42 protein-coding genes and 1 tRNA gene (1 of these 43 running past the window's edge) are annotated in these 57,671 nt (G+C 64.5%); 27 read left to right on the top strand and 16 right to left on the bottom strand.

The window, feature by feature from the left end; translation table 11 throughout:
• The 8 genes from QP415_RS04750 to QP415_RS04715 all read left to right on the top strand — a co-directional run.
• Positions 1–1,473, top strand: the 3' portion of a protein-coding gene (locus QP415_RS04750) for an ATP-dependent DNA helicase RecG (RefSeq protein WP_285099071.1). The gene continues 675 nt to the left of window position 1, outside the view; only the last 1,473 of its 2,148 coding nucleotides appear in the window; the start codon falls outside the window, past its left edge; its stop codon occupies positions 1,471–1,473.
• 23 nt (positions 1,474–1,496) lie between these two features.
• Positions 1,497–2,135, top strand: a complete 639-nt coding sequence (gene rsmD / locus QP415_RS04745; protein ID WP_048676133.1) for a 16S rRNA (guanine(966)-N(2))-methyltransferase RsmD — start codon at positions 1,497–1,499, stop codon at positions 2,133–2,135.
• Positions 2,132–2,602, top strand: coding sequence for a pantetheine-phosphate adenylyltransferase (gene coaD, locus QP415_RS04740; protein ID WP_048676136.1), 471 nt, complete (start codon positions 2,132–2,134; stop codon positions 2,600–2,602). Before rsmD ends, coaD begins: the two co-directional genes overlap by 4 nt.
• A 30-nt stretch (positions 2,603–2,632) precedes the next feature.
• Positions 2,633–3,343, top strand: a complete 711-nt coding sequence (locus tag QP415_RS04735; RefSeq protein WP_016461863.1) for a hypothetical protein — start codon at positions 2,633–2,635, stop codon at positions 3,341–3,343.
• A complete protein-coding gene (locus tag QP415_RS04730; protein ID WP_048676139.1) occupies positions 3,336–3,905 on the top strand; it encodes a YceD family protein in 570 nt (189 codons plus the stop codon). The genes QP415_RS04735 and QP415_RS04730 overlap by 8 nt, the downstream gene beginning before the upstream one ends.
• Complete coding sequence (gene rnc / locus QP415_RS04725) at positions 3,905–4,627, top strand: ribonuclease III (RefSeq protein ID WP_285099067.1); 723 nt, start codon at positions 3,905–3,907, stop codon at positions 4,625–4,627. Before QP415_RS04730 ends, rnc begins: the two co-directional genes overlap by 1 nt.
• Before the next feature lie 85 nt (positions 4,628–4,712).
• Positions 4,713–5,327 (top strand): response regulator, encoded by a 615-nt coding sequence (locus QP415_RS04720; RefSeq protein WP_016461860.1) that lies wholly within the window; start codon positions 4,713–4,715, stop codon positions 5,325–5,327.
• Positions 5,328–5,581: 254 nt separating this feature from the next.
• On the top strand, positions 5,582–9,178 hold the full coding sequence (locus QP415_RS04715) for an alpha-L-fucosidase (protein ID WP_285099066.1): 3,597 nt from the start codon (positions 5,582–5,584) through the stop codon (positions 9,176–9,178).
• 105 nt (positions 9,179–9,283) lie between these two features.
• On the opposite strand, the gene QP415_RS04710 is transcribed toward QP415_RS04715, so the two are convergent.
• The 5 genes from QP415_RS04710 to QP415_RS04690 form a co-directional block, all read right to left on the bottom strand.
• Entirely contained in the window at positions 9,284–10,930 is a 1,647-nt protein-coding gene (locus QP415_RS04710) for a GAF domain-containing sensor histidine kinase (protein ID WP_285099064.1), read from the bottom strand.
• On the bottom strand, positions 10,927–12,681 hold the full coding sequence (gene cydC, locus QP415_RS04705) for a thiol reductant ABC exporter subunit CydC (protein ID WP_048676152.1): 1,755 nt from the start codon (positions 12,679–12,681) through the stop codon (positions 10,927–10,929). The genes QP415_RS04710 and cydC overlap by 4 nt, the downstream gene beginning before the upstream one ends.
• Entirely contained in the window at positions 12,678–14,354 is a 1,677-nt protein-coding gene (cydD, locus tag QP415_RS04700) for a thiol reductant ABC exporter subunit CydD (RefSeq protein WP_285099063.1), read from the bottom strand. Before cydD ends, cydC begins: the two co-directional genes overlap by 4 nt.
• A 118-nt stretch (positions 14,355–14,472) precedes the next feature.
• Positions 14,473–15,594 (bottom strand): cytochrome d ubiquinol oxidase subunit II, encoded by a 1,122-nt coding sequence (cydB, locus tag QP415_RS04695; RefSeq protein ID WP_285099062.1) that lies wholly within the window; start codon positions 15,592–15,594, stop codon positions 14,473–14,475.
• Positions 15,595–15,608: 14 nt separating this feature from the next.
• Positions 15,609–17,156, bottom strand: a complete 1,548-nt coding sequence (locus QP415_RS04690) for a cytochrome ubiquinol oxidase subunit I (protein ID WP_016461854.1) — start codon at positions 17,154–17,156, stop codon at positions 15,609–15,611.
• Positions 17,157–17,517: 361 nt separating this feature from the next.
• On the opposite strand from QP415_RS04690, the gene QP415_RS04685 reads away from it, so the two are divergent.
• The 13 genes from QP415_RS04685 to QP415_RS04625 all read left to right on the top strand — a co-directional run bounded on the left by QP415_RS04685 (position 17,518) and on the right by QP415_RS04625 (position 31,952).
• Positions 17,518–20,358: an Rne/Rng family ribonuclease gene (locus QP415_RS04685; protein ID WP_285099136.1), complete on the top strand. Its 2,841-nt coding sequence runs from the start codon at positions 17,518–17,520 to the stop codon at positions 20,356–20,358.
• Between the two features lie 220 nt (positions 20,359–20,578).
• Positions 20,579–20,899 carry a 50S ribosomal protein L21 gene (gene rplU, locus QP415_RS04680; protein WP_003796298.1) on the top strand — a complete coding sequence of 107 codons (321 nt, stop codon included), beginning with the start codon at positions 20,579–20,581 and terminating at the stop codon, positions 20,897–20,899.
• A gap of 34 nt (positions 20,900–20,933) precedes the next feature.
• Positions 20,934–21,191, top strand: a complete 258-nt coding sequence (rpmA, locus tag QP415_RS04675) for a 50S ribosomal protein L27 (protein ID WP_016461852.1) — start codon at positions 20,934–20,936, stop codon at positions 21,189–21,191.
• Positions 21,192–21,265: 74 nt separating this feature from the next.
• Entirely contained in the window at positions 21,266–22,789 is a 1,524-nt protein-coding gene (gene obgE / locus QP415_RS04670) for a GTPase ObgE (RefSeq protein WP_285099058.1), read from the top strand.
• Positions 22,786–23,913 carry a glutamate 5-kinase gene (gene proB, locus QP415_RS04665; RefSeq protein WP_285099057.1) on the top strand — a complete coding sequence of 376 codons (1,128 nt, stop codon included), beginning with the start codon at positions 22,786–22,788 and terminating at the stop codon, positions 23,911–23,913. The genes obgE and proB overlap by 4 nt, the downstream gene beginning before the upstream one ends.
• Positions 23,914–23,950: 37 nt before the next feature.
• Positions 23,951–25,231 (top strand): glutamate-5-semialdehyde dehydrogenase, encoded by a 1,281-nt coding sequence (locus QP415_RS04660; RefSeq protein ID WP_048676169.1) that lies wholly within the window; start codon positions 23,951–23,953, stop codon positions 25,229–25,231.
• Positions 25,228–25,938 (top strand): nicotinate-nucleotide adenylyltransferase, encoded by a 711-nt coding sequence (gene nadD / locus QP415_RS04655; protein WP_016461848.1) that lies wholly within the window; start codon positions 25,228–25,230, stop codon positions 25,936–25,938. The genes QP415_RS04660 and nadD overlap by 4 nt, the downstream gene beginning before the upstream one ends.
• A gap of 13 nt (positions 25,939–25,951) precedes the next feature.
• Positions 25,952–26,377: a ribosome silencing factor gene (gene rsfS / locus QP415_RS04650; RefSeq protein WP_016461847.1), complete on the top strand. Its 426-nt coding sequence runs from the start codon at positions 25,952–25,954 to the stop codon at positions 26,375–26,377.
• The gene (locus tag QP415_RS04645; protein ID WP_016461846.1) at positions 26,374–27,108 is read left to right on the top strand and encodes a histidine phosphatase family protein; all 735 of its coding nucleotides are present in this window, start codon (positions 26,374–26,376) and stop codon (positions 27,106–27,108) included. The genes rsfS and QP415_RS04645 overlap by 4 nt, the downstream gene beginning before the upstream one ends.
• Positions 27,109–27,245: 137 nt before the next feature.
• A tRNA-Ala gene (locus QP415_RS04640) sits at positions 27,246–27,318 on the top strand.
• A gap of 23 nt (positions 27,319–27,341) precedes the next feature.
• Positions 27,342–27,581 (top strand): hypothetical protein, encoded by a 240-nt coding sequence (locus tag QP415_RS04635; protein WP_285099049.1) that lies wholly within the window; start codon positions 27,342–27,344, stop codon positions 27,579–27,581.
• Between the two features lie 63 nt (positions 27,582–27,644).
• Positions 27,645–29,609 carry a CAP domain-containing protein gene (locus QP415_RS04630; RefSeq protein WP_285099048.1) on the top strand — a complete coding sequence of 655 codons (1,965 nt, stop codon included), beginning with the start codon at positions 27,645–27,647 and terminating at the stop codon, positions 29,607–29,609.
• An 888-nt stretch (positions 29,610–30,497) separates the two neighbouring features.
• Positions 30,498–31,952, top strand: a complete 1,455-nt coding sequence (locus tag QP415_RS04625) for an excalibur calcium-binding domain-containing protein (protein WP_285099046.1) — start codon at positions 30,498–30,500, stop codon at positions 31,950–31,952.
• A gap of 141 nt (positions 31,953–32,093) precedes the next feature.
• On the opposite strand, the gene pepN is transcribed toward QP415_RS04625, so the two are convergent.
• Positions 32,094–34,658: an aminopeptidase N gene (gene pepN, locus QP415_RS04620; RefSeq protein ID WP_285099044.1), complete on the bottom strand. Its 2,565-nt coding sequence runs from the start codon at positions 34,656–34,658 to the stop codon at positions 32,094–32,096.
• A 115-nt stretch (positions 34,659–34,773) separates the two neighbouring features.
• Positions 34,774–36,807, bottom strand: a complete 2,034-nt coding sequence (locus QP415_RS04615; RefSeq protein ID WP_285099043.1) for a M13 family metallopeptidase — start codon at positions 36,805–36,807, stop codon at positions 34,774–34,776.
• Between the two features lie 266 nt (positions 36,808–37,073).
• Between QP415_RS04615 and glpA the strand changes: the two genes are divergently transcribed.
• The 4 genes from glpA (at position 37,074) to QP415_RS04595 (ending at position 42,006) form a co-directional block, all read left to right on the top strand.
• A complete protein-coding gene (gene glpA / locus QP415_RS04610) occupies positions 37,074–38,660 on the top strand; it encodes an anaerobic glycerol-3-phosphate dehydrogenase subunit GlpA (RefSeq protein WP_285099041.1) in 1,587 nt (528 codons plus the stop codon).
• On the top strand, positions 38,657–39,907 hold the full coding sequence (gene glpB, locus QP415_RS04605) for a glycerol-3-phosphate dehydrogenase subunit GlpB (protein ID WP_285099039.1): 1,251 nt from the start codon (positions 38,657–38,659) through the stop codon (positions 39,905–39,907). The genes glpA and glpB overlap by 4 nt, the downstream gene beginning before the upstream one ends.
• Positions 39,904–41,187 (top strand): anaerobic glycerol-3-phosphate dehydrogenase subunit C, encoded by a 1,284-nt coding sequence (locus QP415_RS04600; protein ID WP_048677611.1) that lies wholly within the window; start codon positions 39,904–39,906, stop codon positions 41,185–41,187. Before glpB ends, QP415_RS04600 begins: the two co-directional genes overlap by 4 nt.
• A 63-nt stretch (positions 41,188–41,250) precedes the next feature.
• On the top strand, positions 41,251–42,006 hold the full coding sequence (locus QP415_RS04595) for an SDR family oxidoreductase (RefSeq protein ID WP_048677612.1): 756 nt from the start codon (positions 41,251–41,253) through the stop codon (positions 42,004–42,006).
• Between the two features lie 85 nt (positions 42,007–42,091).
• Here QP415_RS04595 and QP415_RS04590 read toward each other — a convergent pair whose 3' ends face one another.
• Positions 42,092–43,135, bottom strand: coding sequence for a hypothetical protein (locus QP415_RS04590; protein WP_285099037.1), 1,044 nt, complete (start codon positions 43,133–43,135; stop codon positions 42,092–42,094).
• A 200-nt stretch (positions 43,136–43,335) separates the two neighbouring features.
• Between QP415_RS04590 and QP415_RS04585 the strand changes: the two genes are divergently transcribed.
• On the top strand, positions 43,336–44,055 hold the full coding sequence (locus QP415_RS04585) for a hypothetical protein (protein ID WP_285099035.1): 720 nt from the start codon (positions 43,336–43,338) through the stop codon (positions 44,053–44,055).
• Positions 44,056–44,097: 42 nt separating this feature from the next.
• Here QP415_RS04585 and QP415_RS04580 read toward each other — a convergent pair whose 3' ends face one another.
• The 8 genes from QP415_RS04580 to QP415_RS04545 form a co-directional block, all read right to left on the bottom strand.
• The gene (locus QP415_RS04580; RefSeq protein WP_285099033.1) at positions 44,098–44,898 is read right to left on the bottom strand and encodes a sulfite exporter TauE/SafE family protein; all 801 of its coding nucleotides are present in this window, start codon (positions 44,896–44,898) and stop codon (positions 44,098–44,100) included.
• Positions 44,895–46,160 carry an anaerobic sulfatase maturase gene (locus QP415_RS04575; RefSeq protein WP_285099032.1) on the bottom strand — a complete coding sequence of 422 codons (1,266 nt, stop codon included), beginning with the start codon at positions 46,158–46,160 and terminating at the stop codon, positions 44,895–44,897. Before QP415_RS04575 ends, QP415_RS04580 begins: the two co-directional genes overlap by 4 nt.
• The gene (locus QP415_RS04570) at positions 46,157–47,374 is read right to left on the bottom strand and encodes an ROK family transcriptional regulator (protein WP_285099030.1); all 1,218 of its coding nucleotides are present in this window, start codon (positions 47,372–47,374) and stop codon (positions 46,157–46,159) included. The genes QP415_RS04575 and QP415_RS04570 overlap by 4 nt, the downstream gene beginning before the upstream one ends.
• 153 nt (positions 47,375–47,527) lie before the next feature.
• On the bottom strand, positions 47,528–49,048 hold the full coding sequence (locus QP415_RS04565; RefSeq protein WP_285099028.1) for a sulfatase-like hydrolase/transferase: 1,521 nt from the start codon (positions 49,046–49,048) through the stop codon (positions 47,528–47,530).
• A 42-nt stretch (positions 49,049–49,090) separates the two neighbouring features.
• Entirely contained in the window at positions 49,091–50,536 is a 1,446-nt protein-coding gene (locus QP415_RS04560) for a sugar porter family MFS transporter (protein WP_065422123.1), read from the bottom strand.
• A gap of 310 nt (positions 50,537–50,846) precedes the next feature.
• Positions 50,847–51,968, bottom strand: coding sequence for a hypothetical protein (locus QP415_RS04555; RefSeq protein ID WP_285099026.1), 1,122 nt, complete (start codon positions 51,966–51,968; stop codon positions 50,847–50,849).
• Between the two features lie 113 nt (positions 51,969–52,081).
• Complete coding sequence (locus QP415_RS04550) at positions 52,082–52,945, bottom strand: TIGR03943 family putative permease subunit (RefSeq protein ID WP_285099025.1); 864 nt, start codon at positions 52,943–52,945, stop codon at positions 52,082–52,084.
• Positions 52,942–53,952, bottom strand: coding sequence for a permease (locus tag QP415_RS04545; RefSeq protein ID WP_285099023.1), 1,011 nt, complete (start codon positions 53,950–53,952; stop codon positions 52,942–52,944). The genes QP415_RS04550 and QP415_RS04545 overlap by 4 nt, the downstream gene beginning before the upstream one ends.
• Positions 53,953–54,346: 394 nt before the next feature.
• Here QP415_RS04545 and ileS point away from each other — a divergent pair, with 394 nt between their 5' ends.
• The gene (ileS, locus tag QP415_RS04540; RefSeq protein WP_285099021.1) at positions 54,347–57,622 is read left to right on the top strand and encodes an isoleucine--tRNA ligase; all 3,276 of its coding nucleotides are present in this window, start codon (positions 54,347–54,349) and stop codon (positions 57,620–57,622) included.
• Positions 57,623–57,671: the final 49 nt, after the last annotated feature.

The raw sequence follows: 57,671 nt of genomic DNA, 5'->3' as shown, positions 1-57,671 counted from the left end.
TTCACGGAGGCGTTTGTCCTGCAGGTGGGGCTCGCGATGCGTCGGCGTGGCGCACGCGCGACACCGGCGGTTGCCTCCCCCCAGGGTGCCAGGCTCGTTGAGCGATTCCGCGACTGTCTGCCCTTCCAGCTCACCGATTCTCAGGAGGACGCTGTCGCGCAGATCAGCGCCGACCTCGAGCGCGAGACCCCGATGCAGCGCCTCCTCCAGGGGGATGTCGGTTCGGGTAAAACAGTCGTCGCGCTCATGTCCTTCCTGCAGGTTGTCGCGGCTGGCCACCAGGGCGCCCTCGTCGCCCCGACGGAGGTCCTGGCCGAGCAGCACACGGCGTCCCTGCGGGCGCTCCTCGCACCCCTGGGAGAAGAAGCCCCTGATGTGCGTCTCCTGACCGGCTCAACGACGCCGGCTGCCCGCCGAGAGATCCAAGCGGCCATGAATTCTGCGCAGCCGCTCATCGTCGTCGGCACGCACGCTCTCTTCCAGGAATCTGTGCGTTTTTCCGACCTCGCTCTCGTCGTCGTCGACGAGCAGCACCGCTTCGGCGTCGAGCAGCGTGCCGCGCTCCGTCGAACCCGCGAGGATGGGCACAGCGTCCATGAACTGGTGATGACTGCGACGCCGATCCCACGCACAATCGCCATGACCGTGTTCGGGGACCTGGACGAAACCCGCATGAGCGGCATGCCCCGCGGCCGTACGCCCGTGGCCACCTACCTCGCGGACGCAGCAAACGCCGCGTGGGTGGAGCGCACATGGGCGAGAGCCGCCGAGGAGATCGCGCAGGGGCGGCGCGTCTACGTTGTCTGCCCGCGTATCGACGCCACCGACGAGGTGAGCGATGTCGACGAGGAGCACGCGCGTCCACTGGCATCCGTCAGCGAGGTTGCCGCCTACCTCCGATCCCACCCGGCGCTCGCGGGAGTGGCCATCCATGAGCTCACGGGGCGCACACCCGCGCCCATGAAAGCCCAGATCATGGAGGACTTTTCCGCCGGACGCGCCCCGCTCCTCGTCGCAACGACCGTCATCGAGGTCGGCGTCGACGTCTCGGAGGCGACCCTCATGGTGATCCTCGACTCCCAGCAGTTTGGGCTCGCTCAGCTCCACCAGCTGCGTGGGCGCGTCGGACGTTCCTCCCTGCCCTCCCTGTGTATCGCGATGCATCGGCATGAACTCACCGATGCGGGGCTCGCGAGGCTGCAGGCATTCGCGCAGACGTCGGATGGGTTCGAGCTGGCCGAGGCTGATCTGCGCTTGCGCAAGGAGGGGGATGTCCTGGGTGCAGGGCAGTCGGGCAAAGCAACGCACCTGCGGTTCCTCTCCGTTCGCCGCGATGAATCCCTCATCCGCGTGGCCAAAGAAGCAGCCGATGCGCTCCTCGAGACGGACGCGACGCTGGACAATTATCCGGACCTCGCGCGCGCCCTTCGCGGCGCCTCCGAAGGGCAGGTCGAGTGGATGCAACGCTCCTGAGGTGCGCCCGGTAGGGTAGGAGCATGACCAGAATCGTCGCAGGTAGCGCCAAGGGACGAACCCTCGCCGTGCCCAAGTCCGGGACACGCCCCACGTCGGAGCGCGTGCGCGAGGCGCTTTTCTCTCGTCTCGACCATATGAACGTCCTGAATGGGACCGTCGTGCTGGATCTGTACGCCGGGACGGGTGCGCTCGGCCTCGAGGCGCTCTCGCGCGGTAGCGCTCATGCAACGCTCGTCGAGAAAGCGTCTGCGGCGGCGCGCGTCGCCTCCGCCAACGTGCGCTCGACCGGTCTGCCTGCGCGTGTCGTCACAGCTGATGCTCGTGCGTATCTTGCTGCGCGCACCGGCGAGGATCTGTGCGGAGACGTTGACCTTGTTTTCATCGACCCTCCCTACGACATTCCCGAGGCGGACATGACCGCCGTCCTGTCGCTCCTTGGCCCCTGGATCGGCCCCGATGCTCTCGTCGTCGTTGAGCGCTCGACCCGTGCGCCCGCGCCCACGTGGCCGTCCTTCCTCGTCCTGGAAGACCAGCGCACGTGGGGGGAAACCGTCGCCTATTTCGCGGGTCCGCCTCTGCCCGAGGAAGATCCAGAGGAGGGCACGAATGCTCCCCGAGAGGCCGAGGCCTCGTCGCCACATGCGGAGGATGCGCGATGATCGCACTGTTCCCGGGCTCTTTTGACCCCTTTACGAATGGGCATCTCGACGTCGCCGAGCGCGCCTGCGCCATCGCCGAGCGGCTCATTATCGGCGTCGGCATCAACCCCGCCAAACGCGGGCTCATTCCAACCGACCGCAGGGTCGCTCTCATCGAGGAAGCCACCGCCCACCTGCGAAACGTCGACGTGGTGCTCTTGGAAGGTGCGACGATGGACGAGGCCTCACGCTTGGGCGCCACCCTCATTGTCAAGGGGGTGCGCTCGGCAATAGATCTTGATCATGAGGCTCCTCAGGCCGCCTTCAACGACGAGGTCGGCGGTATCGATACGTGGTGGATTCCAACCCGCCCCGCACTCGCGCATGTCTCATCGAGCGCTGTCCGTGAGCTAGTCGGACTCAAAAAGGATATTTCTCGGTATGTCCCGCCAGCGGTTGAGCGATTTCTGACCGACAATAGACACTGAATCATGCCCGGTGGAACGCAGGAGGCAGCCATGGCTGACACGCCCGACAACAAGACGCAGGACGAGTGGAACGAGGAAACCGTCTACGGTCCTTCCACCGTGATCGCCGCCCTCGATCAGATCGAAGACCTCGTTGAGTCCTCGCGCACGGTCCCGCTGTCCGCATCCATCATGATCAATAAGGCCGAGTTGCTTGACCTCCTCGATCAGGCCCGCGAGGCTCTGCCAGAAGACCTCGTCGCTGCCGATGCCGTCGTCGCCGATGCCGACGCCGTCCTGGGACGCGCGGACTCGGCAGCCGAAACCCGCATCGCCGAGGCGAATTCGCGGGCATCCTCCACCCTCGACCAGGCCAACGAGCGTGCCGCACAGATCATCGCCGACGCCGAGGAAGAGGCCGAGCGTACGCGTTCGCGGGCGGACGACGAGGCGACTGCTCTCGTCTCGCAGGCACGTTCGGATGCCGAGGCGACGATCGCTGACGCGAACGCCCAGGCTGCACGCATTGTCTCCACTGAGAACATCGTGCGCATGGCCGAGGACCGCGCGCGCGAGATCGTGTCCGAGGCGAAGCGCTCGGCGGCATCGCTGCGCGAGGGAGCCGACGACTATGTGGCGAACTCCCTCGACGAGCTCGCGCAGCTCATCTCCGATCTGGGGCGCCGCACGGATGCCGGCCGCCGGACGATCGCCGAGCGCCGCGGCGTTGGCGTGACAGATGTGGACCTGGCCAATGAGTGACAAGACCCTGGTTCTCTCCCTGGCGCGTCTGCCTCGCGCCCTCGGATCCACCTTGCATGAGGACCTTGTGTGGGTGACCCCCGATGACCTCGGGACCCCCTCGATGTCGGCCGTACCTGGCGCGCCTCTGGACATCTCCGTGGACATGACCAGCGTCGAGGACGGTGTGCTCGTCTCGCTGGCAACATCGGTGGACCTCGTTGGCGAGTGCGTGCGTTGCCTCGATGAGGTGCGCGAACACCACGATGTACTCAGCCAAGAGGTCTACTTCGAACCAGGCGCCCCCGCCCTGGCGCCTGCGGACGATGATGACGAAGAGGCAGAGGATCTCTTCGTCATCGGTGAGCGCGACACGATCGATATCGAGACCCAGCTGCGTGACGCTATCGTCCCTCTCGTCGACCCGCGCCCGCTGTGCAGTGATGACTGCGCGGGCCTCTGCGATGTGTGCGGCGAGAAGTGGGCAGACCTGCCCGAGGATCACGAGCACTTCGTTGTTGATCCCCGTCTGGCTTCCCTGGCGTCCCTGCTGGGGGAGGACAGTGAGTCGGAGCGTTCGTGATGGCCCGTTCGAAGCACCTACCGGTACCCCCTCGCACGGACACAGACGCCCTCGTCGACGCCTGGGGGACGCGCATTGACCCCCCGCTGTTGCAGCTCGCTCTCGTGCATCGTTCCTACGCGAACGAGGCCGGAGGCATCGCCAATAATGAGCGGCTCGAGTTTCTGGGCGATTCCGTGCTGTCGATCGTGATTGCGCAGAAGCTCTACGAGCAGTACCCCGACGTCGCAGAGTCCGACCTGTCGCGCATGCGCGCGGCAACCGTCTCGCAGCAGCCGCTGGCCGCAGCGGCTCGGCGCATTGACCTGGGTGACTTCGTCTTCCTTGGCAAGGGAGAATCCACGCACGGAGGACGCGACAAGGATTCCATCCTGTCCGACACGTTCGAGGCTCTCATTGGCGCGACCTACCTGACGAGCGGCCTCGAGGAGGCTCGTCGCGTGATCCTGGAGCGTCTGAGCTTCCTGCTCGTGGATGCCCCCTCTCGTGGGCAGCACCAGGACTGGAAGACGATCCTCATCGAGTACGCGCAGGCGGAGGGCCTGGGTGAGGTGTCCTACGAGGTGGAGGGCGAGGGGCCGGATCACCAGCGCGTGTTTACGGCACATGCCTTCGTCTCCGGGCGTTCGGACGCACTCGGGACGGGGCAGGCCTCGTCGAAGAAGCATGCGGAGAACGCGGCCGCGCAGGATGCGATGAGCCGGCTCTCTCCGGAGCAGTAATAAGTAGTAGTCACCGAGGGCGTGTGTCCTCCCGACCGTTAGAATCAGACACGTGAGTGAAAATACCGTTGCGCGTACGCGCGTCATGATTGTCGACGATCACGAGATCGTTCGCCGTGGCATTGCTGAGATCGTCGACCGAGACGAGGCCCTTGAGGTGGTCGCTGAAGCCGGGTCGGTCGCTGACGCCGTGCGGCGCGCTGATCTGGTGCGTCCCGACGTCATCCTTGTCGACCTGCAGCTGCCCGACGGAACAGGCATCGACATTATGAATCGCCTGCGCGCCTCCCATCCGCAGATCCTTCCGGTGGTCTTGACGTCCTTCGACGACGACGAGGCCCTGGCTGAGTCCCTGGAAGCCGGAGCGCGCGCGTACATTCTGAAGACTGTGCGCGGAGCGGAGATTACGGATGTCATCAAGGCGGTCGCGGATGGCCGTGTGCTGCTAGATGAGCGTACGCTCACGCGTCGGCGCGTCGATCACGAGGACCCGACCGCTGACCTGACGCCGTCGGAGCGTAAGGTCCTGGACCTGATCGGTGATGGTCTGTCGAACCGTGAGATCGGTGAAAAGCTCGGTGTCGCCGAGAAGACCGTCAAGAACCACATCACGTCGCTGCTGTCCAAAATGGGACTGCAGCGTCGTACGCAGGTTGCCGCTTGGGTCGCCGGGCAGAGGGCTGCTGCGTGGCGTAACTGAGCCAATGCCTCGTCCCTGAGGGCAGTGAGGTCGACAAGCGGGTCGGGGTAACCGGCCCGCTTGTCGTATCTGTCAGCGGAAAAGCATGAATTGTATGACCGTTTTAGTTTCCGCCTAAACAGGGAAGTCCCTGATTTGTCAGAAAGCTACTATCAAACTGATTCATGGGAAAGCCCTGTGGGGTAACGTTCGCCTCATCCTCACCGTTGAGGACGGACACTGTTGTCCACCATTACCCCTCGAAAGGACACCCCGTGAACCTCAAGCGAATGCTTGCCGGGTGTGCGGTCGCTACGGCACTGGTGCTCGCACCCATGAGCGCCCCCACTTTTGCCGACGCGCCGCCAGCGCCTACCGGCGTCCCCGCAGCGGTCCCACTGAGCTCCACCCCCAAGATCGCCAAGTGGCAAGAACTCCAGTACGGCATGTTCATGCACTTCGGCGTTTACTCCGTCTACGGCGGCTACTACAACGGACACCGCCAGGGAATGGGCTACCCCGAGCAGATCAAGGCCTGGGAGAACATTCCCACCGACGACTACCTGCTCAAGGCCAAGGACCTGGCCGCCAACTTCGATGCTGCGGCGATCTGTCAGACGGTCCACGACTCGGGCATGAAGTACCTGATGATCACGTCCAAGCACCATGATGGCTTCGCCATGTGGGACACGAAGACGACCGACTACAACATCGTCAAACAGTCCAACTACGGCAAAGACCCGATGAAGGAGCTGTCTACTGAGTGCAACAAGCGCGACGTGAAGCTCGCCTTCTACTTCTCGATCATCGACTGGACGAAGCAGACCCCCGAGCCCTACGGCAATGTCAACCCCATCGATGAAGAGCTGATGACGACCGTCATCAAGCCCCAGCTCACCGAGCTCCTCACCAACTACGGACCGATCGCCGAACTGTGGTTCGATATGGGTGGACCCACCGCCGAGCAGTCTCAGCGCATGGCCCAGTGGGTCCACGAACTCCAGCCTGAGACGATGGTCAATTCTCGCGTGTGGAACAAGGCCGGTGACTTCGAGGTCGGCGGCGACAACTCGGTGACTACGGACTTCCACATGGGCCCATGGGAATCGATTCGCTCGATCTACCCGGCCTGCTGGGGCTACTGCTCGTGGGCGAACCGCGACGAGAGCGCGAAGAGCTACAAGGAACGCGAGCTGGTCAACAACCTCATCGGTACGGTCGCATCGGGCGGCCAGTTTGCCTACAACGTCGGCCCGAAGGGCGACGGCACGATTGATGCCTTCGATTCCGGCGTCGTCACTGAGGTCGGCCAGTGGATGACGCGTCATCCCGACGCCATCACGGGAGCGCGCCCGACGTGGTTCCCCGCCCCCAACTGGGGCAAGGTGATGACCAAGGGTAACGACCTCTACTTCTTCCCCGAGCTGTGGAGCCCCGGCAAGACGCTGACGCTTCCCAGCGTCGGCGGCCACGTGAGCGCCGTGACAGTGGACGGCACCGACCGCGCCCTCGACTTCTCCCAGGACGGCACCACCCTCACGGTGACCATGTCGGGCGAGAATCCAGAGCCGAACCTGCGTCCCGTCATCAAGGTGACCTTCGACGGCACTCCCACGTACATTCCCACGCAGACGGTGGCCGCCGTCGATGGGGCGACGATCTCCTCGGAGCAGTTCTTCGGACGGGCCTCAGCGATGCGCTACTCCGGTCCGCAGGCCTACGATGCCTACCTCGTGAACAAGGGGGATAAGGCCATCACCGACCTGACCCTGAAGTTCTCGGGCAACTTCGACGCCTCCACGACCTACAAGATCACCCTCGGGACCACGTCCATTGAGGTGACCGGTGCACAGATCGAGGCCGGAGAAGTTGGTGAGGGCCTCGTCCTTGAGCCCGGCCAGGTGACACCTCTGCGCCTCGAGCTGGCACATCCCGCTTACTACGCCGATCCGATTCGCCTGGGTTCCGTGAGCGCGACCGTACATGTCTACGACGAGAACGCGGCCACCCAGCCGCCGGTCATTGCTACGGATCCCTCCTCGGTGTCTGTGAAGGCGGGGGAGAGCGCTACCTTCACGGTCGTCGCTTCGGGCCGCCCGGCCGCCACTATCCAGTGGTACCGCGTCCCCAAGGGCGCGACCGAGGGAACGGCAATCCCGGACGCCACGAGCTCCATGTACACCCTGACGACGACACTCGAGGATGACGGAGCACAGTTCTACGCGGTCGCCGCGAACGCGAACGGCTCCACGACCTCAGCGCGTGCGACCCTCACCGTCACCAAGGGCAGCGACAACCTCGCCCTCAATAAGACGGCCACCATGTCCTCGACTGGGTGGGGAGGCACCGCTTCGCGCGCCGTTGACGGCAACACGGACGGTGTGTGGGACAACGGTTCGGTTGCCCACACCGGCAAGCAGGCCAACCCCTGGTGGGAGGTCGACCTCGGCGAGGACCACCCCCTCGGCGTCGTGAACGTCTGGAACCGCTCGTCTTCCGACAACTGCCAGGGAATCTCGTGCGACCAGCGTCTGCACGACTTCTGGGTGGTCGCCTCCACGACGCGCCTTGACGCCTCCTTCAACCCAGCCACCGCTGGTGCGGTTGACGGCGTCCACGCGATCAAGGTCGAGGGAGTCGGAGGTCGGCCGAGCGCAGTTGACTTCGAGGGCTTCGACGCACGCTTTATTCGCGTTATCCAGCCCACCGAGTTCGGCGAGTTTGCGCTCGCGGAGGTCGAAGCCTTCGCAGCCGCCACCCCGACGCCGGATCCCGATGATCAGGAGCCTCCGGTCATCAAGCCGCTGACCGTCACCGCCAACCCGGCGGAGGATGCGCAGATCTCCGGAGATGGCGCATTCCGTACCGTGACGGCTAAGGAAGGCACGCAGGTCACGATCAAGGCCGAGGCCACTGGAACGCCGACTCCGACCCTTATCTGGCAGATCAAGCGTGAAGGTTCCGACTCGTGGTCCATCGTCGAAGATGAGAATGGTCCTGAGCTGACTCTCACGATCGACGGCGAGAGCACTGGTTCTGTCGTCCGTGTCATGGCCATGAACGAGGCTGGGGTCACCGAATCGGGGCTTGTCACCCTGGCTCTCGCAGAGGAGCCGACACCGGCTCCTGATCCGACCCCGGATCCGGCACCCACGCCTGACCCGACCCCGGATCCGGCACCTACACCCGATCCGACCCCCGATCCGGCACCCACACCCGATCCGACCCCCGATCCGGCACCCGCACCCGATCACACGGTGGGTACCTGGATGAACGACGGCATCGGCTGGTGGTGGAAGATCACCGGTGGAGACTACGCCAAGAACGAGACCCTCACCCTTGACGGACGCGTGTACCGCTTCGACCAGAACGGCTACATGCTGACGGGTTGGGTGTACTGGGACGGTGCGTGGCGCTACCACAACGGTGCAGGCGCTCAGGTAACCGGTTGGGTGAACCTGTCGGGTTCCTGGTTCTACCTGGCACCCGAGACCGGCGCGATGGCCACAGGCTGGCAGATGGTGGCAGACAAGTGGTTCTTCTTCGCAGCCAACGGCGCGATGAAGACCGGCTGGCTCTACACGAGCGGCGCGTGGTACTACCTGGATCCCTCCGGCTCAATGCACACCGGATGGCTCAAGATGGGCTCGCACTGGTACCTCATGGGTGACAGTGGTGCCATGACGATCGGATGGAAGCCGATGGGAGGTACCTGGTACTACTTTGATGCCTCGGGCCGGATGGTCACAGGATGGCAGCAGATCGGCGGGGTCTGGTACTACTTCGGGACCGGTGGCGACATGTACACGGGTGGCCACTGGATCGGCTGGCGCTGGTACACATTCTCCAGCGGTGGTCAGTGGCTGGGGTGACGCTCAGCTGACGGCCGAGAGATAGCATTTCTCGTCCGCATGCGGTGGGGGTGGAGTTCCAATCGGAACATCCACCCCCACCGTTATCGTCGCCGTCGCGTGAGCTTAGCCTTCGAGCGGGGCGATCCAACGGATCTGCGTGCCGACACCGCCGTCGCCGCTGTCCGCGTCGAAGCTGCCGTGGTGGCGTCGGGCGCGCTCGGCCATGTTGGCCAGCCCCGAATTGCGCGTCCGATCTGGGTCGATGCCGCGTCCGTCGTCGTTGATCGTGATGCGCACGCGTCCGGTCTTTCCCTGTCCGGAGACGTCGACGCACACGGTTGCTGCTGTCGCATGGGCGTGACGGGCGATGTTGGACAGGCCTTCACGCACGATTGCCACGACGTCGTCGGAGAGGTCGGGGTCGACGCGACCGTCGAACTCATCGATAACAATAAGCTCGTTATCCAGGTCGGAGTTGATGGCGCGTCCGTCGAGTGTGATCACGAGCGAGGGGGCAAAACCCAGCGCGGAACGGGTGAGCGAGGACTCGCGGCGAATACGCTCAACCAGACCGACCGCTTTGTCACGCTCGCGCAAGTTGTGCACGATGGTGCGGATCTGGCGGACGGCCTCGTCGATGGATGCGAGGGATGTGTCGATGAGCGCCTCGATGGATGAGGGATCGGCCTGCCTGGCGGCGACTTTCTGCTTTGCTGCGTCCAGCGCCATGCCGGTGGCGAAGAGCTGCTGGATGGCGAAATCGTGCAGGTCACGCCCAATGCGGTCACGCTCGTCGAGCAGCGCGGCTACGTCCTGGGCGTGGCGAGCGGAGGCGAGCTCCAGCGCAAGGGTGGCTTGAGACGCCAAGGATTCAGCGAGGGATAGCTCTGACGCGTCGAATTCAGGCGCACCGATTTGGCGCAGGAGAATGAGAACGCCGGAGGAAACACCACGGGAGCGCAGGGGAGCATAGAGCGCGGACCCGAAGGCGGCGAGTTCGGGCAGGCGCATCGTCTGCGCGCGTGACATCGAGTCGACGATCATGCCGGTGCCCTCGTGCAACACGCTCATGGCGCGCCCTTCGGGCGGGAAAACGAGACCCAGCAGGTTGGAGGCGTTCTTGCCGTCGACGATTTCAGCGGCCCACGTGTCACCGACGGACTGCAGGACGATGATCGCGGTGTCTGCGTGGGAAACTTCGCGCACAGTCTTGGCGATGAGTTCGAGGGCTTCCTCCTCATCGGCGCCCTCCAGCATCGTCGTTGTCAGGGATTGGGAGGCGCTAATCCATCGGGCGGTGCGCTTGGAGTCCGCATAGAGGTTTGCGTTTTCGACGGCGATGCCGGCCGCGGGGGCCAGGGCTGCAACCACGGCCGCGTCCTCGTCCGTGTAGCCGCCGGGCTTTCCCATCAGGTAGAGGCGCCCGTAGACCTGTTCATGCACGAGGACGGAGACCCCGAGGAAGGGTGGGGTGGAGGCGGGCAGATCAATGTCGGGCGCGTCCTGCGGGGAGTTGACGAGGAGCGGTGTGTTGACGGGGATGACAGTCGGCAGTGACTCGGGCACGGGCGGGGCAGGGTAGGAGTCGTGGTGCTCCAGGCGCAGGGTGGTGGCGCCCCAGGTGTCGAGCACGCACATCGTGGCGTGCGGCGACGAGGTCAGCGCGCAGGCCTGATCAACGAAGTTCTGCAGTCCCGACTTCAGGTCGAGTGAACTCGTCAGGTCGAGCGCCGCCTGGAGAAGCGTGAATTCTGTGCGTTCGTGGCTCATTGTTCCTCCTGCTCGAGGGCCCACTGGTAGGCGGGGAGAGTGTGTGTGACGTCCTCATGTGTGCCCTGAGCTGCGACGTGAGCACACCCGCCCGGTTCGTCGGCAGCCAAGACGAGGACATGGTCGGCTTGGTCAAGAGCGCTGAGTCGGTGCGTGACGACCAGGGTAGCGCGGTCGGCAGACGGCGTGAGGAGTGTTTCCATGAGACGGTCCGCGGTGGCCGCATCGAGGTGCTCGGAGGCTTCGTCGATTGCCAGAACGGGAGCCGGGGCAGCCAGTGCGCGCGCCATGAGGAGTCGACGACGCTCGCCTCCCGATACGGTCGTTCCCCCGGAACCGATGACCGTGTCGATCCCCTCGGGGAGGGACTCGATCCACTCGTCCAGGCCTGCCTGCGTGAGCAGGTCCGAGGCCTCGTCTCGGGTCAGCGAGGCGCGCGCCACGCGGAGGTTCTCGTAGATGGTGGTTGCGAAGACGTGGGCATCCTCGGCCGTCATCGTGATGTGTGCGGTGAGCTGGTCACGGTCCGCTCCGCAGGCGGGTACGCCGTTGATGAGAGCTGCGCCCGACTTGGGTGGGATGACGCCCGTGAGGGTTGCGAGCAGCGTCGTCTTTCCGATGCCGGAGGCACCCACGACGGCGAGCGAGGAACCGGGGCGCAGCGTCAGAGAGATGCCGGTCGCCAGGGTCGGCCCGCCCGGCCAACCGATCGCCAGGTCGCGTGCCTCGATCACGGTCGGGCCTTCCGGAATTGTGTGGGGCTTGGTGGGCACCTCGTCGTCCAGCAGAGCGCAAATTCGCTGTGCTGCCTGGGCGCTGCGCACCAGCTGGGAAGCCGCGGGAGCAAGCTCGGCGACCCCCTCGAAAGACGAGAGCGGAATGAGGACGATGACCGCGAGGAGTACCTGAGCGAGCGTGCCCGACGTGGTCTGCGGGATACCGATGAGGAGGGCGCCGATGACGGCTGTGCCCATTGCACACACGTCGAGGCCTCGGGCCAGCGCGGAGAGCCTGGCGGAGTGGGCGAGGGCGGTGGACAGGCGCGTTTCGGAGCGCTCGAGTGAACTCTTGGCGTGGTTGAGTGTGCCCGCGACAGACAGCTCCGTGGCGCCTTCCAACACGGCGAGTGTCGTTGCCGCGATATCGGTGCGGGCCTGCGACCCCTGTGTTTCAGCGAGCCGAACCGAGCGCGCGATAAGCGCGGGTGCCACGATGCCAGAGACGATGAGCGCGCAGGCTAGGATCGCTCCCGCTGCCGGAGAGATAACCGTGACGACGCCGACCGTACCAACTCCGACGATGAGGGCGACGAGTGACGGCAGGAGTGTTTTAACGACGACATTTCCGACTTCGTCAACGTCTGCTCCGGCGCGCGTCATGAGGTCTCCTCGACGCAGCGAGGTCAGCGTTGCGGTCGGAGCCTCGGAGAGCCGGTCGTAGAGGTTGCCACGCAACGAGTCCATGCCCGCCAATGCGACACGATGCGAGGCGAGGCGCGACAGGTAGCGGGCCAGGGCACGCGAGATGCCAAACAAGCGGACAGCTGTCGCCGCGACGGTCAGATACATGACGGGCGGCTGCTGGGAGGCGCGCGCGATCAACCACGCAGCGGTTCCACCGAGTGCGATGGCCGAACCTAGCGCGCCCACACCGAGGAGGAGCGAGAGCGCGAAACCGGAGCGCGACACCTGGAGCATGGAGATGCAGCGACGCAGGGCGGTTGACTCAGAGCGGGTCAGAAAGAGCGTCATGCGCGAGCCTCCTCGTTCGCGGCGGATCGGACGTCGATGACGACATCGGCGGCTTCCATCATCGCCGCTCGGTGAGCAATGACGATGACGGTACGCCCTTCCTCGCGCATGGCGTCAATGGCACGTACGACTGTTTCTTCGCTGAGGGCATCGAGATGTGCGGTCGGCTCATCGAGGATGACGACCTGAGAGTGGGCAGCCAGAGCGCGCGTGAGAGCCAGGCGCTGGCGCTGACCGACGGATAGTCCGACACCTCCCGACCCGATCGCGGTGTTCCACCCGTTGGGCGTGGCAGCAAGGACGGCATCAAAGCCCGTCGCAGCCGCAGCCGCGTCGAGTTCTGGAAGGGGCAGCCCGCCCATATTGTCCAGGATCGTTCCGGGCACGAGAGTGGGGGATTGGGGTACCCAGGAGATCTGCTCACGCCACGCGGACGGGGAGAGATCCGCTAGGGCGGCCTCATCGTGTGTGCGTGACGAGCCTGACGGACGCAGGAGAATACGGCCCGCATCCGGCGTCATATCAGCGAGGAGACAGGCAATAATCGTCGATTTGCCGGCGCCCGAGGGGCCCGACAGAGCCGTCACTGCCCCGGGACGAATGACCCCGCTCGTCGGACTTGGTGCCCACGCTCCGCGGGCCCGAACACCGACGCCGTCAAGGACGATCTCCGTGCGTGACATATCGGGGCATGCGGTGGTGCCAGGGGAACTGACCGCGCCAGCCTCCTCGATGATGTCGAATGCGGCGCGGGAGGCCGTGACACCGTTCGCGGACGCGTGGAACTGTGCGCCCACCTGGCGCAGCGGCTCAAAGACCTCGGGCGCGAGCATAATGACTGCGAGGCCGTGGAACAGTGAAATATTGCCGAACACGAGGCGCATACCGACCTCGACGGCCACGAGAGCCACCGACAGGGTCGTGAGAAACTCCAGGACGCCGCCGGAGAGGAAAGCGACGCGCAGCGTGGCCATCGTGGCCTTCGTGTTTGCATCTCCAAGTGCACGCAGGTGGGTGCGTGGTGCCTTCTCTCGACCGAGTGCGCGCAGCGTTGGCAGGCCGGACATGAGGTCAAGGAGTTGGGCGGTCAAACGTTTCATGGAAGCGAGCTTGTCCTCGGAAGCCGCCTGCGTGAAACGCCCGATAAGAATCATGAAGATGGGAATCAGGGGGATGACGACGAGTGCGATCAGCGCTGACCAGAAGTCGAGGAAGAGAATCACGCCCAGAGCTGCCGGGGTTACGGTGCAGACGAGGACCAGCTGAGGCAGGAAGGAGACGAAATAGGGACGCAGGTCTTCGAGTCCAGTCGACAGGAGAGTCGTCGTCTCCGCACCGTTCGTTGCCCTCCAGCGCGGGCCCAGCGTGATGCTGGCATCGACAACGCGACCGCGCAGTTCACAGACAGCCGCAGCCGCCGCGCGCGTGCTGACCGCCTCACGGGCAGCAACGACAAGAGCGCGACAGGCGAAAACGCCCGCGATACCGCCGATGGCAGGCAGAGCATCGCGCAGGGTCGCCCTTCCTGAGACGACAGGGGAGAGGGCCGCAGAAATAAGCAGCGCTTGGGCGAGCACCAACAACGCGGTGATCGTTCCGAGCAATGCTGTGACGGCGATAGGACCGCGGGCTGAGCGGGCATAACGCAACAAACGAGGATCAAAGGGACGCACGTATCTATTGTGCCCGAAAAAGCCGTGTCATGGGCCAAAGGTCCCCGGCCTCGCCCGTCTTACGCACACGAATGCGCCCGGCCCCTGAGTGAGGGACCGGGCGCATCAGTCGAGGAGGTCAGCCAGCGAGGAAGTTCTCGCCGACGCGCACCTTCTTCAGGAGCAGACCCGTCTGGGTCTCAACATCCTCGGCGCTCACGCGAGCGCGGAACATCCAGTAGGACCAGAAGACGTAGACCAGAACGATCGGCAGCAGGCAGACAGTGACGATCGTCATCACGGTCAGCGTCGCGGTCGTCGATGAGGCCTGATCAATCGTCAGCGAGTACGCCGGGTTGATCGACGACTTCTGAACCGCGGGAGCCATCGACGAGAAGACCCACGCAACCGTGCCAGCAATCGCAACGGCGGACGCCGCGAAGGACCAGCCCTCATGACGCAGCGAGGCCTGCGACAGGGCAGCCGAGGCAATAATCGCCAGCGCCGCAACCACGAGCGGGATCCACGCCAGGACATTCGTCGTGTAGGCGAACTGGCCCCAGATCAGCCATGCGGCCGCAAGGACGGTCGCGCCGATCGTGGCGGGAGCCGCGATCGCGTTGGCGCGCTCGCGGACCTCGCCCGTCGTCTTCAAGGCCAGGAACTGGGCGCCGTGAGCCAGGCAGACGGCCAGGACAGCCAGGCCGCCCAGGATCGTGTACGGGGTCAGCAGCGAGAAGAAGCCACCCGTGAGCTGGTGGGTCGCGCTCGCAAGGGACTGATCCACCAGGGTCGGATCGATGACGGTGCCGGTGGCAACGTCAACGACCTCGATGCGCATGCCCTGGACGAAGTTAGCGAAGGCAACACCGAGCAGAATCGGGACGAGCCACGCGCTGATCGTGTGCGCCCAGTCCCAGGCGTGACGCCACTTATCGGTGGCGACCTTCGAGCGCCACTCGAGCGCCATGACGCGGATGATCAGGCAGACGAGGATCAGGAACAGGGCGAGGTACATGCCCGAGAACATGGTCGCGTACCACTCGGGGAACGCGGCGAAGGTGGCGCCACCAGCGGTGAGCAGCCAGACCTCGTTACCGTCCCAGTGGGGGCCGATCGTGCGCACGGTCTGGGTGCGCTCGCGGTCGCCCTTGGCGACGAAGGGAAGGAGCATACCGACGCCGAAGTCGAAGCCTTCAAGGATGAGGTAGACCGTCCACAGAACGGCGATGAGAACGAACCACAGGATAGACAGAGTCATGATCGGTGTTCCTCTCAGTAGCCGAAGGACAGGTCGGTGGGAGCTTCGTCCTCAGCCTTGTCGGCCTTGGGCGAGTGAATGCCCTCGACGGCGTAGCGCTTCATGAGGATGTACCACATGACGCCGAGGACGCCGTACAGGAGCGTGAACAGGATGACAGTGGCGAGCATCTGGCCAGCCGGAACGTTGGGGGAAATACCCGTCTCGGTCATCATGTTGACGGAGCCCAGGTCAGAAGCCATTGCCAGTGCCTGCTGGTTCGGGACAACAACCCACGGCTGACGACCCATCTCGGTGAAGATCCAGCCGAAAGAGGCAGCCGCGAACGGCAGAGGCAGGTTGACCAGGGCGAGGGTGCTCAGCCACTTGTTGGACGAAGTGCGCCCGCCGCGCGTGGCCCACAGGCCCCACGCTGCCAGCAGGAAGGCCACCATGCCCAGGCCGATCATGAAGCGGAAGGACCAGAAGGTCACCATCTGCGGCGGACGGAAGTCGTACTGCGAGGCATCGCCGTACTTGGCGGTGAAGTTCGGGTCGGAGTTGAGCAGCTCCACCATGCGAGCCTGGACGTCTGCGACGCCCTCAGACGTGGCGGTGAAGGAGTTGTGTGACATGAAGGAGGCGACGCCAGGAACCTTGATGAACTGGGTCGGCTGCGTGCCATCCTCCCCGAGGGGGCAGGAGCCGAACTGGGCGACAGTGAATGCTGCGCCGTCGGTGTCGACGCAGATGCCCTCGGCAGCTGCCATCTTCATCGGCTGGACCTCCACCATCTCCTGGCCCTGGATGTGGCCGGAGGCAGCGGTGCCAAGGCCGCCGACGAGGACTGCGGTCAGACCGAAGCGGGCGATCGGACGCCAGATGTTGCGCGACTGAGCCATGGCCTCGTCAGAACCTTCGCGCGCGGTGCGCACCATCCACCAGATGGAGATGCCAGCGACGAAGGAGCCGGCGACCAGCCATGCGGAGGTAATGACGTGGGCGTACTCGCTCAGGTACACACCCGAGGTGATCAGCTCCAGGAAGCCGCTCACACCATCGAGTTCGGCGCGGCCGGTCTCGGGGTTGAAGCGGGCGCCGACGGGGTGCTGCATCCAGGCGTTGGCTGCGAGGATCCAGGCCGCGGAGAACATGGTGCCCAGGGCGACGCACCAGATTGTCAGCAGGTGCATGCGCTTGGAGAGGCGGCCCCAGCCGAAGATCCACAGGCCCAGGAAGGTGGACTCGAGGAAGAAGGCGAGGAGTGCCTCAACGGCCAGGGGAGCGCCGAAGATGTCGCCAACGAAGCGGGAGTATTCGGACCAGTTCATACCGAACTGGAACTCCTGCACGATGCCGGTGGCGACGCCGAGGGCGAAGTTGATGAGGAGGAGCTTGCCAAAGAAACGGGTTGCTTGCAGCCAGTATTCCTTGCCGGTGCGGTGCCACGCGGTCTGCATGATGGCAACCAGCAGGGACAGGCCGATCGTCAGCGGCACGAGGACGAAGTGGTAGACGGTCGTAATACCGAACTGCCATCGTCCGACGGTGACCGCGTCGAGCGCTGTTTGCGCGAGGGTCATGATGGGACCTTCTCGTGTTGGGATCAGGGTCGAATGTCCCGTGGCGGCGGATCCTAGGACCTATGTCACGGGTTGATTTAAATGTAGCCTAAAAGTGTCTCGAAGCTCGGTTGAAATGCTGGTTCCGAGGCGGTTTTGTGACATATGTGTCCGATTATTTTTTATGGGTTTATCCGTGAGATTGTCAGGATGCTCGCGTTGTTCTGGTCACCCTGCCATTAATAGGGCGTCGTATTGTGCGACAATAGGGGTGAATGGATGTCGCGGGAGTGCCCTCGCGACGAGAGCCGAGCGATGACGTATTTATTGCCGCCGGCCGCTGCGCAACTGCGCTCCACTAGGTTTCCGCCCCGTGAGGGCGATGAAAAAGGGTGCGTCCAGGCACGGGGCGCGCGCCCACCATTGGAGAATCGTGACAACCGAATCGACCCCCGTGGCGCCCGCCGCCTCGCTGCTGTTCCAGGCCCCCGTTTTCCAGGCAGCCCCCGAGGTTGCCCCTCCCGCAATTGTCGACGAGCCCGAACCCAAGCGTCGCCGCAAGTCCGCGGCATCAGACGAAGAGTCGGCTTCTCGCGAAGAGGCAACCCCCAAGCGTCGTCGTCGTTCCAAGAAGGTCGCGGAAGAGGCTGAGGCAGACGCGTCCGAGGCTCCTACCGCTGAGACGCAGCCTGACGATACGCAGGCTGAGCCCAAGACCCGTCGCCGCCGTCGCTCGAAGAAGGCGGACGAGGCCTCGGCCCCTGCGCAGGAGGATGCTGAGGGAGCCAGCGTGCCCGCTCAGGACGCGGAGTCGACGGATGAGGAAGATTCCTCTACCCGCCGTCGCCGTCGTCGCCGCGCCCGTTCGTCCTCATCGGCCTCCGAGGAAGGCGGCGATCCCGCGGACCAGGTGCAGGCCCTCAAAGGCTCGACGCGCCTTGAGGCGAAGAAGATGCGTCGCCGTGAGGGACGCCGTGAGGGACGCCGTCGCCACTCGATCTCTGAGTCCGAGTTTCTGGCACGCCGTGAATCTGTCGAGCGCACGATGGTTATCCGTGACCAGGATGGCCTCGACCAGATCGCCATCCTCGAAGACGGCCTGCTCGTCGAGCACTACGTCGCGCGTCGTACGCAGTCTTCGATGGTCGGCAACATCTACCTGGGTCGCGTGCAGAATGTCCTTCCCTCGATGGAGGCCGCGTTCGTGGATGTGGGCCGCGGGCGCAACGCAGTCCTCTACGCGGGCGAGGTGAACTGGGATGCCGTCGGCATGGAAGGCAAGCCTCGTCGTATCGAGGCGGCTCTGAAGTCGGGCGACCCCGTCCTCGTTCAGGTGACGAAGGATCCGATCGGACACAAGGGTGCGCGTCTGACCTCCCAGATCACGCTGGCTGGCCGCTACCTGGTGCTCATTCCCGGCGGTTCCATGATGGGCATCTCCCGCAAGCTCCCGGATAAGGAGCGTGCTCGCCTGAAGAAGATCCTCAAGTCTGTCGTTCCCTCGGGATCGGGCGTCATCGTGCGCACCGCGGCGGAAGGTGCGACGGAGGAGCAGATTCGCGATGATGTTGCGCGCCTGACCCGTCAGTGGGAGGACATTGAGAAGAAGCGCACCAACACGAAGAGCGCCCCGACGCTGCTGCGCGGCGAGCCCGAGCTGGCCGTGCGCGTCGTGCGCGACATCTTCAATGAGGACTTCTCGAAGCTCGTCATCGAGGGCCGCGACACCTACGCGACCGTCAAGGAATACGTCGACGAGCTCAGCCCTGAGTTGTCCGACCGCGTCGAGCAGTGGGTGGGTACGGAGGATGTCTTCCATGCGCACCGCATCGACGAGCAGCTCGCCAAGGGCATGGATCGCAAGGTGTGGCTGCCCTCGGGTGGCACCCTCATCATCGACCGCACCGAGGCGATGACCGTCATCGATGTCAATACCGGCAAGTTCATCGGTGCCGGTGGCACCCTTGAGGAAACGGTGACCCGTAACAACCTCGAGGCGGCTGAAGAGATCGTGCGCCAGCTGCGTCTGCGCGACATTGGTGGCATCGTCATCATCGACTTCGTTGATATGGTCCTCGAATCCAACCGTGACCTCGTGCTCCGCCGCCTGGTGGAGTGCCTGGGACGTGATCGTACGCGCCACCAGGTCACGGAGATTACGTCGCTGGGCCTCGTGCAGATGACCCGTAAGCGTGTGGGTGAGGGCCTTGTCGAGGCCTTCTCCTCCCCGTGTGAGGCCTGCGAAGGCCGCGGCTTCATCGTTCATCATCACCCGGTGGAGACCTCCGGCGCTGAGCAGTCCTCGAAGGGTTCGAAGGGGTCGAAGAAGCAGCAGAAGAAGGCTGAGCCTCGCCGTATTGAGGATAACGCCGATCATGAGCGCGCCAAGGAGGCGCTGAGCGCAATCGCCGCTGCGTCCACGCGCAAGGAAGAGGAGAGCACGACCGAGGAAAGCGCTCCTGCGAAGAAGCGTCGTACGCGTACCGCTACCGCTGAGGTTCAAGAGCCCGAGGCGTCGACGGCCGCGCAGGAGGCATCGACCGAAGCGGAGGCCGAGGCTGCGGCTGAGTCCATCGTGCCCAAGCCGCTCGTTGCGCAAGCCGAGGAGGCTACCACCAAGCGTCCTCGTCGTCGCCGCCGCGTCGCCGAATCTGCTCCGCTGCCCGACCTGCCTGTGCATATCGAGCTGCCTGAGCCGGTCGAGCGTTCCAGCGAACCGGCAGCGCCCGTGAAGGACGCGTCGGAGATCCAAATGCCTGAGCATCGAGAGAAGGCTCCGGCTACCCGACGCCGTACGTCCCGCAAGGCGGTGACGGCAACGTCAAGCGAGCCGACCGAGGCCCCCGCGCCGGCGAAGACGCGTCGCCGCGCGACGGCGCAGACGGCGGTTCCCGAGGAACATGCGGTGGTTTCCGAGCCGCAGGCAGACAACACGCCGGCCAACGCGTCGGCGGCTGCGACGGTCGTTGAGGAGACTCACGCGCAGGAGCCCGCCGCGCCGCGTAAGACGCGCAGGCGTCGAGCTGCTGTCTCGACCGGTGTCGTCGAGCCCGATGCGGCCCCAGCACCTATCGTCGTCGACCTGCCTGCGCGTGCCGAGGCCAGCGCCCCGGCCACCCCGGTTCGTTCGACCGATGACATCGCGCTTCCGGAGGCGAGCGATCAGCCCCGCGTCAAGCGTCGTCGTCGCGCTGCCTCGACGGGTATCGTCGATGCCGGATAGTGCATATGCGCCGGGGGAGGGGGCCGATCATCCCTCCCCCGAGCGCAGGGTGTGGAATCGCACAGCACTTCACACCCGCCCGTGACCGTGCCGGCTTGCAATCCGGCGTGTGAATCGGCTAAATTTGATCGTCGGCGCAACAAGTGCCAACGGAATCATGACAATGAGACAAGTCCTCGGCAGTTTCGAGGCGCGATTCCGGTTACGAATACGAGAAGAGATGAGCTCCAACGTGGTCTACGCGATCGTCAAGGCTGGCGGCCGGCAGGAAAAGGTGTCCGTCGGTGACGTCGTCGTCGTCGACAAGCTGGCAGAAGAAATCGGTTCGAGCATCGAGCTCCAGCCGCTGATGCTGGTGGATGGCGACGCCATCACCGTTGACGCAGCCAAGCTGGGCAAGGTTTCCGTCAAGGCTGAGGTTGTTGACTCGGCCAAGGGCCCCAAGATTTCCATCATTAAGTACAAGAACAAGTCGGGCTACCGCAAGCGCCAGGGACACCGTCAGAAGATGTCGGTCGTCAAGATCACCGAGATCGCCTGAACCCGACGTTCCCACGAGCAGAAAGTAGCAACTGATGGCACATAAGAAGGGCCTTGGTTCCTCCCGTAACGGTCGCGACTCGAACGCGCAGCGCCTCGGCGTGAAGCGCTACGGCGGCCAGCTGGTCAACGCTGGTGAGATCATCGTCCGTCAGCGCGGCACCCACTTCCACCCTGGCGACGGCGTTGGCCGTGGCAAGGATGACACCCTGTTCGCCCTGCGCGCCGGTGCGGTTGAGTTCGGCCGCAAGCGCGATCGCAAGGTCGTCAGCGTTTCGCCGGTCTCTGCCTGAGACCGCGCGCATAAAGGGCGTCCGGCGTTGCCGGGCGCCCTTTTCAACATTCATTTCAGTCGTCAGGAGCAACAGTGGCAGACTTCGTGGATCGCGTGACTCTGCACGCGATGGGTGGTAACGGTGGTAACGGCGTTGCCTCGATTAAGCGTGAAAAGTTCAAGCCGCTGGCTGGCCCCGACGGCGGAGATGGTGGAAATGGCGGCTCGGTCATCCTGGAGGTGAGCGAGCAGGAGACCACGCTGCTGAACTACCACCGAAGCCCGCATCGCCGCGCGGATAACGGTACGCCCGGAATGGGTGATTTCCGTCAGGGCAAGACCGGAGCGGACATTATCCTTCCGGTCCCCGAGGGCACGGTCGTGAAGTCGATGTCGGGTGAGTTGCTCGCCGACCTGACGGGTGCGGGCGCCCGCTTTGTGGTGGCCGAGGGAGGGCGCGGTGGTCTCGGAAACGCTGCGCTAGCGTCGAAGGCACGTAAGGCCCCCGGCTTCGCGCTGCTCGGCGAGCCCGGCGAGGAACGGGACGTGATTCTCGAGCTGAAGTCTGTCGCGGACGTGGCTCTCGTGGGCTTCCCGTCGGCGGGTAAGTCCTCACTGATCGCTGCGATGAGTTCGGCGCGTCCGAAGATCGCGGATTATCCGTTCACGACGCTGGTCCCGAACCTGGGCGTCGTGTCGGCTGGCGACACGCGTTACACGGTCGCTGACGTTCCCGGCCTGATTCCCGGTGCATCGCAGGGACGAGGCCTTGGCCTGGACTTTCTGCGCCACATTGAGCGCTGCGCGGTCATCGTGCATGTCCTGGACACCGCTGCTTTTGAGACTGATCGCGAGCCCGTCGAGGATCTGCGCATTATCGAGGCCGAGCTGGAGGCGTACGAGGGTGACCTGACGCAGGTGGAGGGCTACGTGCCGATCATGCAGCGTCCGCGCGTCATCGTTCTCAACAAGATCGACATTCCGGATGGTCGCGATCTCGCTGAGATTACGCGTCCGGATCTGGAGTCTTTCGGCTGGCCCGTCTTCGAGGTGTCTGCCGTGTCCCACGAGGGACTCAAGGCGCTGTCTTTTGCTCTGGCCGGCATCGTTGAGGAGGAGCGCGCGAAGCGTCCCGCTCTTGAGGCTGCCCGTCCCGTCATCCGGCCGAAGGCCGTCGGGCGCAGCGTGGAGATCACGGTGCGCAAGACCCGCAAGGATGGCGAGGACGTCTTCCAGGTGCGTGGCGATAAGCCGGAGCGTTGGGTGCGCCAGACCGACTTTGCCAACGACGAGGCCGTGGGCTACCTGGCGGATCGCCTGAACGCCGCGGGCGTCGAGGACGAGCTGATGAAGGCCGGCGCGGTCGCCGGCGACACCGTCGTGATAGGCGACCTGGACGGAGGCGTCGTCTTCGACTGGGAGCCGACCCTCACAACCGGACCGGAGCTGCTGGGTTCGCGCGGTACCGACCTACGTCTGGATCAGAATGCGCGTCCGAGCCGCAAGGAACGTCGCGAGGTGTACCACCAGGTCATGGACGCCAAGACCGCTGCTCGTGACGAGCTGTGGACCGAGCGTCAGGCCGGCCACTGGACCGACGCCTCGGATCAGTCATGAGCGGAGTGTCTGCGGCTTCTCGCATCGTCGTCAAGATCGGCTCGTCGTCACTGACGCGAGAAGATGGCGGTCTGGATCTCAATCGGATCGACTCTGTCGCGCGCCTTGTTGCGCGCTGGCGCGGGGCGGACCGCGAGGTCGTCATCGTGTCGTCGGGTGCGGTCGCTGCTGGGCTTGATCCGCTCGGCTTCACGTCGAAGCCGAAGGACCTGCCGAGCGTGCAGGCCGCGGCGGCGATGGGGCAGGGGCTCCTGATGGCGCGTTGGACCGCTGCTTTCCAGGCGCATCACCTCGATGCCGCCCAGGTGCTGCTGACCACGGACGACGTCATGCGCCGTGACCACTACACGAACGTGCGTGCCTCGCTGACGCGCCTCCTCGGCCTCGGCGTCGTTCCGATTCTGAACGAGAATGATGCGGTGACCACCCGAGAGCTGCGCTTCGGCGACAATGATCGCCTCGCTGCCCTCATTGCGCAGATGATTAAGGCTGATGCTCTCGTTCTGCTCACTGATGTCGACGGTCTTTATACGGCTCCGCCAGATCACCCGGGGTCGGAGCTGATCACGCGTGTGGCGAGCGCCGATGATCTGATGAGCGTGCTCGTGACCGGTGCGGGATCGCGCGTGGGTACGGGCGGCATGGCGACAAAGGTGCAGGCTGCGATGCTCGCAACGACGAGTGGTATCGGTGTTCAGCTTGCCAGCGCTGATGCCCTTGAGGCGGTGCTGGCAGGCCAGCGCGTGGGAACGTGGTTCGAACCTTCCCAGGAGCGTCCGGCCTCGCGTCGTCTCTGGATCGCCCACGTGGCACCGTCGCGCGGCGAAGTCATCGTTGATGAGGGTGCCGCGCAGGCGATTACGGTCGGCAAGAAGTCTCTGTTGGTTGCGGGTGTGCGTTCCGTGCTCGGCCACTTTGACGCCGGTGACGTCGTGGACGTGGCATCTCCGACGGGGCTTGTTGCTCGCGGCGTGTCAGGATATGACTCCGATACCTTGGCGCAGATAGCCGGCTCGGGGACGGCAGAGCTGGAGGCTGCGGGGCACGAGCATCCGAGACCTGCGATTCACCGCGATGATCTGGCGGTGTTGGGTGACGCATTTTCTGCCCTCAGTGCTGACTGACGCGGCCCCACGGGCTGACGTGTGTCATCATGGCCGAGTGAATACTGCTGCAGATATTTCCCAGGTGACGGATGCCGCCCGCGCGGCTGCTCGCGTTCTCGCGAATGTGACCACGCAGGCGAAGAACCGCGGTCTCGAGGCGATTGCTGCTGCGCTCATCGAACGCAGCGACCAGATCCTGGCTGCTAATGCCGAGGATGTCGCCCGCGGTCGTGCGGAGCAGATGAGCGAGGGCCTGCTGGATCGCCTCGCTTTGACACCCGAGCGCATCCGGGGTATCGCCGATGCTGTCCGGGAGATTGCGGGTCTTCCTGACCCAGTCGGTCAAGTCGTTCGCGGTATGCGCACGGATATCGGTCTGCGCGTCACGCAGGAGCGCGTGCCTCTGGGCGTCGTCGGCATCATCTACGAGGCCCGTCCCAACGTCACCATTGACGCTGCAACCCTGGCGCTCAAGGCCGGTAACGCGGTGATCCTGCGTGGCGGCAGTGCCGCCCAGTCCTCCAACCGTGTCCTCATCGAGGTATGCCGTGACGCGTTGGCTTCCGTGGGGCTTCCTGCCGACGCGATTACGACCGTGGACCCCTGGGGACGCGAGGGTGCTCGCGCGATGATGCGTGCGCACGGCGCGATCGATGCTTTGATTCCGCGCGGCGGATCTGGGCTCATCAATGCTGTCGTCGAGGAGTCGCGCGTTCCGGTGATCGAGACCGGCACCGGCAACTGCCATGTCTACGTTGATGCTTCTGCCGACCTGGAGGCCGCCGAGGCCATCATCATGAACGCGAAGACGCAGCGCGTGGGCGTGTGCAACGCGGCAGAGACACTCCTGGTCCATGCCGATGTCGCCCAGCGCTTCCTGGTCGCGGCGATCACGCGTCTGACGACTGCGGGCGTCACGATTCACGCCGACGAGGCCACGCGGGCTATCGTCGACGGCCAGCCTTCCATCGACGCGCACATGATCGTCGATGCGACGCAGGCCGACTGGGAGACGGAATACCTGTCGATGGACCTCGCGGTGCGTGTCGTCGATGACATCGATGAGGCGATTGAGCACATTCGTCGGTACTCCACCGGTCATACGGAAGGTATTGTGGCCTCGGATGTTGCCGCTGTACGGGCGTTCCGTTCGGGTGTTGATGCCGCCGCTATCGCGGTGAACGCCTCGACGCGCTTTACGGACGGTGGGCAGCTGGGCCTGGGGGCCGAGGTTGGTATCTCGACGCAGAAGCTGCATGCGCGCGGTCCGATGGGGCTCACCGAGCTGACAACCACCACGTGGATTTACGAGGGAGAGGGAACGATCCGCCCGTGAGCGAGCAGGACAAGCAGACCGCGCCAGCCTCGGAGGAGGTCGGAATCGAGAAGACGACCGAGGCCACAGCGGGGGCGACCGCGGCACCGGCCCTGCCTCCGCACCCGCCGCGTGCGCTGCGCAGACGCCGTGCTATCGGCATTATGGGCGGTACCTTCGATCCGATCCACCACGGCCACCTCGTGGCCGCGTCTGAGGTGATGGACGTGTTCGGCCTCGACCAGGTCGTGTTTGTACCGGCCGCCATGCAGCCCTTTAAAGCGGGGCGTCGGGTGACCTCGGCCGAGCATCGCTACCTGATGACGGTGATCGCAACCGCTTCGAATCCGCGTTTCGCCGTGTCTCGTGTTGATATTGACCGTGGGGGTACGACCTACACGATCGATACCCTGGCGGATCTGTCTCGTGAGTACCCTGACTCTGACTTCTACTTCATTACGGGAGCTGACGCGCTGGCGCAGATCGCGCAGTGGAAGGATGCCGATAAGCTCTTCGAGCAGGCGCACTTTATCGGTGTGACCCGCCCCGGGCACAACCTGTCCGATCCCGGCCTGCCGCACGAGTCTGTGTCGCTGCTCGAGGTGCCCGCCATGGCGATCTCGTCGACCGACTGCCGCACGCGTGTCGCGCAGGGTAAGCCGGTGTGGTACCTGGTGCCTGACGGTGTCGTCCAATACATCAACAAGTACGGCCTGTACCGGTCCTGACCCAAGGAGAAACGTGAGCCTTCCTGACGCTACAGCTACACTGGCGAGCCTTGTTGCTCGTGCCGCGCACGACCGAGGTGGTATCAACCCGGTCCTCGTTGACGTGACCAGCAAGCTCGCCCTGGCGGACGCTTTCGTGGTCGTCTCGGCTCCGACGGACCGCCAGGTGCGCGCCATCGCCGAGGACATCATGGACCGCATCTGGGTTGAGCACCACCGCCGTCCGGCACATATCGAGGGTCGTGCAGAGGGCACCTGGGTGCTCCTGGACTATTCGGAGCTGCTCGTGCACGTGCTGTCGGAGGAGGAACGCGAGTACTACGCGCTTGAGCGGCTATGGGGTGACTGCCCGGCCACACCGATCGATGTCGATACCGATGAGGCTCGCGCTGCCGCTGCGGAGCGTGCGGCAACGCACGGGGCGGGGTCTGCCCAGTGAGTGCATCGCGGATTGTCCTGCTGCGTCATGGACAGACGGATTTCAACCTGGCGCGGCGATTTCAGGGACGCATCGATAAGCCGCTGAACGAGGCCGGGCGATCCCAAGCGGCGGGCGCGGCCGGCGTACTCGTCAGTCGCCTGTGCGAACCGAGTGCCGAGGTGGGCATGTTTGCCGCCGAGGACGGGCGCAGCTACGACGATGGGGGAGTGCGCATTGTGAGCTCACCCCTGGGGCGCGCGGTTGATACCGCGCGGATCGTCGCGCGCGTTTTCGATATCGCTGGGTACCCGTGCGAGGGGCCGGAACTCGATGATCGGCTCACGGAACGTTCCTACGGGAGCTTCGAGGGAAAGACCTACGAGGAGATTGCCCGAGAGCAGCCCGAGGCCTTTGCGCAGTATCGGGCAGACGGGGAGTGTGACCTCGCTGAGATAGAACGCTCCGAGGTCGTGGGCGCGCGCGTGCGTGACGCTGTCCTGGAGGCTGCTCGCGCATGTCGGGACGACCAGTCGTTGATCGTGGTCTCGCACGGTTCTGCGATCGCGCGTGGCATCGTGTCCCTCCTGGGATTGGATCCCGCCGTCTTCAACGGACTGCGCGGCGTGGACAACTGCCACTGGTCGGAGCTCGTGCCCGTGGGAATGTCGACGTCCAAGAGTGCGGCGGTCAGCGGGTGGCGACTCGCCTCCCATAACATCGGCTCACGCGAGGACATTCTGGGAGCATAACGGTGCTCGGGCCCCTCGTTGCCGCAGAGAATCAACGATTTCTCTACATTGTGACGAGGGGCACTGAATTGGATTTGCGTAAACGTTTGAGGGTCCGCTATTATTTATCAGGTCGCCAGGGCGACGAACTAAATAACGGGGCTATGGCGCAGTTGGTAGCGCGCTTCCATGGCATGGAAGAGGTCGGGGGTTCGAATCCCCCTAGCTCCACAAAAAATTCCGACACTCAGCTTGTGAGTGTCGTTTTTTTGTTGTCTCTGGACGGGTCGTTTGTTTGTTGTGCCGGCACTCGGTGGCCGTTCATGGCGCGCGTCGTCCATCCGTTAGTCGGGCATCCGTTACTCATTGGTCAGGGACTGGCGCATAAAAATAACGTTTTGGTATCGACATATGGGATGTTCAAAATCTGTCAAACCTATAAAACGTTGCAAATCGGTGCATTTGCCTGTAATGAATTACTGAAAAAACCTTGAAATACTGCGTACCGCGTGGAAAGATTTACCCGTCTTTGTCTCATAGTGTTAGGCCGGTAGCCAATGTCGTTCCAGCTCACTCGCACCCATACCTCGGTGGTCCTCGCCGCCACGACAATCGCAGCATCCCTCGTCGTCATCCCCACACTGGCTGAGGGTGCGAACACTTCAGAGGATGCGTTCTGCAACTCCCTGTCCGGGGCTCAGGGGCGCATCACCGCTGAATACAATCCCTTGCTCGCCAGCTACGCCGCTGCGGCCGCTGGAAATTCCTCCACTCCCACCGCCGATCCTGCGCGTGAAGCCGAGCTCCGCGCGGCGCTGGCAGACGCTCAGGCTGCCCTTGATGCTGCTCAGCAGGCAGCGGCTCAGCCCGGTGCCTCGGCTGGTAATGCTGCGGTATCTGCACCCGCAACGACTGATCGTGGCCTCGACTGGGTGGACTGGTCGCAGGTTGATGACGCTACGCAGGCGCGTATCATCGAAGCCCTCATCGTTCAGAAGATGAATGCCTACCGTGCGAACGCGGGACTGCCCGAACTGGTCGTCTCCGATACCGTGACCGCGGATGCGCGCTCGTGGAGCCAGCACATGTCCGACACGGACGACTTCAATCATGACCCCGATTACAAGTACTTCGGTGCGGGCAAGCTTGATGGCGGCGACACGACCTACGCCGGTGAGAATATTGCGTACAACCACCGCGAGAACTTCGGAGACAAGTGGGGAGCCTACGGCACCACCAAGAACCCGATGCAGGCCGCTGACGCCCTCTTTGACCAGTGGAAGAACTCCTCCGGCCACGATAAGAACATGCTCGCTCAGAACAACGTCGTGGGTGTTGGTGTTCATATCGCCAAGCATGGTCAGTTCACCCGCATTTACGGCACCCAGAAGTTCTACGCAATCACCGGTGGTTCTCCGGATGTCTCCCGCTTCCACACGACGGGTGACACTGCCTCGGCCTACGGTTTCGATGGCGGCGCCTTCAACTCCGACAACACGAACTACGTCTCCGGTCTGGCCGGTGGCGGCGATGCGCAGCGTGCTAACTCCTGGCAGAACAAGGTTGGTGCCCTGCCCGGTGTTGCTCTGCCGGTCGATGTGTCGACGCTGCCCGCCAAGTCCGGATCTGCGGCGCCCTCAACTCCCGCTCCGTCCGCAACTGGCTCGACGACTGACAATCAGCAGGCCGTCATTGATGCGCAGGCATCTGTGAATGCTGCTCAGAGCGCTCTCGATGAGTACCTCGCGTCCGTGGCCGACGAGAAGCCCGCTGCCAGCCTTGCTGAGATTGACGCAGAGCTTGACCGTGTTGCCGACTCCATCGCTGCGCAGACGTCCGTGCACCCGGAGAAGGACGGCGGTGTCACCGTGAAGTCCGGGGATCAGGCTGGCCGCTACCTGACTGCTGCCGAGTATCGTGACGCTCTCACGCGCTGCACGACGCTCTCTGTGAGCCCCTCGGACCCTGCCCCCTCGCAGAGCGTTGACCAGGGAAGTGCGAATCCGCGTATTGATACCGGCGAGCAGACTCCGGCTCCGCAGAACCCTTCCGTTGGTGACGGTCAGACCCCTGCCCCCGGCGCCCAGACTCCGGCTCCGCAGAACCCTTCCGTTGGTGACGGTCAGACCCCTGCTCCGCAGAACCCTGTGACTCAGGCTCCTGCCCCGCAGAACCCGAGCACTCCGGCTCCCGCGCCTTCGAATCCCTCCGTTGATGGCGAGCAGACACCCGCCCCCGGTATTGAGGCTCCCGCCCCGCAGGATCCTGCCACCCAGGCTCCTGCCCCGCAGAACCCTGTGACCCCGGATCCTGCCACCCAGGTTCCGTCCGTCCAGGTTCCGGTGACGCCAGCTGCTTCCGATCCCGCGCAGACTGACGCTCCGGCCTCGACCCCGGCCGAGACGCGTCGTGACACGCTGGCTGCCACCGGTGCCTCAGGTGTGTGGGTTGGCGTTGGGGCGGTCGCCGTCCTCGTTGCTGGTATCGGTGCGGTCGTCGCATCGCGTCGAGCCAAGCGCTGACGCATCGCTCTGAAGCCCCGGCTTCATCCTTCATTGAACTGTCTCCCGTTTCTTGGACATCGTCAGCGGTGTCCGAGGGGCGGGAGGCTTTTCATGCATATAGTTCTGTGTCTGAAGCATGATCGTTTACTGGGGGAGTGGACTGGGCGGTTTTTCGGGCGGGCGTGAGGATTGCTCGCATGGTGGCCTGTTGCTCAGTGGTGTGACACCACTGAGCGGAGCAATACGCCAGCTCGGAGGTGGTGTTATGCCCCCTTACTGGTGTAGTGCTGTCTGCCGCGACGCGGTAGGAGGCGCGTTGATGAGGCGTTGGGGCTAATGTTGCCGCGTGTGAGCTTGTCGCTCTGTGGCATTGCACTACTTGGCGCAGCATTGCACTGGATAGTAAGCAGTGCAACGTCCTCGTAACCAGTGCATTACTGCTGTATCTAGTGCATTGCTTCCGTGGCTGCGCCTGGTGTCGGCTGGTTGAGATGTCCGTCGCTATCCCCACGATGAGACTTGTTACCGATGGGGTGTAACACCCGATCGGGAAAATCCAACCTCTTCTGATCGGGTTGAATCTTCCCGATCAGGTTGAATCCTTCCGGCTGTATGCTGACTGTGTCGATGCGGCTTGTTGGTTGGTGATGTGACAAAACTGAGTGGGGTAGGGCATAGGTGCGGAGGCGGTGTCATGTGCCCGCAGCGTCGAGGCTTTTTCATGCCTGTTTGTGTTGTTCGGTGCAGGTGTTGATGGTGACAACATTTTATTTGGTGCGTCACATTATTCCGTGTATAGTCAGTAAATGAATGCTGCGGAACTAATGTGCATTCGTCGATCAAGTGCGATTGTTCTACTGAAGGGACTCACGCACTCGTCGCCTTCTGTTCAGAGAGGAATAAGATATGCGTCCCATCAATATGCGCAGGAACGCACTGGCGGTCCTGGGTGCTGCTGCCCTCGTTGTTGGTCCCTTGGCTCCTGCTTATGCGCTCCCGGTCGGTCCGAGCCAAGATGGTGAGCCTGTGGGCGTCGCCGCTGAGGCTCCGGTGGTGGAACCGACGGCGGATCCCGCACCTACCCCTGACCCAGCGCCCAACCCTGACCCAGCGCCCAACCCTGAGCCAGCGCCCAACCCGGAGCCCGCGCCCAACCCGGAGCCCGCGCCCAACCCGGAGCCCGCTCCCAACCCGGAGCCCGCTCCCAACCCGGAGCCCGCTCCCGCGCCGAAGCCCTCGTGGAAGATGGACGCTGTGGGCTGGTGGTACGACCTGGACAATGGCTCGTACGCACGTGACGAGAAGCGAGACATCGACGGTGCCACCTACCGTTTCAACGGCAGCGGCTACATGGTCACCGGATGGTACAACCTTGGGGGATCGTGGGAGTACTACGCCCCCTCAGGTGCGCAGGCGCGTGGATGGACGAACGTGCAGGGAACCTGGTACTTCCTGGATCCGCAGAGCGGAGTGATGCGCACGGGTTGGATCGTGGTTGACGGCTCCCCCCGGTACTACCTGAACGCCTCCGGCGCCATGAAGACCGGCTGGCTGAACCAAGGCGGCTCCTGGTACTACCTCGGTGATTCGGGCGCGATGGTGCATGGATGGAACGCGATCGGCGGCTCCTGGTACTACTTCAACGAGCCGAGAACCTGGTACTTGCTGGATCCGCAGAGCGGAGTGATGCGCACGGGTTGGATCGTGGTTGACGGCTCCTGGTACTACCTGAACGCCTCCGGCGCCATGAAGACCGGCTGGCTGAACCAAGGCGGTACCTGGTACTACCTGAACGACTCGGGCGTTATGGTGCGCGGTTGGAACGCGATCGGCGGCTCCTGGTACTACTTCAACGAGTCGGGTGCGATGGTGACCGGCTGGCTCAGCCAGGGCGGCTCGTGGTACTACCTGAACGCCTCCGGCGCCATGAAGACCGGCTGGCTGAACCAAGGCGGTACCTGGTACTACCTGAACGACTCGGGCGTTATGGTGCGCGGTTGGAACGCGATCGGCGGCTCCTGGTACTACTTCAACGAGTCGGGTGCGATGGTGACCGGCTGGCTCAGCCAGGGCGGCTCGTGGTACTACCTGAACGCGTCCGGCGTGATGGTGACGGGCACGCAGTGGATCGGCGGCGAGCGTCACTGGTTCTACGACTCGGGCGTGTGGTGGGGCCTGTATCCGGTTGCCTCGGCCTCGTCGGCAAGCAGCGGTGGTTCCTCTTCCTCCCCTTATTACAAGAACTGTGACGAGGTGAGGCGTGCGGGCAAGGCTCCTCTGCATCGGGGACAGCCCGGTTACAGCCTTGATCTTGACCGTGATGGTGACGGTATTGCCTGCGAGTACCACCGTGGGCGTTGATCAGTGAGTGATCCGGGCCCGGTCGCAGGATCTGGCCCGGATTCTTCCTGTCACAAGACTTTCAAGAAGTGACAGTACGGGTAAACAGACGAAGGGGGCGTGGCCGTGTGGCCACGCCCCCTGACGTCGTTGTGAGGCTGATCAGCCCGCATCCACCGCCTGGTTGGCGATCTGACGCTCACACACGTCGATGAGCTCGCGGATGATGCGGATCGTGCCGGCGGAGGCATCCGCGTGAGCTTCGATCCAGGCCTTGCCGGAAGCGACCACGTCGACCTCGGGGGCGTAGCCCGCGATGGCGTTCGGGAACAGCAGCGTCGTGAGGTCTTCGGCCGTGTGGAAGGTGAAGGTCTCCCAGATGCCCGCCAGCGCTTCGAAGTATTCGCCCACGTAGGTCGCGTAGGCCGACGGGTTGGTGCGTGCCTGCGCCCAGAAGCCCGAGATCATCGCCCAACGGGTGTCGTTGGGGATGGAGGTGTCGGTCAGGACCTTGTCCCACACGTCGGCCTTGATCCACTCACCGGCGCGAGCCGCTCGAGCGGCGGCGGCATTCTGGTGGCCGGTCATCGTGTCGTCGGTGGCCTCCAGGGTTGCGATGTCCTCCTCGGTCGCAGCATTGCCGCGCACGAGGGCGATCAGCAGGCCCCACTTGAGGTCAACGTCGAGGTCCAGGCCGTCCAGGGTCTGGGTGCCGTCGTAGAGGGCGCGGATGGCTTCAAACTGCTCGGTGCTGGTCGCGTTGCGGGCGGCGGCAGCGACGAGCATGCGCTGTGCATCGGAGCCGGAGGCAGCGGTGCGCGCCAGGAGGAGCAGGCGACGGCCCGTGTCCTCGGCGGCGTCAGCGCGGAACTCGGGTGCGACGAAGGTGCGCACGGCCTCGTCGATGTGACGCAGGGTGAGCGTCAGGAGGCTCATGTTGTCCTCGACGGGCACGGCGCGCAGCGCCAGGTTCAGGTAATCGCGCGCCGGCATCTCGCCGTCACGGGTCATGTCCCACGCGGAGGCCATGACGACGCCGCGGGTCAGTGAATCCGTGAACTTGGTGATGTTAGCAACCGCGAACGCCAGGGACTGCTCGTCGAGGCGGACCTTGGCGTAGCCGAGGTCGCCGTCGTTGACAAGGATGAAGTCCGGACGAGCGATACCCGCAGCAGCTTCGACCACCGTGGAGGCGCCGTCGACATCGAGTTCCTCGCGGAAGACCTGCGCCAGCGTGCCCTCCTCGGTCAGCGAGTAGCCCGCCACGCCCATGCGGTGCGGACGCAGGGAAGCACCCTCGGAGAAAGCTTCCTGCGTGATCTCAAGGCGCTCGATCGTGCCGTCCTCGGCCGTGGTAATGACCGGACGCAGGAGGGTGACGCCGGCTTCCTCCAGCCAGACCTTCGACCACGAGGCCAGGTCTCGGCCCGAGGCCGCGGCCAGCTCGGAGAGCAGGTCGTCCAGCGTCGCGTTGGAGTAGGAGTGCTTCGTCAGGTACTCGTGCAGGCCCGCGAAGAACGCGTCGCGTCCCACGTAGGAGACGAGCTGACGCAGCACGGAGGCACCCTTGGCATAGGTGATGCCGTCGAAGTTGACCTCAACATCGGCCAGGTCGCGGATCTCAGCCGTGATCGGGTGGGTGGTGGGCAGCTGATCCTGCTTGAGGCCCCAGTCCTTGCGGACCATGAACCCGGTCCAGCCCTCGGTGTACTTGGTAGCCTCGGCCAGAGCCAGGTGGCTCATGAACTCGGCGAAGGACTCGTTGAGCCACAGGTCGTTCCACCACTTCATGGTGACAAGGTCACCGAACCACATGTGCGCCAGCTCGTGCAGGATCGTGTTGGCGCGAGCCTCCATCTGAGCCTCGGTGGGACGCGTACGGAACACGTAGGCGTCGCGGAAAGTCACGCAGCCGGCGTTCTCCATGGCGCCCGCGTTGTATTCGGGCACGAAGATCTGGTCGTACTTGGTGAAGGGGTAGGCGATGCCGTACGCGCCCTCGAAGAACTCGAAGCCGCGTCGAGTGATGTCGATGATTTCGTCGGCATCCAGGTGCTCAACGATCGAGGCGCGGGCGTAGACACCCAGGTCGATCGTGCGGCCGTCGGAGGAAGTGAGTGTGGCCGTCGTGCCCTCGTAGGGGCCTGCGACGATCGCCGTGATGTAGGTCGACATCACCTCGGTGGTCGCGAAGCGGTAGATCCAGGCCTCGCCCTCTTCCTCAGGGGAAGGGGTCGGAGCGTTCGAGAAGACCTTCCAGCCCTTGGGGGCCTTCACCGTCAGCGTGAAGGTGGACTTCAGGTCGGGCTGCTCGAAGGTGGTGTACACGCGGCGAGCGTCCGGAACCTCGAACTGCGAGTAGGTGTAGGCCTGGCCGTCGGCGGGGTCGACGAAGCGGTGCAGGCCCTCGCCCGTGTGCATGTACTGGCAGGACGCCTCAACTTCAAGGACGTTGTGCTCGGCCAGGTTCTCCAGCGCGATGCGGTTGTCCTGGTGAACCGTGAAGGGGTCCAGGGCGTTGCCGTTCAGCGTGATCGAGTGGACGTTGTTGGACACGAGGTCAGCGAACGTGGAGGCGCCTTCGCGCGCGTCAAACTCGATGCGGGTGAATGAACCGAAGTCGGTGTCTCCGCGCGTGAGGTCCAGTGAGATCTCGTAGCGGGTCACAGAGGAAATGATCGAGGCTCGCTCGGTCGCTTCCTCGCGAGTCAGGTTCAGGCCTGGCATGGGGTGCCTTTCCGTCGATGGAATGGGGGCGCTGTTGCGCTCAACATTCCTATGTTGTCATGTGTTGGGGGTGATTGCGCGGGGCGCGCCGAAATTTGTCGGCTGGGACACGCTTCTACCAGATGGTGACGCGCTGGGAGGGGTCGAGCCACATGTCGTCGTCAGAGGTGACGTCGAATGCCCGGGCGAAAGTGTCAAGGTTGCGAAGTACCTGGTTGCATCGGAACTCTGCGGGGGAGTGTGGGTCGATTGCCAGCATTTGGCGCGCAAACTGGGGGCGCGTGGCCGTCCGCCAGGCGCGAGCCCACGAGTAGAAGAAACGCTGCGGTCCCGAGATTCCATCGATGACGGGCGCCGTCTGGGGCGTGAGGCCCTGCTCTGCGAGCGTGGAGGCCCAGGCCTTCCATGCGATCGTCAGACCGCCGAGGTCGCCGATGTTCTCGCCGATCGTGAGCGCGCCGTTGACGTGGGGGAGAGCGCGTTCAGTGTCCTCGCCCGCCTCGGATTCCTCGTTGTCGTGCTGCTCGAGGAGGATTGCGGGGGTGAGGGCGTCGTACTGCTCGATAAGTGCGTGAGTGCGTTCTTCGAAGGCAGCGCGGTCCTCGTCCGTCCACCAGTTCGATAGGTTTCCCGCTCCGTCGTAGCGCGACCCCTGGTCGTCGAAGCCGTGACCGATCTCGTGGCCGATCACCGCGCCGATTGCACCGAAGTTCACCGCGTCGTCAGCCTCGGTATCGAAGAATGGGGGCTGGAGGATCGCGGCGGGGAAGACGATTTCGTTCTGCGTGGGGTTGTAGTAGGCGTTGACCGTCTGAGGAGTCATGTACCACTCGTCGCGGTCGACCGGGCGGCCCAGCTTGGCCCATTCGCGGTCGGTGGCGTGGGCGTTGGCGGCGCGCACGTTGTCGACGATGGAAGCCTTCGGATCCAGGTGCAGGGTCGAATAGTCGCGCCACTTGACGGGGTAACCGATCTTGGGGTTGAAGGTTGCCAGCTTGTCGAGCGCTTTGACCTTCGTGTCTTCGCTCATCCAGTCGAGGCCGCGGATCGACTCGCCGTAGGCATCGAGGAGGCGGCGCACCAGTGAGTCCATTGCCTCCTTGGCGTTGGGCGGGAAGTGGCGTGCAACCCACGCGCGGCCCATGGCCTCGCCCAGGTAGGCCTCGATGAGACCGAGAGCGCGCTTCCAGCGCGGACGCAGCTCTTGCGTGCCCGACAGCGTGCGACCGTGGAAGTCGAAGTTTTCGTTCACGAAGTCGCCAGAGAGGAGGGAAGCGTGGCAGTCGATGGCCGAGGCGCTCAGCCACTCCTTGAGGACGGACAGGTCGGTGGTTGCCCACAGGGTGGCGGCGGCCGACAGGAAGTCGGGCTGGTCGACGTTGACGACGAGGCCGGCGACGGGCATGCGTGCGCCTCTCGCCCACGCGTCCCAGTCGAATCCGGGTGCGAGCGTGGCGAGCTCCTCCCACGGCGTGGGGTTGTCGGAGAGCAGGGGATCACGGTTGGTCACGGAGTCGCGGTGGTGTGAGGCGAGCGCGGTCTCGAGCTCCATGATGCGCGTGGCCGCTCCTTCGGCGTCGTCCACGCCAGCGAGGGCGAGGAGACGAGCGGTGTGCGCGACGTAGGCCTGTCGGATCGGTGCGTAGTCCTCTTCGCGGTAGTAGGCCTCGTCGGGCAGTCCGATACCTGACTGGACGAGGGAGATCATGTAGCGGGAGGAGTCGTGGGGGTCCGTCCCCACGTATGCGCCGACGAGGCCTCCGATGCCCTCGCGCATGAGGCGGCCCATTTCGCGGGCGAGTTCCTCGTGGGTGGCGCACGCGTTGATCGCGTCGAGGTCGGGGCGCAGGGGGGTGGCACCGGCTGCCTCGATGGTGTCTTCGTCGAGGAATTGGGTCCACAGGGTGGCGATGCGATCGGCGTCCGGATCGTCCAGGGTGCCTGCCGCCGCGTCTTGAGCAATTGCTCGGGCGTACTTTTCTGAGGCGTCGCGTAGCGCGTGGAAGGCCCCGTCCATGGGGCGATCCGCGGGGATCGTGTGCGTCGCCAGCCAGGTGCCGTTGACGTGGCGGTAGAAGTCGTCCTGGGGGCGCACCGTCGAATCGGTGTACTCGGTGTCGAGGACTCGTGCCAGCAGTGTATTCGTCATGCCTTAACTCTAGGGGGAGAGGGGCCGATGGCGTGGGATGAGTGTCCACGGGGCGTGAGTCATCCGAAATTACGTGATGTGCATGGTGTGTAATTCCCTGTTTTTGCTCAGAGTTGTGCGGATGAGTGCGGATGTCGTTTTGCGAGCGCGGCACCGTGCACATATGTGCAGAGTCGTGTGTGCATTCGTGCAATCGGGCTCATAAGGCGCATGATGGAGGCAGCAATGAGGCACTTCCTCATCAACAGGTGAAGGGATTTTTAACGGTGAAGACACTTCGCACTGACGTGTGTGTCATCGGTGGCGGATCCACCGGTGCCGGCGTCGTCCGCGACGTCGCCATGCGCGGCTTCTCAGCCGTCCTCGTCGATCGGGCCGATATCGCTCAGGGAACCTCGGGTCGCTTCCATGGCCTGCTCCACTCGGGTGGTCGCTACATTGCGTCCGATCCCGAGTCGGCCACCGAATGCGCCGAAGAAAACGAAATCGTCAAGCGCATCAACGCCAACGCGATCGAGGCCACCGGTGGCCTCTTCGTGGTGACGGCCCACGACGATGAAGAGTACGCGGACCAGTTCCTGGCTCGTGCAGCGGCTGCAAAGGTGCCCGCCGCGGAAATCTCCATTGCCGAGGCCCTGCGCCGCGAACCCCGGCTCGATCCGCGTATCAAGCGAGCCTTCGAGGTCCAGGACGGCACGGTTGATGGCTGGCAGATGACCTGGGGAGCGATCCGCTCCGCGCAGGCATACGGGGCGCAGGTCCTGACCTACCACCGCGTGACCTCCGTCGAACGCGAGGGCGATCGCGTCAGCGCCGTCATCGTTCACGACGAGCGCGGCGGCGAGGACGTGCGCATCGAATGCGGGTTCGTCCTCAACTGCGGCGGCCCCTGGGCCGGACAGATTGCTGCCATGGCCGACTGCCACGGCGTCGACGTTGTCCCGGGCGCCGGCATCATGATCGCCATGAATCACCGCTTGAGCCACTCAGTCATCAACCGCTGCGTGTGGCCCGCCGACGGCGACATTCTCGTGCCCGACCACACCGTGTGCATCATCGGCACGACCGACCTGAAGGCCGACGACCCGGATCGCCTGTCGATCCCCGCAGACCAGGTCCAGCAGATGCTCGACGCCGGTGAAGCCATGATCCCCGGCTTCCGCAAGTCCCGTGCCGTGCACGCCTGGGCCGGAGCACGCCCCCTCGTCAAGGACTCCCGAGTGTCCGCGACTGACACCCGCCACATGGCGCGCGGCATGAGCATCATCGACCACAACACGCGCGATGGCGTTTACGGCATGCTCACCATCGCGGGCGGCAAACTCACCACCTACCGCCTCATGGCCGAGCGCATTGTCGACATCATGTGCGAGGAGATGGGCGAGCAGCGCGCCTGCAAGACAGCCGACGAGGCCGTCCCGCCCGCCAAGGAAGCGCGCCTGTACACGATCGGCCACCGCCTCGACAATGTCGAATCGCGCAACGAATCCCCCTCCCACGAGCAGATCATCTGCGAGTGCGAGATGGCCACGCGCGCCATGCTCGAGAACGTCATGGACACCCTGCCCAAGGGTCAACTCGACGACGTGCGTCGCCAGATGCGCCTGGGCATGGGCCCCTGCCAAGGTGGCTTCTGCTCTCAGCGAGCCGCGGGCATCGCCCACGAGCGTGGAGACATCGACTCGATGCGTGCCAACTCCCTCCTGCGTCTCTTCCTGAAGAACCGCTGGATCGGCCTGTGGCCCATCATGTTCGGTAAGCAAGCCAGGCAGGCAGCACTGGACGCCTGGATCCACGAGGGCACGCTCGACGTCGAGCACCTGCCCGCACCCAGCGAGGAGGTTGTTCGATGAGAGACGTCGTCGTTATCGGCGCGGGCCTGGCAGGCCTGGCCGCAGCAATCAAGGCAGCTGACGCAGGCCTGAGCGTCACCCTCATCACGAAGGGCATCGGCGGCATCCAGCTCGGCACGGGTACGGTCGACATCCTCGGCTACCGTCCCGAGCCGGTCGAGGCGCCCCTCGAGGCGCTGGAAGCCCACGTGGCCTCCCGCCCCACCCACCCCTACGCGCACGTCACCCCCGACCACGTCGGTGCATCCGTTGCGTGGCTTCGAGACCTGGTCGGTTCCGATGTGCTCATCGGCGATGAGGCCCGCAACGTGCGCATCCCCACCGGTGTCGGTGCGCTGCGCCCCACCTGCCTGATTCCTCCCTCCATGGAGGCCGGCGTCCCCCAGGCGGGCGCCCGCTATGCGATCGTGGGACTGGCGCGCTTGAAGGACTTCTACCCCAGCCTCGTCGCCGAAAACCTGACGCGACAGAACGGCCCTGACGGCGCACCGATCAAGGCGCGCGCCCTGTCCGTCGACTACGTCGTGCGCGAAGGAGAGGTCGACTCGACCGGCACCAACCACGCGCGCAGCCTCGACCGCGAGGAGAACCGCGCGCGCTTGGCAGACCAGATTCGTCCCCTCCTGGAAGATGGCGAGATCGTCGGCCTGCCCGCCGTCCTCGGCCTCGACGACCCGAACGCGTGGCGCGACCTCGCGGACAAGCTCGGCCACCCCGTCTTCGAGATCCCGATCCAGCCCCCGTCGGTGCCCGGCATGCGCCTCAACGCGCTGCTCACCCGCATCGCCTCATCCAAGTGCCGCGTCATCCTCGGATCCCCGATCAAGGCCGTGCACACGGCAGACGGACGAGTGAGCGCCGTCGAATACGCCAGCGCGGGACGTCCCACGGTCGTGGAAACCCGCTCCCTCATCCTGGCCGCCGGTGGCTTCGAATCCGGCGCCCTCGACATGGACTCTTACGGAACCGTGCGCGAAACCATCTGCGGTCTGCCCGTCATGGGTGCCTCCGGACAGCTCCTACACGCCGACTTCTGGGGTGAGGACCAGCCCCTCTTCCTGGCCGGACTCGCCGTCGACGACAACATGCGCGTCCTGAACGAGGAAGGCACGCCCGTGTGCCCGAACCTGTACGCGGCCGGAGGCAACCTGGCCGGCGCCACCCGCTGGCGTGAAAAGAGCGGTGAAGGCATTGCGCTGGCCAGCGCGCTCGCGGCCGTCGACTCGATCGTGGAGGAACTGAAATGACTCTGGAAATGTCAACGTTGATGGGACCAGGCGTGGAGGAAGAGGACGTCTTCGCCCTCGCCGGTGACGCCGCGCTGCGCGCGAGCCTCGACTCCTGCGTCAAGTGCACGATCTGCGAGACCCAGTGCCCCGTCATGCGTGTCACCGACCTGTTCGCAGGCCCCAAGTACTCCGGTCCACAGGCCGAGCGCTTCCGCAAGGGCGGGCAGATGGTGGACAAGTCCATCGACTACTGCTCCTCCTGCGGCACCTGCTCGCTCGTGTGCCCCCAGGGCGTGAAGGTCACCGAGATCATCCACCACCGCCGCACGGCGATGAAGGAAGCGCACGGTATTCCGCTGCGCGACCGTCTCATTGGTCGCACCTCCCTGATCGGCACCATGATGACCCCGGTCGCCCCGATCGCGAACTGGGCTCTGGACGTCAAGCCGATCCGCATGGCGATGGAGGCCGTCATCGGTGTGCACCGCTCGGCCCCCATGCCGCGCGCGTATGGTCGCACCTTCGAGTCCTGGTTCAAGAAGCACACGCCGCTGCCGAACTCCGGCACGCGCGGCCAGGTGATCTTCTTCCACGGCTGCGCCGGTCAGTACTTCGAGGTCGAGACCTCGATCCACTCGGTCATGGTGCTCGAGCACCTGGGATACGAGGTCCTGGTCCCCAAGCACGGCTGCTGCGGCCTGGCCCTGCAGTCCAACGGCCTGTACGACGACGCGCGCAAGTACGTCTCCAAGCTGACCAACGATCTGCGCAGTGTCAATCGCGATGCGCCGATCATCTCCGCGTCTGGCTCGTGTGGCGGCATGCTGCGCCACGAGGCCCACGAGATCCTCGAGATGGACACCCCGGAGCTGCGCGACGTGGGTGCCCGCACGTGGGATATCAGCGAGTTCTTGCTGCACCTGTACGACAAGGGTGAACTGGACACGAACTTCCAGCGCATCGACGTCACCATCCCGTACCACGCCCCCTGCCAGGTCAAGTCTCAGGGGCTGGGCAAGCCCGCGATCGAGCTCATGAGCCTGATTCCCGGCGTGACCGTCAAGGATTCCGAGCAGCCCTGCTGCGGTATCGCGGGCACGTACGGCATGAAGAAGGAGAAGTACGCGATCGCCCAGGCTGTGGGCGCCCCGGTCTTTGACTTCATCAAGCAGGTCAACGCCGAGCTGGCCGCGTGCGATACGGAGACGTGCCGCTGGCAGCTACGCACGGCCACGGGCGCGAACGTTGTCCACCCGATCTGGCTGATCCATAAGGCCTACGGCCTGCCCAACGGCTGAGACACCAACGAATATCCCCGGGCGCGCACGACGGTGTGTACCCGGGGATATTACTGTTGAGCTATGAGCAATTCTCGCCGCGTCGTCGTCACTGGAGCCTCCACCGGAATCGGGCAGGCCACCGCCTGCCTGTTGGCGAAGCGGGGGTGGAGGGTTGTCGCCGTGGCCAGGCGCCGCGAGCGCCTGGAGGCCCTCGCCGCTGAAATTGGCTGCGAATACTGGGCGGCCGACCTCACGGATGAGGCGCAGGTGGAGGAGATGGCCGCACACGTCCTGGCGGGCGGCCCCGTGGACGCGCTGGTCAACAACGCCGGTGGGGCAATCGGCGTGGACCGCGTCGCCGACGGCGATCCTGCTAGGTGGAGCGCGATGTTCGAGCGCAACGTGCTCACCGCCCTGCACTGCTCGCGCGCCTTCCTGCCGGGGATGCGCGAGCGCGGGGGAGACCTCGTCTTCCTGACCTCGACCGCCGCCCACGACACCTACCCGGGAGGCGGCGGGTATGTCGCCGCCAAGCACGCCGAGCGCGTTATTGCCAACACGCTGCGCCAGGAGCTGGTGGGCGAGCCCGTGCGCGTCATTGAGATCGCGCCGGGCATGGTGCGCACCGAGGAGTTTTCGCTCAACCGACTCGGCTCGAGGGAAGCCGCTGACCGCGTCTACGAGGGAGTCGCCGCCCCACTCGTTGCCGAAGACGTCGCCGAGGCGATCGTGTGGACTCTGGAGCGCCCCTCCCACGTCAACATCGACTCGATGATCGTGCGCCCGGTAGCACAGGCGACGAACACCCTCGTGGCCAGGAATACCATCGGACAATAGGTCCGCTGAGTCTGTCGCATACATGGGACGAGGCCGGGGCCGCTCGCGCGATGGGGTGCGCGTCGCGGTCCCGGCCTCGCGTCTTCTACTGAGTCCAGCCCAGGATGCGCACGACGCCCGGGACGTCGTCGGTGGTCGTCGTGATCTGGGTGGCCTCGCCGCCTGTGACGGGGGCGACGAAGAGGTGTAGTGAGAGGTCGGAGTAGGGGTCCTTGGGCGACGCGTACAGTGCCATCTGCGTGCCGTCGGGGCTCACGGCGAGCCATCCCTCGATGGTGTGAGTGCTCTCCAGGCTGGGCAGGCTGACCTTTGTCCAGTTAGAAACGAGCAGTGTCTGGTCCTCCGGGGTGGTCTGGGCGAGAGGCGTGCCCGGCTTGGAGTAGATGGTGCCTTGGTCGATCGTGAGGCACGTGCCGTCGGGGGTGACGGCGTTCGCGCCGAAACATCCGACGCCGGCCTCGTTGGCGACCCACACCGCAGTTTTGGTGCGATGGATGGACAGGTCGGGCATGACTTGGAATCGCGCGTAGTTTTCGACCGTAAAGTCGGTGGGAACGGCCTCGGGGGCTTCAGTTTCTGAGGGGAAACGGTAGATTGTGCCGACGCGATCCGATGCGGCGTCCTTGTCGATGTGGGCCACGTAGATGGCTCCGTCGGGGCCGAATTGGGCGAAGTGATTGGACACGGGGGTGTGTCCGCTCGGCGTCGGGATCGCGTCATTGAGGACGGTGATCGTGCCGTTCGTGGAGACCACGGCTACCTTTTCGTTCTCGCCCTCGTCGTTCGCGACGATCATGCGTGAGAAGTCGGGGGAGTAGCACTGCATATTCTCACACATGTACCCCGGTGCGGACAGATACTCGCTTGGGAAGGTGAAGGTACGCGTCGCCGTGATCGCGCCCGATTGCGGGTCGATGGCCCGCACGGTGGTGACCGTCGTGTCGATGCCGTCGTCGGCGGCGGCGAAGATAATGCCGGACATGGGCGCGGTCGACGGGTCTGTCGCAGCCGCGGAGGAGGCCTCGGTGCTCGCGGCGGGGGTGGAGGGGGTCGAGGCTGACCCACAGGCGCTGAGAGCGAGTGCGGTTGCCGTGGCAAACATGATCGTGGGGAGGGATTTGATGGACATTTGTCACCTCGTGAGTGGGATCGTCGGGTGGCGAACGTTGCAGGATAGTTGTGAGCTGACAAATAAATCAAGCTCCAAAAAGTGATGTGCAACACCTGTTATTTCATAGCGTTTTCACAGTTTCGTCATAACGTCCGCTTATGTGTCGCTCCTAATCTGCGAGGCAATGATGCACACATCAGCAGAAAGGAGCGTCCCCCATGGCGGACGACAACAAGAACCCGGCAGGTGACACCGAGCGCACCTCGATCCTGCCCCAGTCGGAGGCACAGAGCGCAGATCAGACCGAAGTCCTGCCCACTCACGTGTCCCAGGCGGAAACGGCACAGATGCCTCCCGTCACCCAGCAGGAAATCAGCAATGCGTTTGCTGGCACGCCCCTGGAGTCCGTCGCGGGATCTTCTGACGACGACCTATCGGGTGACGAGGCCGTGGCAGCTAGCGCCGCGACGCTCGAGCCTGCACCGAAGAAAACCTCGTGGGGCAAGCGAGCGGCCATCGCCGGAGCGGCAGCTGCCATCCTCTCCGTCGGCTTCGGCGCGGGCATCATTACCCATGCCGCCGTGATGGGGGATGGACAGGACTACTACGAGCAGGGATACGAGGACGGCTCCAACGATCGGGGTAACGGGACCGAGGATGAGGATTCCGGTCGCGGAAGTGATCAGCAGGGTCCGGGTAACGGCCAGCAGCAGGGGCCCGGCGGCCAGCAAGGTCCCGGTAACGGTCAGCAGCAGGGTCCAGGTGGTCAGCAGGGGCCTGGTAATGGCCAGCAGCAGGGGCCGGGCGGTGAGCAGGGCGATACCGGTAGCACCCGCCCGGGACCCCCTCCGGAGGGTGGTCGAGGCCCCGGCAGCAAGCCTGGAAGCCAGGGGAGTGCTGACACCTCAACCGAGAATGAGGGGTCGACCGCCAGATAAGCGATGAGGGCGCGCGAGACAGCATCTGTCTCGCGCGCCCTTTCACGCGAGGGTGGCTACGAGGGTCGAGGCGGCTACGCCTACGAGGAGAGCTGCAAAAACGAGGCCGAGCACCCGGTTCGACACTCTCTTGGTGAGCTTGGCTCCCACGATGCCGCCTCCCATGGATGCTGCGGTGAACAGCGCGACCATGACCCCGGCCTCGGCGGTGATCGTCAGGGTTCCGGCGAGCGTGCGCGAGGCCAGGCCGAAGGCGGCGGTGATGACCATGACCAGCAGTGACGTGGCGGATGCGCGTTTCATCGGGTAGCGCAGCGCCAAGTGCAGTGCTGGGACGATGGCGAACCCGCCGCCGACGCCGAAGAATCCCGTGAGGAAACCCGTCAGCGTCGCCAGGGCGACGACGCGGAACACGGTCGCGAGCGTCCAGGAACCCTTGTCGTCGCAGGTGGCCCCGGCCTCGTCCGAAGAGGAAGGGACGGATGTGCGCAGCTGGGAGCGCACCATGAAGACCGCGACCGCTCCCAGGAGCGCGCAGAAGGAGAGCATGAGGGTGCGCGCCGAGACGAGCGGACCGAGCGTTGACCCCGCCCATGTGCCGACGAGGCCCGCGAGCGCGAAGATCGTTCCCTCGCGCCATGCGACGTTGCCGCTGCGAGCGCGCGTTGCCAGCGAAACGGCGGCTGTCAGCCCCACGATGATGAGGGACAGGCCCGTCGCCTGGTGGGGGTCTTGGCCGAGGATGTAGACGAGGATCGGTACCGACAGAATGCCGCCACCTGCGCCGAGTGAGCCGACGACGATGCCGACAAATGCGCCGATGAGGAGCGCTTCAATGATCATTGGTGATTCCGGGTTGACGTGGACAAGGAAAGCCCGAGTGTGGAAGCGACTGTGGGATCCATGATGTCCGAGGCTGGCCTGCCCGCTGCGATCAGCATGCCCATCGCGCGTAGGGCGGGAGTTGCGTGCTCGTAAAACGCCCGGTATCCCTCGCACAGGTAGTTGTGCGCGGTTTCGCCTCGGCGGACGAATCTGTCTTTCGGGCATCCGCCCCAGCACAGTCGCAGGTGCGGGCAGGACCGGCACTCCGCATCGAGGTCGGGCTTCAGGCGTGCAAAGTCGCGCATCTTGTCCGATGTTGCCAGCTGCGCGAATGATGAGGAATTGATTGAGCCGACCAGCCAGTCCGGCTCCACCCAGTGATCGCAGGCGTACACGTCGCCGTTGAACTCCATTGCCATGTTCGCACCGCATTGGGGCGCGTGGACGCATACCGTGGCCGATCCAAAGAGAGCTGAGAGGGTCGAATCCACGTCCTGGATGAACACCTCGCCCACGTCTGATGCGATCCACTGGTCGAACACCTCGCACAGGAAACGCCCGTAGGAGGCAGGGGATGTGGACCGGCTGGTCACGCAATCCCCATCCTGTCGGTACAGGAGCGCGGAGGTGCCAGACCTCCAGCCGCGCTCGGCCTGGGCCAGGTCGGCGGCGCGCACGCGCTCCACAATGGGGATGAACTGCAGGTAGCGGGCACCGAGGTCGCCGCGGAAGTAGCGGTACACCTGCTCCCCGTGGTCCTCGTTCGCGGCGTTGACCGTGCACAGGATGTTCGTCTCTACGTCCGCGCGGGCGAGTGCCTCCCAGCCGCGCACAACCATCGCGTGCGTGCCGCGCCCGCCGCGGTTGAGTCGGTAGGCGTCGTGCAGGGGAGCGGGCCCGTCGATGGACACACCCACGAGGAAGTTGTGGTCTGCGAAAAAGCGAGCCCACTCGTCGGTTACCAGCGTGCCGTTCGTCTGCAGGGCGTGACGCACGCGCTGGGTGGGGCGACGGTAGCGCTCACACAGCTCCATGAGGCGCTCGAAAAAACCGAGGCCTCGCAGGGTAGGCTCCCCGCCCTGCCACAGCATCGTGACCTCGCCGTCGGGACTCGACTCGAGAAAGGCCTCCACGTAGCGCTCCAGGGTCTGCTCCGACATGGTCTGCGCAGCCGCGTTGTAGAGAAGCTCTTTGGACAGGAAGAAACAGTACTGGCAATCCAGGTTGCAGGCGGCTCCCGTCGGCTTCGTGACAACGGAGAATGGGATCGAGCGGGTCACGGCCTGCCTCCGCGATCGGTGCGCGTGCGCATTGACGAGGCCGACCCCACCTCACGGGTCGGAGCATCCTCAGCGTAACGGGGGAGGGGAACCTCATCTTCGGAGGGGTGAGCAGCGATGTACGCGCTGGCCTGAGCGGCGCCCAAGGGCCCCAGCGATGCCCCCACGACATCGATGTCCCACTCCATCACGGGAAGGAGCTCCTTGTACATGGAAGCCGTAATATCGGCCCGCAGAGAGGGAAAAGCGTCGACGACCTCACCCGCCACGATGATGGCTCGCGGATTAATGAGGAGCGCGGCCGAGCCGAGGACGTAGCCGACAGCCTCGGCCGCCCGGTCCAATGCCTCGCGCGCACGTGCATTGCCGGACAGGACGGCGCCGCGTAGCTCCGCAATGTCACCAACTCCAGCGCTCTCACACAACGCCGGAACGGAGGCCAACGTCTCCAGGCAACCGCGCTTGCCGCAGGCGCAGGGTGAGTCATTGGCGCCCACCGTCATGTGTCCTAGTTCTCCGGCCAGGCCGCCCGCTCCGCCAACCAGGCGGAAATCGGAGACGACGCAGCCGCCCACGCCACCCGACAGGCGCAGGTAAATGAACGATGACATGTCCGCTCCTGCGCCCCACATGGCCTCCGCGAGCGCAGCCATGCGCACGGTGTTATCAACCACTGGAGCGGGAGACCACCAGCGACGCGTCAGAGCTGCGAGTTCTTCCACGCTCGGGTACGCATCCGAGGACAACCTCGCGTTACGCCCCATCGGAATTGGAACTCCCACACCCACCGCGCGCACGGTCGACGTGTCAATACCCTGACGGGCCGCGCTCGCGGCCAGTGCTTCACAGGTTTGCTCGAGAGAGAGCTGGAGAGACGGGGAAGCGGGGGAAACGATATGGACAGCGGCAAGGACCGCGCCGCTGCGCGAGAGCATGACGCCCGCACACGACGTGCGCGTGACGTTGAGGCCGACGCAGTGGGCGGCCGATGAGTTGAGGGTGAGAAGCTGGGTGGGGCGGCCTCGTCCGGGGGCATTCGTACGCACCGGCGTCACCGATCCCTCATCGAGGAGGGTCGCGAGCGCGCGCCCCAGGTTTGTGCGCGAGGTGTCGAGTGCTTCGCACAGCTGGGAGCGTGTGGCCGGGGCTTTGGCCAGGTGAGCGACGATGCGGTCTTCCAGGGTTGGCAGGGGGCTGCGGGTGGGGTAGTGCATGTCTCTCCTTCCCGGCGCTTCGTCGTTGATGTCCGGTCGGTGCGTTCCGGCCTCGTTGATACTTTCTATGATACGCGTCACTGCGTGGGGTGTGCAGAGGGCGCGTTGCCTCGGCGGCGGAAAGTTGCATGTTCCCGCCGCCGAGGCGTTGCGTCAGTCGCTCGTGACCTCGTCGAGGTCGGAGCGAGCCGTGTTCACCAGCGGGATGTCGAAGTCCGTCATCGCCGCCATCCACTTGGCGAAGGAGTGATCCCCGCGCTCACGCAGCTGCAGGTAGAGGTTCGTGGCCAACTCCCTGCGGATCTCGTCGTAGACGGGCACGGGGTACACGTTGTTCATCTCGGCCGGATCCAGACGCAGGTCGTAGAGCTCGTTGATCGACTCGGGGTTGATGACGAGCTTGAAATCCCGCGTGCGCAGCATGCGCTGCTGGAGGGGGAAGTGATGGCCGTGGAACTCGCACACGATGTCCTCGCGCCAGCCCTCGACGTCCTCGCCGCGCGTCAGGTCCACGATCGAGCGGCCATCCTCGACCAGCGAGGTGTCCAAGCCGGCGATGTCCAGGACCGTGGCCGGCAGGTCGATGAGGGAGACGAACGCGTCCGAGCGGCCCACCGTCGAGACGCCGGGGATGTGGGCGATGAACGGGACGTTGTAGATGTCGTCGTACATCATCGGGCCCTTGTCGTTGAGGCGATGCGAGCCCGTGAACTCACCGTGGTCCGCGCAGAAGAACACCGCCGTGTCGTCCAGGATGCCCAGCTCGCGCGCCACGTCCATGATGCGTCCGATCTCGAAGTCGATCATGGCCGTGTAACCCCAGTAGACCGCGATGAGCTTCTTCCACTGCTCGTTCGTGAACGAGGACGTGGACCAGTAGGTCGCGTAGTTCTCCTGAATCGGGGGCTTACCGATGAGGGAGTCGCCGAAGTTTTCCGGCAGCTCGACGTCATTGGGATCAATGAGATCGAACCACTCGTCGGGCAGGAAGTAGGGCAGATGAGGCCCGAAGAAGTGCACGTCGAGGCAGAAGGGCTGAGAAGAGTCCTTCCAGTCGGCCGCGTACTCGCGCAGCTTCTCGATCGCACGGTCCGCCAGGAAGCGCTCGAAGGTAGCTTCCTCGGGCTGGTCAAGGCGCGCGGCGATGATGTGGCCGTCTCGTCCGCCGGGCAGCTTGCCGCGCCACAGGTCGTGGGCGCGCACGGGCGGGAGGTTGTTGGCCTCGAGCCAGGCGACGTACTTTTCGTTGGCCACCGGGTTTTCGGCGCCCCAGTAGGTGTCGTCGTCCGCGCCGAACTTGTCGGGCAGATTGTAGCCGCAGTGGTACTTGCCGACGATGCCGACGTTGTAGCCGGCGTCACGCAGCTCCTGCGTGTACGTCCACGTGCCCTCGGGGATCGAGACCTGGTAGGCGATGTTCCACTCGGGGTTGGCCAGCACCTGGTGCTTGCCCGGGCGCTTGCCGGTGAGCAGTGAGGCGCGCGCCGGCGTGCAGATCGCGGTCGGGGTGAAGCAGTGGGTGAAGGCGAAGCCCGATTCGCCCATCGCGTCGATGACGGGGGTGCGCGCGTGTGGGTTGCCCAGGCAGCCGATCGTGTCGGTGCGGTGCTGGTCGGTCATGATGACCAGGACGTTGCGCACGTTATCGGGAATATCCCGCGTGTTGTCAGTCATTGCAATGCCTTTTCGTCGTTGAAATCAGGGGATGGGCCGCTGCTACTGGGCGACTACCTTGTCCATGTCCTCAAGTTCGGCGCCGCTGGTCTCGGTGAGGAACTTCGCCGTGAAGATGACCGCGAGGACACCGAAGGCGCAGTAGATCCAGTAGGTGCCGGCGGGCGACCAGCCGATGAGGAAGGGGAAGAGGAGAACAACCAGGAAGTTCACGAGGAAGTCGGCGCCCGAGGCGAGCGACATGGCGCCACCGCGAATCGAGTTGGGGAACATCTCTCCCATGACGATGGAGAAGATGGGGCCCCACGAGGAGGTGAATCCCAGGAGGAAGGTGCACAGAGCCGCGACCGCCAGGAATGCCAGGACGGGGGAGTCTGCGACGTCGGGCTTGCCGTCGACGGTGGGGGCGATCGTAAAGACCGTTGCCACGACGCCGAGCGACACGAAGATGAGCGTGCCTCCGTAGATGAGCATGCGCTTGCGGCCCACGCGGTCCACCAACATGATGCCCGATAGGACGCCGACGATCTTGAACGCGGTGATGAGCAGCGTCTGGGCCAGGGCCATCGACTCGGTGAAGCCGACGGCGGCGAACAGGGAGTTCGAGTAGAAGAAGACGCCGTTGATGCCGGTGAGCTGCTGGAATGCGGCGATCGCCATGCCGACGAACACGAGGCCGCGCCACTGGGAGGACAGGATCTGTCCGATCGACAGCTTTGCGCCACCCGTGATCGTCAGGGACTGGGTGATGGCCGTGACTCGATCAGCAGGGTCTTCCTCGCCGGACAGCTTGGCCAGGATCTGCTCGGCTTCCTTGGTGCGCCCCACGGAGACGAGGTAGCGCGGAGACTCGGGGATCTTCGCCGTGAAGATGACGAAGAGGAGGGCCGGGATGATGAGGCACGCGAAGAGGACCTGCCAGGTCATGAGTCCGCCGAACGCTGGCTTAGCAGCACCGCCCGTGATCGAGACGACCGCCGTGTTGATGAGGCCAGCGAAGAACAGGCCCAGGATGATCGCGAGCTGACGGAAGCCGATGAGACGTCCGCGGATCTCAGCGGGAGCGATCTCCGCAACGTAGCCGGGGGCGACCGTGGTCGCGGCGCCAAAACCGATGCCGCCGACGATGCGGGTCAGGAGCAGGAAGGGGTAACCGAAGCTGCCCAGGAGGGGAGAGATGGGGCCGAGGAGGGCCTCGAAGAGCAGGAAGGGGCCGACCCACATGAGCGTGGTCTTGCGGCCGATCTTGTCGGAGATGCGTCCCGCGGCGAGCGCGCCGATGAGGCCGCCGATGACGCCCGCTGCGCCTGCAACGCCCTGCAGGATTGGGCCAAGCTCGAAGGTGGATCCCACCGCCTTGATGGCGGCGTTGAGGACCATGCCTTCGAATCCGTAGAAGAAGGGCCCGAGGGTGGCGATCAGAGCGAGGGACGTCGCGTAGCGCCTCGCTTGCTTTTCGCGGGGAGTAAGTGTTGTTGTCGATGACATGTCTTCATCCTTGAAGGTGAGATGGTGCGCCCGCGCCTGCCGTGTGCGCTTCATTCACCGTACGCGCGCCATTTTGTGTCAGAGGTAACGGGCATAAACAATCTAAGTGATCCGCATCACTATTAATTGTGCATTTAGCGCGACTGAATCACAAACTCCGGATTCGGCGCATCGGTCACCTCAACCGAATCGGCATCGATGCTGAACGGCTCCACCTCTGAGTGCGTCGCTCCAGTCGCCTCAACAATCACGCGCTCTCGGATAGACGTGGATTGTGGGGGCGGTGTTCACCTCGCGACGAATGGTGGGATCAGTCGAGCCAGGCGACTGGACCATAGCCGTTGATACCGTCATCCACGACGGGGATCGTGTGATCGCCGGTCCCATCAACGTTGAGGATGTGCAGATAATAGTCTGTATGCGTTTTGTCCCACATGACAAACGCGAGCTGCTGAGCGTCGGGACTGACAATAATCCTGTAGCCGTCGAACAGTCGATATTTCCTCGGGTCGTCGTAGGGTTTGTAGAGACTCTTTTCCTCGTAGTAGTAGCCCTGCTCCACTTTGATGCGAGTAGCAGCGTCCGTCGCGGTGTAGCTGAAGATTCCGAGGCGGTCGTCTAGGTCGAAGCACTTGTTATCTTTTGAGATGCTCGAGTTGATGGTTGCGCACAGGTGGTTCACGTCGTTTCCTTGCGCCCATCCCGTATCTATGTCCGTCGTGAGATCTGTTCCAGCCAGCAAATTGAGATGACGATCTCGGGGGTCTGACGGTTCGATAGTGAGCACGAGTTCCGGCGTTGAGCTGCCGATTGCGACGCGATAATACATGGAGCGTGTGCCGTCATCTTCAAGGTATTCCCGCATGAAGTAGAAGTAATTGTCGGCTGAGAAGGTTGGGGCAGTATCGTAATACTCTGCGTCTTTGTCGAGGAGCGGCACCATGGCAGATACGTCCGTGATGTTATCGTCGGTATCGTAGTATCCGACGTGCTCGGCAGACGTCAAACTCTTGGCCCATATGCGCGTGTGGTACGAATAATCACGGGAATAGCAGTCGTTAAAGGCGCAGTCGTGGCCAGTGATGAAATCGTCGTTTTCGTCGACAGGTTTCGATCGAAAAATGCGCATGGCGACCACCTGCCCCGTGGTGGGGTTGATTGCTCGGAAGCGTGCGTCAGTTCTGCGAGGGTGATAGGGGTCGACGAGGGAGTCCCCGATGATGAGTCCGTGCATCGGTTTGTCCTCGAGCGGGTCGCGAGCTACGGTGCTCGGCGACGGGGAGGCGGGTTGTGCGCTCGGTGTCGTGGGCGTAGGTGTCGTCGTGGTCGCCGGGGATGGTGCTGCCTCTGGCGCAGTGGTCTTGGGAACGCAGGCGCTCATTGCGAGCACGCAGGAGAAGGCGAGTGTGACGGCGAGAGCGTTGCGGAACATGGCGACCCTTGGCATGTAACTGTTGATTCGATGGATGAGAGTATACGTATCTCTGACCGCGCGCGGGGCTGTTTGGAGATATGAGCCGACGCCCGGATTGTCGCCTCAGCATGTCAGCGCGACTGAACCACGAACTCCGGATTCGGTGCATCGGTCACCTCAACCGAATCAGCATCGATGACGAGCGCCTTCGTGCCGCGCAGGCGCAGCGTACCGCTCACGTGAACCCAGCTATCCGCCTCGGGCGCGGGGCCGGACCATCGAACAACGAAACCAATCGGGTATGCGTCAGCAGCACAGCACCAGATGGCCATGCGGGCCACCGCGAAACTGTCATCCTCCGTCACGCGAGGAATCGACGCCTGTGCGCGAGCCGCCTCCGGGCTCATCACAAAACCGACGAGATCGATGTGATCACCGTCGTGCGCGCGCCCGTGAGCGATCAACTCCTCAACCTGATCGTAGAAGTTATCTGTCGTCAGCTCCAGCTTCCCCGACGACGAGGCCGATGCGGCGTCCCCGCTCTGCGGAGTAGTAGGAGTAGTAGCGGTGGGGGAGGCCTCCCCCTGGGTGGTGGAAGTCGACGCAGAGTCGTCCCCATCGTCTCCAGCGTCGACACCGGGGCTCGTGCCTGCGTCGGCCGCGCGAGCGTTCCATGCGGTCGATGCCAACTCCGAGGGAGAGACTCGGAAAGGAAGAACGAGGAGAGCACTCGCAAGGAGCGCCACAAGGGTGCGCGAGAGGGCGCGATGAGTATGAGTGCTGTCGGTGTGCTCGTGGTCGCTGGAGCCGAGCCGAGCGGACAAGGCAAGCGAGCATGCGAGCAGACAAACTCCCGAGGCGATAATCCCGAGACGCGCGGAAGACGGGACGAACGACGCATAGCGACCCGACAGTGACAGCCATAGCAAGCCAGCGCCGAGGCAAGCCAACGACAAGGACTCGGCGACCGGGGCCAGACGATCCACAACCTTCACGACAGCACCCCCGCCCACCAAGCACAGCCGATCACGGCGGCAGCAGCCACGCTCACCGTCACGAACAAGCGGACCACAAACGCGCCCCGGAACTGGGAGGCCAGGAGCGCCACGTTCTTCACATCCATCATTGGCCCGTACACCATGAAACCCATCAGCGCGCCAGTGGGCGCCAACGAAGCGAGAGAACGGGCAATCACTGCGTCAGATGATGAACACAGAGACAACGCAAAACCGGCACCCATCATCAGGGCCAGTGCAGCGGGAGCGGGAAGCCCCGCAAGCAGAGCAGACACCGGCCACAGCACTTGAGCCAGCGTCGACGCCGCAACGCCACCCAGCAGATACGGGAGAATCCTGCCAAAAGACTGCCCCGTCGCGCCCAGCACGCCCGAGAAGGATCGATCCGGCACCGCACAGTCACCCGCGCAGCCGCACGCGTCGCCGTCATGGAAGGCACCATCCGCCCGCAGCGCTCGCGGAGAAGCAACCAGCATCGACAGACCAACCGAGAGAGCAACAATAACGCTCAGTCCGATACGCGTGGCGACCAATGACCACGAGCCAAACGCGTAGTAGGTCGACGCAATCACCAGCGGGTTGATAGCGGGAGAAGCCAGCATGAGGGTCGTGGCTGCCGAGAGTGGCACACCCTTGCGCAACAGGGAGCGGAAGATCGGTACCGCCGAGCAATCGCACACCGGAAGCAAAAAAGCGACGATGAGTGCTGTCGCTACGGAAGCGAGCGGGTTCGTCGGAAAGACGCGAGCGATCAGAGCGGGGGAGACGAAAGCCTCGATGAGCTCAGCAACGAACACGCCCAGGAGCAAGAAAGGAATCGCCTGCAGCGTCATGCCGACGGCGATCGTTGCCGCTCGGCCGACGGGTAGACCTGTTCCAGACAGAGTCCCCTGCGCCGCCCACACGGCGACCAACGCAATGAGAAACAGTACGCCAATGAACGCACCCCAGGGGCGCGCAGGGCGTCTCGTATCCGTCGAACTCACCCCACAACTCTAGGACAGGAGGCCCAAGCCTCCACGGTCACGCGCCGACCACGGCCCACCAGACCATCGTCTGCGCGTGCGTCGCCGAGCGCTCGCGGGTGCGCTGTGGGCAGGCAGACGTTCCGCCCGGTGGGCGCCGCGCATTTTCTTCGCTACACTTGTTTCTCGCTATGATCCGGCCCGCTCCAGCGGGGTATCACCGGGGAGCATCCGGAAGAAAGAGGAGCGCGAAAGCCAGCCTGGGCCTCGTTCCCTCCAGTAGAACCGGACGGGAGGGCCCGACACAGCCCCAACGAAGCGGCCGCGCCCAGTGTGGGAGCGGCAAGCGGGGTGGTACCGCGGGTGCCGGCGACGCCGGTCCTCGTCCCTGTATAGGCGCGAGACGAGGACACTCATGACGAAGCACGGCTTCTACCCCCGCCACCGGCAAGACGAGGTGGACCCCAGCCCTTCCTTCCCCACGATGGAAGAGGGCACCCTGGCGTTCTGGGCCAGCAACGACACCTTCCGCAAGTCCATTGAGATGCGTGACGCCGGCGAGCATGGCTCCAACGAGTTCGTGTTCTACGATGGCCCGCCTTTCGCCAACGGCCTGCCCCACTACGGTCACCTCCTGACCGGCTACGTCAAGGACGTCGTGGGCCGCTACCAGACCATGAAGGGTCACCGCGTCGAGCGCCGTTTCGGCTGGGACACGCACGGCCTGCCCGCCGAGCTCGAGGCCCAGCGTCAGCTCGGCATCGAGGATGTCACCGAGATCACCCGTGAAGGTGGTGTCGGTATCGAGGCGTTCAACGCTGCCTGCCGTTCCTCCGTGCTGCGCTACACGAAGGAATGGGAAGAGTACGTCACCCGCCAGGCCCGTTGGGTGGACTTCGAGAACGACTACAAGACGCTCGACATGTCCTACACCGAGTCCGTGCTGTGGGCTTTCAAGCAGCTCTACGACAAGGGCCTGGCCTACCAGGGTCACCGCGTCCTGCCCTACTGCTGGAACGACCGCACGCCTCTGAGCAACCACGAGCTCAAGATGGACGACGACGTGTACCAGGACCGCACCGACAACACGGTGACGGTTGGCCTGCGTCTGGAAACCAAACTGCGTGAGGACTCGGCGCGCCCCGAGCTGGCGCTCATCTGGACGACCACGCCCTGGACGCTGCCCTCGAACTCGGCCGTCGCTGTGGGCCCGCAGATCGAGTACTCGCTTGTCGAGGTTGCCTCCGACCACGAGGGTAACCTCGCCGGCGAGCGCGTCCTCATTGCCACCGACCTGATCCCCGCCTACGCCAAGGAACTCGGCGAGGACCCCACCGTCGTCGCGACCTACCAGGGCCATGAGCTGGTGGGCATCCACTACCACCCGATCTACGACTACTTCGACACCCCCGAGCGTCGCGCTGAAGGCGGCGCCCCCGGCCCCAACGGCTGGTCCATCATCGCCGCCGACTACGTGACGACCACGGACGGTACCGGCCTCGTCCACCAGGCTCCCGCATTCGGTGAAGACGATATGTGGACCTGCATGGAGTACGGTATTGGCCTCGTCATGCCCGTCGACGAGGGCGGCGTGTTCACGTCCGAGGTGCCCGACTACGAGGGCATGCAGATCTTCGACGCGAATCGCTACGTGGTCGCCGACCTGCGCGAGCAGGGTGGCCCGATCGCGCGCCGCGCCCCCGAGATCCGCGCCGTGCTGGTGCGCGAGAAGTCCTACGTGCACTCCTACCCGCACTGCTGGCGCTGCCGCAAGCCCCTCATGTACAAGGCCGTGTCCTCGTGGTTCGTCCGCGTGACCCAGATCCGCGACCGCATGGTGGAGCTCAACCAGGAGATCACCTGGACCCCCGCTCACACCAAGGATGGCATCTTCGGCAAGTGGCTGGAGGGTGCCCGCGACTGGTCGATCTCGCGTAACCGCTTCTGGGGCGCGCCGATCCCCGTGTGGGTGTCGGATGATCCGGCCTACCCGCGCACGGACGTCTACGGCTCCATCGCGGAGCTTGAGGCCGACTTCGGCGTGAAGGTCACGGATTTCCACCGTCCGTTCATTGATCAGCTCACGCGCCCGAACCCGGATGACCCGACGGGCAAGTCGACGATGCGTCGTATCTCCGACGTGTTCGACTGCTGGTTCGAGTCCGGTTCGATGCCCTTCGCGCAGGTGCACTACCCGTTCGAGAACCAGGACTGGTTCGAGAATCACTACCCGGGCGACTTCATCGTCGAGTACATCGGTCAGACGCGCGGCTGGTTCTACACGCTGCACGTCCTGGCGACCGCGCTCTTCGATCGCCCGGCGTTCCGCTCCTGCGTCTCCCACGGCATCGTCCTGGGTGACGACGGCCTGAAGATGAGTAAGTCGCTGCGTAACTACCCGGACGTGGCCGAGGTGTTCAACAAGTACGGCTCCGACGCGATGCGTTGGTTCCTCATGTCGAGCCCGGTCGTGCGCGGCGGCAACCTGATCGTCAAGGAAGAGTCGATCCGCGATACGGTTCGCCAGGTGCTGCTGCCGATCTGGAACACGTACTACTTCTTCACGCTGTACGCGGGTGCCTGCAACAAGGGTGAGGGCTACGAAGCCAAGCGCATCGATCTGTCCTCGCCCGAGGCCGTGGCCGCGCTGGTGCAGATGGATCGCTACCTGCTGGCCCACACCCGTACCCTGGCCGAGGACGTGCGCGGCGCGCTGGACGCCTACGACGTGGCCGGCGCGTGCGAGGCGGTGCGCGACTACCTCGACGTTCTGACGAACTGGTACGTGCGTACCCAGCGTCAGCGCTTCTGGGACGAGGACGCCGCCGCCTTCGACGCGCTGTACACGGCTCTCGTGACGCTCATGGAGCTGGCGGCGCCCCTGCTGCCGCTGCTGAGCGAGGAGATCTGGCGTGGCCTGACGGGTGGGGAATCCGTGCACCTCGTTGATTTCCCCGTCATCGACGAGGCCGTGGATGCCCCCGAGCTGGTTGCCGCCATGGATGAGGTTCGCTCCATCGTGTCGGCTGCCCACGCGCTGCGCAAGACGCATCAGCTGCGCGTGCGCCAGCCGCTGGCGTCCCTGCAGGTCGTCTCCGAGCACTTTGCGGCCCTGGAGCCCTTCGCGGAGCTGATCGCTTCCGAGGTGAACGTGAAGTCCGTGGTGTTCTCCGCTCCGGAAAACTCGGGCCTGAGCGTTCGCACCGAGCTGGCCCTGAACCCGCGCGCTTTCGATCCGGCCGTCCGTAAGCTGACGAGCCAGCTGTTCAAGGCGCAGAAGTCCGGGCAGTGGGAGGTCGCGGACGGCGAGTGCCGTTTCCCCTCCGTCGAGCTGGACGGGGCGCCGCTGGTGCTCACGGGTGACATGTTCTCCGTGTCCACCTCCGTGGACGCCGCCGAGGGCCAGGTCGCGGACGTGCTGGCGTCGGGCACCTTCGTGGTTCTCGATACTGAGCTGACCCCCGAGCTTGAGGCCGAGGGCTACGCCCGTGACGTCGTGCGCGCCGTTCAGGACGAGCGTAAGAACGCGGGCCTGCACATCGCGGATCGCATCGACCTGTCGCTGACGGTTCCCGCCGCTCACGTGGCCGACGTGGAGACCTGGCGCGACATGATCGCCGCTGAGACCCTCGCGCTGTCTCTGACGGTCGAGGCCGGCGACAAGCTTCACGTTCGCGTCGCCAAGCACTGAGTGCTGTTACTGAGGTGGGCGGGGACGATCCCGGCGCTGCGTCGCATGC

The organism is Pauljensenia sp. UMB3104, from assembly GCF_030217285.1.
Classification (GTDB): domain Bacteria; phylum Actinomycetota; class Actinomycetes; order Actinomycetales; family Actinomycetaceae; genus Pauljensenia.
This window is presented reverse-complemented; position numbering and strand designations above follow the sequence as displayed.

Coding starts and splice junctions, on each gene's coding strand:
- rsmD (WP_048676133.1), top strand. CDS start 1,497: ATGACCAGAATCGTCGCAGGTAGCGCCAAGGGACGAACCCTCGCCGTG.
- coaD (WP_048676136.1), top strand. CDS start 2,132: ATGATCGCACTGTTCCCGGGCTCTTTTGACCCCTTTACGAATGGGCAT.
- QP415_RS04735 (WP_016461863.1), top strand. CDS start 2,633: ATGGCTGACACGCCCGACAACAAGACGCAGGACGAGTGGAACGAGGAA.
- QP415_RS04730 (WP_048676139.1), top strand. CDS start 3,336: ATGAGTGACAAGACCCTGGTTCTCTCCCTGGCGCGTCTGCCTCGCGCC.
- rnc (WP_285099067.1), top strand. CDS start 3,905: ATGGCCCGTTCGAAGCACCTACCGGTACCCCCTCGCACGGACACAGAC.
- QP415_RS04720 (WP_016461860.1), top strand. CDS start 4,713: ATGATTGTCGACGATCACGAGATCGTTCGCCGTGGCATTGCTGAGATC.
- QP415_RS04710 (WP_285099064.1), bottom strand. CDS start 10,930: ATGAGCCACGAACGCACAGAATTCACGCTTCTCCAGGCGGCGCTCGAC.
- cydC (WP_048676152.1), bottom strand. CDS start 12,681: ATGACGCTCTTTCTGACCCGCTCTGAGTCAACCGCCCTGCGTCGCTGC.
- cydB (WP_285099062.1), bottom strand. CDS start 15,594: ATGACTCTGTCTATCCTGTGGTTCGTTCTCATCGCCGTTCTGTGGACG.
- QP415_RS04690 (WP_016461854.1), bottom strand. CDS start 17,156: ATGACCCTCGCGCAAACAGCGCTCGACGCGGTCACCGTCGGACGATGG.
- QP415_RS04685 (WP_285099136.1), top strand. CDS start 17,518: ATGAAAAAGGGTGCGTCCAGGCACGGGGCGCGCGCCCACCATTGGAGA.
- rplU (WP_003796298.1), top strand. CDS start 20,579: ATGAGCTCCAACGTGGTCTACGCGATCGTCAAGGCTGGCGGCCGGCAG.
- rpmA (WP_016461852.1), top strand. CDS start 20,934: ATGGCACATAAGAAGGGCCTTGGTTCCTCCCGTAACGGTCGCGACTCG.
- proB (WP_285099057.1), top strand. CDS start 22,786: ATGAGCGGAGTGTCTGCGGCTTCTCGCATCGTCGTCAAGATCGGCTCG.
- QP415_RS04630 (WP_285099048.1), top strand. CDS start 27,645: ATGTCGTTCCAGCTCACTCGCACCCATACCTCGGTGGTCCTCGCCGCC.
- QP415_RS04625 (WP_285099046.1), top strand. CDS start 30,498: ATGCGTCCCATCAATATGCGCAGGAACGCACTGGCGGTCCTGGGTGCT.
- pepN (WP_285099044.1), bottom strand. CDS start 34,658: ATGCCAGGCCTGAACCTGACTCGCGAGGAAGCGACCGAGCGAGCCTCG.
- QP415_RS04615 (WP_285099043.1), bottom strand. CDS start 36,807: ATGACGAATACACTGCTGGCACGAGTCCTCGACACCGAGTACACCGAT.
- glpB (WP_285099039.1), top strand. CDS start 38,657: ATGAGAGACGTCGTCGTTATCGGCGCGGGCCTGGCAGGCCTGGCCGCA.
- QP415_RS04600 (WP_048677611.1), top strand. CDS start 39,904: ATGACTCTGGAAATGTCAACGTTGATGGGACCAGGCGTGGAGGAAGAG.
- QP415_RS04595 (WP_048677612.1), top strand. CDS start 41,251: ATGAGCAATTCTCGCCGCGTCGTCGTCACTGGAGCCTCCACCGGAATC.
- QP415_RS04590 (WP_285099037.1), bottom strand. CDS start 43,135: ATGTCCATCAAATCCCTCCCCACGATCATGTTTGCCACGGCAACCGCA.
- QP415_RS04585 (WP_285099035.1), top strand. CDS start 43,336: ATGGCGGACGACAACAAGAACCCGGCAGGTGACACCGAGCGCACCTCG.
- QP415_RS04580 (WP_285099033.1), bottom strand. CDS start 44,898: ATGATCATTGAAGCGCTCCTCATCGGCGCATTTGTCGGCATCGTCGTC.
- QP415_RS04570 (WP_285099030.1), bottom strand. CDS start 47,374: ATGCACTACCCCACCCGCAGCCCCCTGCCAACCCTGGAAGACCGCATC.
- QP415_RS04565 (WP_285099028.1), bottom strand. CDS start 49,048: ATGACTGACAACACGCGGGATATTCCCGATAACGTGCGCAACGTCCTG.
- QP415_RS04560 (WP_065422123.1), bottom strand. CDS start 50,536: ATGTCATCGACAACAACACTTACTCCCCGCGAAAAGCAAGCGAGGCGC.
- QP415_RS04555 (WP_285099026.1), bottom strand. CDS start 51,968: ATGTTCCGCAACGCTCTCGCCGTCACACTCGCCTTCTCCTGCGTGCTC.
- ileS (WP_285099021.1), top strand. CDS start 54,347: ATGACGAAGCACGGCTTCTACCCCCGCCACCGGCAAGACGAGGTGGAC.